The organism is Streptococcus sp. HMSC10E12, assembly GCF_001807855.1.
In the GTDB taxonomy this organism is placed as follows: Bacteria; Bacillota; Bacilli; order Lactobacillales; family Streptococcaceae; genus Streptococcus; species Streptococcus salivarius.
The window spans coordinates 1-49700 of the sequence record NZ_KV791077.1; the positions used below are offsets into that span (position 1 = coordinate 1).

59 protein-coding genes and 1 other RNA gene are annotated in these 49700 nt (G+C 39.0%); 48 read left to right on the forward strand and 12 right to left on the reverse strand.

The genetic code is table 11. The features are described from left to right. Window positions 1-32: 32 nt before the first annotated feature. The 11 genes from comGC to HMPREF3112_RS00895 all read left to right on the forward strand — a co-directional run bounded on the left by comGC (window position 33) and on the right by HMPREF3112_RS00895 (window position 6334). Window positions 33-299 (forward strand): competence type IV pilus major pilin ComGC, encoded by a 267-nt coding sequence (comGC, locus tag HMPREF3112_RS00845; RefSeq protein ID WP_003091889.1) that lies wholly within the window; start codon window positions 33-35, stop codon window positions 297-299. Then, on the forward strand, window positions 259-687 hold the full coding sequence (gene comGD, locus HMPREF3112_RS00850) for a competence type IV pilus minor pilin ComGD (protein WP_014632541.1): 429 nt from the start codon (window positions 259-261) through the stop codon (window positions 685-687). The genes comGC and comGD overlap by 41 nt, the downstream gene beginning before the upstream one ends. A gap of 31 nt (window positions 688-718) precedes the next feature. Beyond that, window positions 719-949, forward strand: coding sequence for a competence type IV pilus minor pilin ComGE (gene comGE, locus HMPREF3112_RS00855; protein ID WP_013991265.1), 231 nt, complete (start codon window positions 719-721; stop codon window positions 947-949). Next, a complete protein-coding gene (gene comGF, locus HMPREF3112_RS00860) occupies window positions 936-1373 on the forward strand; it encodes a competence type IV pilus minor pilin ComGF (protein WP_002887014.1) in 438 nt (145 codons plus the stop codon). The genes comGE and comGF overlap by 14 nt, the downstream gene beginning before the upstream one ends. Then, entirely contained in the window at window positions 1351-1668 is a 318-nt protein-coding gene (comGG, locus tag HMPREF3112_RS00865; RefSeq protein WP_021144683.1) for a competence type IV pilus minor pilin ComGG, read from the forward strand. The genes comGF and comGG overlap by 23 nt, the downstream gene beginning before the upstream one ends. Window positions 1669-1712: 44 nt before the next feature. Next, window positions 1713-2669, forward strand: coding sequence for a class I SAM-dependent methyltransferase (locus HMPREF3112_RS00870; RefSeq protein WP_002887012.1), 957 nt, complete (start codon window positions 1713-1715; stop codon window positions 2667-2669). 56 nt (window positions 2670-2725) lie between these two features. Continuing rightward, complete coding sequence (locus tag HMPREF3112_RS00875) at window positions 2726-3919, forward strand: acetate kinase (protein ID WP_048674220.1); 1194 nt, start codon at window positions 2726-2728, stop codon at window positions 3917-3919. A gap of 250 nt (window positions 3920-4169) precedes the next feature. Further along, window positions 4170-4367, forward strand: a complete 198-nt coding sequence (locus HMPREF3112_RS00880) for a helix-turn-helix transcriptional regulator (protein ID WP_002885716.1) — start codon at window positions 4170-4172, stop codon at window positions 4365-4367. Between the two features lie 11 nt (window positions 4368-4378). Then, complete coding sequence (locus tag HMPREF3112_RS00885) at window positions 4379-5035, forward strand: CPBP family intramembrane glutamic endopeptidase (RefSeq protein WP_048674218.1); 657 nt, start codon at window positions 4379-4381, stop codon at window positions 5033-5035. Window positions 5036-5112: 77 nt separating this feature from the next. Next, a complete protein-coding gene (locus HMPREF3112_RS00890; protein WP_021144682.1) occupies window positions 5113-5559 on the forward strand; it encodes a hypothetical protein in 447 nt (148 codons plus the stop codon). Between the two features lie 112 nt (window positions 5560-5671). Further along, window positions 5672-6334 carry a CPBP family intramembrane glutamic endopeptidase gene (locus tag HMPREF3112_RS00895; protein WP_021144681.1) on the forward strand — a complete coding sequence of 221 codons (663 nt, stop codon included), beginning with the start codon at window positions 5672-5674 and terminating at the stop codon, window positions 6332-6334. Window positions 6335-6360: 26 nt separating this feature from the next. Here the strand turns inward: HMPREF3112_RS00895 and proC are convergent, their stop codons facing one another. Beyond that, window positions 6361-7131, reverse strand: a complete 771-nt coding sequence (gene proC / locus HMPREF3112_RS00900; protein WP_048674215.1) for a pyrroline-5-carboxylate reductase — start codon at window positions 7129-7131, stop codon at window positions 6361-6363. A 15-nt stretch (window positions 7132-7146) separates the two neighbouring features. Then, window positions 7147-8214 carry a glutamyl aminopeptidase gene (gene pepA, locus HMPREF3112_RS00905; protein WP_048674213.1) on the reverse strand — a complete coding sequence of 356 codons (1068 nt, stop codon included), beginning with the start codon at window positions 8212-8214 and terminating at the stop codon, window positions 7147-7149. Window positions 8215-8313: 99 nt separating this feature from the next. Between pepA and HMPREF3112_RS00910 the strand changes: the two genes are divergently transcribed. From HMPREF3112_RS00910 to tadA, 7 genes are all read left to right on the forward strand, one after another. Further along, window positions 8314-8598, forward strand: a complete 285-nt coding sequence (locus HMPREF3112_RS00910; protein ID WP_070437478.1) for a DUF4651 domain-containing protein — start codon at window positions 8314-8316, stop codon at window positions 8596-8598. Beyond that, on the forward strand, window positions 8595-8909 hold the full coding sequence (locus HMPREF3112_RS00915) for a thioredoxin family protein (RefSeq protein ID WP_002887006.1): 315 nt from the start codon (window positions 8595-8597) through the stop codon (window positions 8907-8909). Before HMPREF3112_RS00910 ends, HMPREF3112_RS00915 begins: the two co-directional genes overlap by 4 nt. Before the next feature lie 3 nt (window positions 8910-8912). Next, a complete protein-coding gene (locus HMPREF3112_RS00920; RefSeq protein ID WP_002885713.1) occupies window positions 8913-9437 on the forward strand; it encodes a hypothetical protein in 525 nt (174 codons plus the stop codon). A gap of 31 nt (window positions 9438-9468) precedes the next feature. After that, window positions 9469-10092 (forward strand): YtpR family tRNA-binding protein, encoded by a 624-nt coding sequence (ytpR, locus tag HMPREF3112_RS00925; protein ID WP_070437481.1) that lies wholly within the window; start codon window positions 9469-9471, stop codon window positions 10090-10092. A 267-nt stretch (window positions 10093-10359) separates the two neighbouring features. After that, complete coding sequence (locus tag HMPREF3112_RS00930) at window positions 10360-11037, forward strand: CPBP family intramembrane glutamic endopeptidase (protein WP_070437485.1); 678 nt, start codon at window positions 10360-10362, stop codon at window positions 11035-11037. 428 nt (window positions 11038-11465) lie between these two features. Beyond that, window positions 11466-11858 (forward strand): single-stranded DNA-binding protein, encoded by a 393-nt coding sequence (locus tag HMPREF3112_RS00935; protein WP_002885697.1) that lies wholly within the window; start codon window positions 11466-11468, stop codon window positions 11856-11858. A 769-nt stretch (window positions 11859-12627) separates the two neighbouring features. After that, entirely contained in the window at window positions 12628-13146 is a 519-nt protein-coding gene (gene tadA / locus HMPREF3112_RS00940) for a tRNA adenosine(34) deaminase TadA (RefSeq protein ID WP_002885785.1), read from the forward strand. 84 nt (window positions 13147-13230) lie between these two features. Here the strand turns inward: tadA and HMPREF3112_RS00945 are convergent, their stop codons facing one another. The 3 genes from HMPREF3112_RS00945 to HMPREF3112_RS00955 are packed head-to-tail and all read right to left on the reverse strand — an operon-like array spanning window position 13231 to window position 13878. Then, entirely contained in the window at window positions 13231-13485 is a 255-nt protein-coding gene (locus HMPREF3112_RS00945) for a hypothetical protein (protein WP_048674209.1), read from the reverse strand. A gap of 47 nt (window positions 13486-13532) precedes the next feature. Further along, on the reverse strand, window positions 13533-13700 hold the full coding sequence (locus HMPREF3112_RS00950; protein ID WP_002885883.1) for a class IIb bacteriocin, lactobin A/cerein 7B family: 168 nt from the start codon (window positions 13698-13700) through the stop codon (window positions 13533-13535). 19 nt (window positions 13701-13719) lie between these two features. Further along, a complete protein-coding gene (locus HMPREF3112_RS00955; RefSeq protein ID WP_048674207.1) occupies window positions 13720-13878 on the reverse strand; it encodes a class IIb bacteriocin, lactobin A/cerein 7B family in 159 nt (52 codons plus the stop codon). Between the two features lie 319 nt (window positions 13879-14197). Here HMPREF3112_RS00955 and ffs point away from each other — a divergent pair. The 7 genes from ffs (at window position 14198) to HMPREF3112_RS00990 (ending at window position 19258) form a co-directional block, all read left to right on the forward strand. Next, window positions 14198-14283, forward strand: an RNA gene (gene ffs, locus HMPREF3112_RS00960) — signal recognition particle sRNA small type. Between the two features lie 15 nt (window positions 14284-14298). Continuing rightward, window positions 14299-15138, forward strand: a complete 840-nt coding sequence (locus tag HMPREF3112_RS00965; protein WP_048674205.1) for a methyltransferase domain-containing protein — start codon at window positions 14299-14301, stop codon at window positions 15136-15138. A gap of 112 nt (window positions 15139-15250) precedes the next feature. Continuing rightward, window positions 15251-16003, forward strand: a complete 753-nt coding sequence (locus HMPREF3112_RS00970) for an HAD family hydrolase (protein WP_048674203.1) — start codon at window positions 15251-15253, stop codon at window positions 16001-16003. A gap of 85 nt (window positions 16004-16088) precedes the next feature. After that, on the forward strand, window positions 16089-16787 hold the full coding sequence (gene dapD / locus HMPREF3112_RS00975; RefSeq protein ID WP_048674201.1) for a 2,3,4,5-tetrahydropyridine-2,6-dicarboxylate N-acetyltransferase: 699 nt from the start codon (window positions 16089-16091) through the stop codon (window positions 16785-16787). A gap of 76 nt (window positions 16788-16863) precedes the next feature. After that, window positions 16864-17997 (forward strand): N-acetyldiaminopimelate deacetylase, encoded by a 1134-nt coding sequence (locus HMPREF3112_RS00980; protein ID WP_002891992.1) that lies wholly within the window; start codon window positions 16864-16866, stop codon window positions 17995-17997. A gap of 68 nt (window positions 17998-18065) precedes the next feature. Continuing rightward, on the forward strand, window positions 18066-18593 hold the full coding sequence (locus HMPREF3112_RS00985) for a 5-formyltetrahydrofolate cyclo-ligase (RefSeq protein WP_070437487.1): 528 nt from the start codon (window positions 18066-18068) through the stop codon (window positions 18591-18593). Then, window positions 18584-19258: a rhomboid family intramembrane serine protease gene (locus HMPREF3112_RS00990; RefSeq protein WP_022496723.1), complete on the forward strand. Its 675-nt coding sequence runs from the start codon at window positions 18584-18586 to the stop codon at window positions 19256-19258. The genes HMPREF3112_RS00985 and HMPREF3112_RS00990 overlap by 10 nt, the downstream gene beginning before the upstream one ends. A gap of 45 nt (window positions 19259-19303) precedes the next feature. Here HMPREF3112_RS00990 and galU read toward each other — a convergent pair whose 3' ends face one another. The 6 genes from galU to HMPREF3112_RS01020 all read right to left on the reverse strand — a co-directional run bounded on the left by galU (window position 19304) and on the right by HMPREF3112_RS01020 (window position 24725). Beyond that, entirely contained in the window at window positions 19304-20218 is a 915-nt protein-coding gene (gene galU, locus HMPREF3112_RS00995) for a UTP--glucose-1-phosphate uridylyltransferase GalU (protein WP_022496722.1), read from the reverse strand. A gap of 17 nt (window positions 20219-20235) precedes the next feature. Then, window positions 20236-21258, reverse strand: a complete 1023-nt coding sequence (locus HMPREF3112_RS01000) for an NAD(P)H-dependent glycerol-3-phosphate dehydrogenase (protein ID WP_037598511.1) — start codon at window positions 21256-21258, stop codon at window positions 20236-20238. 118 nt (window positions 21259-21376) lie between these two features. Beyond that, on the reverse strand, window positions 21377-21937 hold the full coding sequence (locus tag HMPREF3112_RS01005; protein ID WP_002891982.1) for an MptD family putative ECF transporter S component: 561 nt from the start codon (window positions 21935-21937) through the stop codon (window positions 21377-21379). Window positions 21938-21945: 8 nt separating this feature from the next. Beyond that, the gene (locus tag HMPREF3112_RS01010) at window positions 21946-22737 is read right to left on the reverse strand and encodes a formate/nitrite transporter family protein (RefSeq protein ID WP_014635096.1); all 792 of its coding nucleotides are present in this window, start codon (window positions 22735-22737) and stop codon (window positions 21946-21948) included. 116 nt (window positions 22738-22853) lie between these two features. Then, a complete protein-coding gene (locus tag HMPREF3112_RS01015; protein WP_070437490.1) occupies window positions 22854-24104 on the reverse strand; it encodes an NAD(P)H-dependent oxidoreductase in 1251 nt (416 codons plus the stop codon). An 18-nt stretch (window positions 24105-24122) separates the two neighbouring features. After that, window positions 24123-24725, reverse strand: coding sequence for an NADPH-dependent FMN reductase (locus HMPREF3112_RS01020; RefSeq protein ID WP_002886986.1), 603 nt, complete (start codon window positions 24723-24725; stop codon window positions 24123-24125). 206 nt (window positions 24726-24931) lie between these two features. On the opposite strand from HMPREF3112_RS01020, the gene HMPREF3112_RS01025 reads away from it, so the two are divergent. From HMPREF3112_RS01025 to HMPREF3112_RS01045, 5 genes are all read left to right on the forward strand, one after another. Next, window positions 24932-25378: a dUTP diphosphatase gene (locus tag HMPREF3112_RS01025; protein ID WP_070437493.1), complete on the forward strand. Its 447-nt coding sequence runs from the start codon at window positions 24932-24934 to the stop codon at window positions 25376-25378. 9 nt (window positions 25379-25387) lie between these two features. Beyond that, window positions 25388-25855, forward strand: a complete 468-nt coding sequence (locus HMPREF3112_RS01030) for an isochorismatase family protein (protein WP_070437496.1) — start codon at window positions 25388-25390, stop codon at window positions 25853-25855. Then, window positions 25852-27213: a DNA repair protein RadA gene (gene radA / locus HMPREF3112_RS01035; protein WP_080562498.1), complete on the forward strand. Its 1362-nt coding sequence runs from the start codon at window positions 25852-25854 to the stop codon at window positions 27211-27213. Before HMPREF3112_RS01030 ends, radA begins: the two co-directional genes overlap by 4 nt. A gap of 85 nt (window positions 27214-27298) precedes the next feature. After that, window positions 27299-27994 (forward strand): TIGR00266 family protein, encoded by a 696-nt coding sequence (locus HMPREF3112_RS01040; protein ID WP_002885783.1) that lies wholly within the window; start codon window positions 27299-27301, stop codon window positions 27992-27994. Between the two features lie 150 nt (window positions 27995-28144). Beyond that, the gene (locus tag HMPREF3112_RS01045; RefSeq protein ID WP_002886981.1) at window positions 28145-28642 is read left to right on the forward strand and encodes a beta-class carbonic anhydrase; all 498 of its coding nucleotides are present in this window, start codon (window positions 28145-28147) and stop codon (window positions 28640-28642) included. 95 nt (window positions 28643-28737) lie between these two features. Here the strand turns inward: HMPREF3112_RS01045 and HMPREF3112_RS01050 are convergent, their stop codons facing one another. Then, window positions 28738-29091 (reverse strand): DUF3397 domain-containing protein, encoded by a 354-nt coding sequence (locus HMPREF3112_RS01050; RefSeq protein ID WP_002885872.1) that lies wholly within the window; start codon window positions 29089-29091, stop codon window positions 28738-28740. A 171-nt stretch (window positions 29092-29262) separates the two neighbouring features. Here HMPREF3112_RS01050 and rplK point away from each other — a divergent pair, with 171 nt between their 5' ends. The 18 genes from rplK to tgt all read left to right on the forward strand — a co-directional run bounded on the left by rplK (window position 29263) and on the right by tgt (window position 49635). Next, the gene (gene rplK / locus HMPREF3112_RS01055) at window positions 29263-29688 is read left to right on the forward strand and encodes a 50S ribosomal protein L11 (RefSeq protein WP_002885648.1); all 426 of its coding nucleotides are present in this window, start codon (window positions 29263-29265) and stop codon (window positions 29686-29688) included. Between the two features lie 99 nt (window positions 29689-29787). Next, window positions 29788-30477, forward strand: a complete 690-nt coding sequence (gene rplA, locus HMPREF3112_RS01060) for a 50S ribosomal protein L1 (protein ID WP_002885800.1) — start codon at window positions 29788-29790, stop codon at window positions 30475-30477. A gap of 179 nt (window positions 30478-30656) precedes the next feature. After that, window positions 30657-32627 carry a peptide ABC transporter substrate-binding protein gene (locus HMPREF3112_RS01065; RefSeq protein ID WP_048790871.1) on the forward strand — a complete coding sequence of 657 codons (1971 nt, stop codon included), beginning with the start codon at window positions 30657-30659 and terminating at the stop codon, window positions 32625-32627. 236 nt (window positions 32628-32863) lie between these two features. Next, complete coding sequence (gene gltX, locus HMPREF3112_RS01070; RefSeq protein WP_037611119.1) at window positions 32864-34318, forward strand: glutamate--tRNA ligase; 1455 nt, start codon at window positions 32864-32866, stop codon at window positions 34316-34318. A 452-nt stretch (window positions 34319-34770) separates the two neighbouring features. Beyond that, a complete protein-coding gene (locus HMPREF3112_RS01075; RefSeq protein ID WP_002885760.1) occupies window positions 34771-36078 on the forward strand; it encodes a GHKL domain-containing protein in 1308 nt (435 codons plus the stop codon). A gap of 59 nt (window positions 36079-36137) precedes the next feature. Continuing rightward, window positions 36138-37028 (forward strand): hypothetical protein, encoded by an 891-nt coding sequence (locus HMPREF3112_RS01080; RefSeq protein WP_022496040.1) that lies wholly within the window; start codon window positions 36138-36140, stop codon window positions 37026-37028. Between the two features lie 21 nt (window positions 37029-37049). Further along, entirely contained in the window at window positions 37050-38330 is a 1281-nt protein-coding gene (locus HMPREF3112_RS01085) for a hypothetical protein (RefSeq protein ID WP_022496039.1), read from the forward strand. 23 nt (window positions 38331-38353) lie between these two features. Then, the gene (locus tag HMPREF3112_RS01090; RefSeq protein ID WP_022496038.1) at window positions 38354-39670 is read left to right on the forward strand and encodes a GHKL domain-containing protein; all 1317 of its coding nucleotides are present in this window, start codon (window positions 38354-38356) and stop codon (window positions 39668-39670) included. Between the two features lies 1 nt (window position 39671). After that, a complete protein-coding gene (locus tag HMPREF3112_RS01095; protein ID WP_002885796.1) occupies window positions 39672-40415 on the forward strand; it encodes a response regulator transcription factor in 744 nt (247 codons plus the stop codon). Between the two features lie 946 nt (window positions 40416-41361). Further along, on the forward strand, window positions 41362-42561 hold the full coding sequence (locus HMPREF3112_RS01100) for an argininosuccinate synthase (protein ID WP_002885646.1): 1200 nt from the start codon (window positions 41362-41364) through the stop codon (window positions 42559-42561). 326 nt (window positions 42562-42887) lie between these two features. Beyond that, on the forward strand, window positions 42888-44273 hold the full coding sequence (argH, locus tag HMPREF3112_RS01105; RefSeq protein WP_037601513.1) for an argininosuccinate lyase: 1386 nt from the start codon (window positions 42888-42890) through the stop codon (window positions 44271-44273). An 84-nt stretch (window positions 44274-44357) separates the two neighbouring features. Further along, a complete protein-coding gene (gene rnpA / locus HMPREF3112_RS01110; protein WP_002891957.1) occupies window positions 44358-44693 on the forward strand; it encodes a ribonuclease P protein component in 336 nt (111 codons plus the stop codon). Window positions 44694-44808: 115 nt separating this feature from the next. Next, the gene (locus tag HMPREF3112_RS01115) at window positions 44809-45615 is read left to right on the forward strand and encodes a membrane protein insertase YidC (RefSeq protein ID WP_037605452.1); all 807 of its coding nucleotides are present in this window, start codon (window positions 44809-44811) and stop codon (window positions 45613-45615) included. Between the two features lie 11 nt (window positions 45616-45626). After that, complete coding sequence (jag, locus tag HMPREF3112_RS01120) at window positions 45627-46670, forward strand: RNA-binding cell elongation regulator Jag/EloR (RefSeq protein WP_070437499.1); 1044 nt, start codon at window positions 45627-45629, stop codon at window positions 46668-46670. 131 nt (window positions 46671-46801) lie between these two features. Continuing rightward, window positions 46802-47398 (forward strand): TetR/AcrR family transcriptional regulator, encoded by a 597-nt coding sequence (locus HMPREF3112_RS01125; protein WP_048674184.1) that lies wholly within the window; start codon window positions 46802-46804, stop codon window positions 47396-47398. Then, the gene (locus HMPREF3112_RS01130) at window positions 47395-47958 is read left to right on the forward strand and encodes an NAD(P)H-dependent oxidoreductase (protein ID WP_048674182.1); all 564 of its coding nucleotides are present in this window, start codon (window positions 47395-47397) and stop codon (window positions 47956-47958) included. Before HMPREF3112_RS01125 ends, HMPREF3112_RS01130 begins: the two co-directional genes overlap by 4 nt. A gap of 195 nt (window positions 47959-48153) precedes the next feature. Then, complete coding sequence (gene rpmH, locus HMPREF3112_RS01135) at window positions 48154-48288, forward strand: 50S ribosomal protein L34 (protein WP_002885866.1); 135 nt, start codon at window positions 48154-48156, stop codon at window positions 48286-48288. A 204-nt stretch (window positions 48289-48492) separates the two neighbouring features. Further along, complete coding sequence (gene tgt, locus HMPREF3112_RS01140; RefSeq protein WP_048674180.1) at window positions 48493-49635, forward strand: tRNA guanosine(34) transglycosylase Tgt; 1143 nt, start codon at window positions 48493-48495, stop codon at window positions 49633-49635. Window positions 49636-49700: the final 65 nt, after the last annotated feature.

Here is a 49700-nt window from a genome sequence, read left to right on the forward strand (position 1 = left end):
CTCAATCAAGAATTTTAGTATCCTTGATTGAAATGCTGGTCGTGCTTCTCATTATCAGTATTCTCCTTTTGCTCTTTGTACCTAACTTGAGCAAGCAGAAGGATTCTGTTAAAGAGACTGGAAATGCGGCTGTGGTCAAGGTCGTGGATTCTCAAGCAGAACTTTATGAAATGAAGAATAACAAGACAGCTAGCTTAGCCGCTCTTGTTTCAGAAGGTCAAATCACGCAAAAACAGGCAGATTCATACAATGATTACTATGCGAAACATGGTGGCGAAAGCCGCTCAGTGGCCAATTAGAGCCTTTACCTTGTTGGAGAGTCTGGTGACTCTAGCAGTGGTTGCCTTTCTCACTCTGAGTTTATCAGGCTCAGTCACAGGTATTTTTCAGCAGGTTGAGACTAATCTTTTTTATCTGCGCTTTGAGTACCTATACCGAGATAGTCAGCGCTTGGCAGCGGCGGAAGGGTCCAATGTTGAATTGCAGTTGTCCAAGGATAAAATCAGTAACGGAAAATCAAGTCTGGTGATTCCTAAAAATATACATCTGGATAAGGGGCAGACGCTAGTATTTGATGCCAAAGGAGGCAACTCTAGCCTCACCAAGATTCGTTTTTCAAGTGATAAGGAGGTGGTGACCTATCAGCTTAACATGGGCAGCGGTAAATATAAAAAGACGGTCTCTTAGAGGCTATATTCTTATCGAAAGCTTGATAGCAATGGCTGTCTTAGTACTCGTCAGTGGTCTTATCTTGGATCAGATTAATACCAATCGTAGGCTAATGGCTAGGAATCTCCACCAACAGGAGGTTTTGAGTGTGGCAACCATGGCAGTTCAGACCAAACAGGATCAGTTGACCTTAAATGGCATCACAGTGACAGTAAAACGTAGCAAGCAAGGTATCGCGGTTTATGAATCAGGAAAGGAGATTATTCATGTCTCTCAATAGCAAGGTTCGTGCTTTTACCCTCTTGGAGTGTCTAGTGGCCTTGTTGGTGATTGCTGGTTCAGTTCAAGTTTATCAAGGTCTGACCACAGTATTGGTGAGCAATGTTAAGCAGGTCAAGCAACAAGAAAGCCAAGACTGGCTTCTATTTGTTCAACAAATGGAGGCAGAGTTAGAAGGTTGTCAGTTGGTAAAGGTAGAAGGGAACAAGCTCTATGTCAAGCAGGATAATCAAGACCTGGCTTTTGGCCTTTCAAGTGCTACTGATTTTCGAAAAACAAATGCTGACGGTCGAGGCTACCAACCAATGCTTTTCAATGTAAAAGCTAGTACAATTAGTCAAAATAACCAGATAGTCACCATCCAAGTGACTCTTAAAAATGGGCTACAAAGGAGTTTTGTTTATGCTTTTGAAAAAACAGGTTAGGGGAGGCGTTCTTCTCTACGCTCTTTTTATGGCTGGCATTTTCACACTTCTTCTGCATGTTTATCTGGAGCGGGTGGTTGCTAGCTCTAGGCAGAACCAAGCGCAAATGATCTCCAGTCAGAGTCGTCTCATGGCAGAGATGACCATGGACTTGGCGGACAAGGAAGCAGGTGCTTTTAGTTTTTCCCAGGGAACTACGACTTACGAGGTTAAGGACAAACAAGTGATTGTTAGAGTTGCCAGTAAAGGCCAAATCAAGACCTATCGTTATGTGAAGAAGCAGGAGCAGAAATAGAAATTCTCTTTCCTTTTTGATATGATAGAAGGACGGAGGAAATCATGAATTTTGAAGCAATTGAGACAGCCTTTGAGCTGTTGTTAGAAAATGTCCAAACCATTGAAAATGATCTTGGAACCCATGCTTACGATGCGCTTATTGAGCAAAATTCCTATTATTTGGGGGCTGAGGTAGCTAATGAAGTCATCATCAAAAACAACGAGAAATTACGTGCCCTTAATCTAAGCAAAGAGGAGTGGCGTCGTGCTTTTCAGTTCTTGTTTATCAAGCTAGGGCAATTGGAAGCCTTACAAGCCAATCACCAGTTTACACCTGATGCTATTGGATTTATCATCCTCTACCTACTCGAAGGTTTGACCAAGGACGACCAATTAGATGTTTTGGAGATTGGTTCGGGGACAGGAAACTTGGCTGAAACTCTTCTAAATAATAGTCAGAAAACCCTTAATTATATGGGAATGGAAGTTGACGATCTTCTTATCGATTTGTCAGCTAGTATTGCTGATGTGGTGAATTCAAGTGCAGTTTACATTCAAGAAGATGCTGTTCGACCACATATTCTCAAAGAGAGTGATGTTATTATTAGTGACCTACCTGTTGGTTACTACCCTAATGATGAAATTGCGAGTCGTTTCAAGGTTGCAGCAACCGGTGAACACACCTATGCCCATCACCTTCTCATGGAGCAATCACTCAAGTACCTGAAGAAAGATGGTATTGCTATTCTTTTGGCACCAACTAATCTTTTGACAAGCCCACAAAGTGATTTGCTTAAGAAATGGCTATCAGGATATGCTGATATTATTGCCGTTATCACTCTTCCAGAAGCAGCTTTTGGCAATAAACATAACATGAAGTCTATCTTTGTGCTTAAAAAACAAACTGAAAATGCTCCTGAGACCTTCGTTTATCCACTTAGTGATTTGCAAAACCCAGAGGTCCTCAAAGATTTTACAGAGAATTTCCAAAAATGGAAATCAGATAATTCCATTTTCTAGCAAAACATGTTAGAATAAGACTATATTATTGAAAGCGTTTTACAAAGAGGTGGCTTATGACAAAAACAATAGCAATTAATGCAGGAAGCTCAAGCTTGAAATGGCAACTATATGAGATGCCAGATGAAGTTGTTCTTGCTAAGGGTTTGATTGAACGTATCGGCTTGAAAGATTCTGTTTCAACAGTAAAATTTGATGACCGTTCAGAATCGCAAACTCTAGATATTGCTGACCATGTTCAGGCAGTAAAAATCTTGCTTGATGATTTGATTCGTTTTGATATTATCAAGAGCTATGATGAAATTACAGGTGTTGGTCACCGTGTGGTTGCTGGTGGAGAATATTTCAAAGAATCAAGCTTGGTGGATGAAGATGCCTTGGCTAAGATTGAAGAATTGTCAGCTTTAGCACCTTTACACAATCCAGGTGCAGCTTCAGGGATTCGTGCCTTTAAGGAGCTCCTCCCAGATATTACAAGTGTTGCTGTTTTTGATACAGCCTTCCATACATCTATGCCGGAAGTGGCCTACCGTTATCCAGTGCCTAATCGTTACTATACAGACTACCAAGTCCGTAAGTATGGAGCACACGGAACTAGCCACCAATATGTTTCTCAAGAAGCAGCTAAGTTGTTAGGTAAGCCAATTGAAGAAACTAAGATTATCACAGCCCATGTGGGAAATGGTGTTTCTATTACTGCCGTTGATGGTGGTAAATCAGTAGACACGTCAATGGGGTTGACACCACTTGGTGGCGTTATGATGGGAACACGTACTGGGGATCTTGACCCTGCGATTATTCCATTTGTTATTGACCGTGAACCTGAGATGGCAGATGCTGAGCGTATCCGTCACGTCTTTAATAAGGAATCAGGCCTTCTTGGCATTTCTGAAAAATCAAGTGATATGCGTGATATCATTGCTGGTAAGAATGCTGGTGATGAAAAATGTGCCTTAGCTTATGATCTTTATGTGGATCGTTTGCGTAAATACATTGCTCAATACTTCGGTGTGTTGAACGGAGCGGATGCTATCGTCTTTACAGCAGGTATTGGTGAAAACTCTGCGGAAGTTCGTGCTTCAGTTTTAGATGGTCTCACTTGGTTTGGTATTGAAGTGGATTCTGAAAAGAATGTCTTTGGACATGTAGGCGACATTACAACAGCAGAGTCAGCTGTTAAAGTATTTGTTATCCCAACAGATGAAGAGTTGGTGATTGCGCGTGATGTTGAGCGCCTTAAAACTAAATAAGTTATCAAAAATTTGATAAGACCAGAAAAGTTGGCCGAGTGATTGGCTAGCTTTTTTGAATGCACTGACAGAATCATTCGAATATTTCTATTTATGTGTAATTCTATAAGTAAAGAAAACTTTACAAAAAATGTAAAAAAGACTTTACAAAACATGTAAAGTGAACTATACTATAAATGTAAAGTTAACTTAACAAAGAAAAGTAAGGAGTTTAACTATTTGAGAATAAACGATAAGGTTGAGGTGCCACATGGAAACAAAAATTCAGGAACTTCGCAAGGCTAATAAGATTAGTCAGGCAGAGTTAGCAGATGAGATGGGGGTCACGAGGCAGACCATCATTTCACTCGAAAAAGGTCGCTATAATGCGTCGTTGGAACTGGCTTTTAAAATTGCTAGATATTTTGGAAAGACTATTGAAGAAGTCTTTATTTTTGAGGAAGATTAAGGAGAAAAGATATGTTTAAACAAGTCATGAAGAAAATTGGTGTTATTGTTTTAGCGCTCACTCTACTAATCTTAGATTTAACACTATTAGGTGCTTTCCCGCTACTTACTCAGGATGGTAAGTTTTCACTTGTGGAGCAAATAGGTTACGGTATTTGGGCATTAGGGAGTTTGGCTATTTTTATCGTGATTGCTTATAGATTTAAACTCTTATCGCTTAAAGAGATTAATTGGAGACGTCTCGTTGCGATTGCTTCTCTTAATCTCGTCATCTTTTTCCTAGGTGATCTTCTAGGGTATTTTATTGGTCAGTTAACACACAATGCGACTATGGAAAATCAAGATGCTTTAAATGCTATCTTTGCCCACGTACCATTCTATCTTTACCTAGTAGTCGCCGGTTTTATTATTCCGATTATGGAAGAAATCATTTTTAGAGGACTCTTAGCCAAGGTGCTCTTTGGAAAATACTTTAAGACGGGTCTTGTTATTTCCAGTCTTCTCTTTATGGCTGGTCACTCAGCATTTACGCTTCAGACAATTGTCATCTATGGTATTATGTCAGCTGGTCTTGCGATAACATATTATAAGACTAAGCGTATCGAGTACAGTATGGGTGTCCATATCTTAAACAATAGCATAGTTGTACTACTCAGCCTTTTCGTTTAAGGTGAATAAGTGTTTAAAGTTGTCAGTGAAAAAAGTTATATTGCTCTTATAAAGGATAATAAAGGGAGTGTTAAGATATGTTAATAAAAATGTTATTAGGAAATAGAAAAACAGAGGCCGAATTTAAGAAATACATTACACGAGTAGCCTGCTCTTTCTTTTCTTTGGGTATTTTGGGATTATTTATTGTTCGCTCTAACAGTCTTAGTGATTATGCTCTAGGCTTAGTTTTAGGACTTACCATTGGGGTTTATGTTTTGTCAATCTATTATTTTGCGACGCTTACTCATCCTAAACGTCTTCACCAGATGTATATTGCTGCCTATGATGAGCGAAATAAACAGATTTTAATGGCGACAGCAGTTGCAACTCTGATTTTAGAGTTTTTGCTTATCTTTGCTTTGATTGCCCTATATGCCTTTGTCAATATTCAGTTGCCATATGTTACAGTCTTATCAGTCTTGCTCTATGGCTTAGTATTGGGATTTGCTCTTATTCGTCTCATCCTATCTAAAATAGGATAAGAGCCTATATTATCTTGAAAAACTCCTCTTTCGTTTTCTTTTTGTCTTGTCAAACAAGTTTCGTTGTATTATAATAAAGATACAAATAAATGATGAAAAGAGGTGGATTCTCATGAACAAAGGGTCAATTCTCAAACGCTTTCTTTATTTTTTACTAGCTTTCCTAATACTAATTATTGATCAAGTTCCAACCATCTATTTAGGTGTCAAAGATATAAGGCTGGTCTGTCTCTTAATTTTTGTCTTGCTTCTTATGAGCGCAGGAGCTCTTTTCTTAGGAAAACATCTTGGGCTTTTCGAAGGCTTTAAGGCCCTTTCTTCCCTGAAGGCCTGGGGTATGATTGGCTTGACCTACCTAGGTATTTATATCGTTACTAGGATTGGTTCTATAGTCATGATGATGGAAGGTGTTAGTAATAGCACCAATCAGGCAGCCATAGAAAATGCCCATATGAATCCCTTCCTTCTCATAACGTTTACAGTAATTATGGCACCAATTGTGGAAGAGCTGGTTTTTCGCGGGCTCCTCATGGGACGCGTCTTTAATCCAGATTCTATTGTTGGCTTGATTGTTAGTAGTTTACTTTTTGGCCTTGTTCATATGCCGAATAGTATCGGTGTTTGGATTGTATATGCAGGTATGGGTCTTGCCCTTGGAATAGCATATCGTAAGTTTCAAAAGTTAGAGTACTGTATCATGGCCCATATCATTAACAATAGTATTGCGGTTTCAATGTTGTTACTCTTACAATTTTTAGCGCCATATATCAAATAAAGCTCGGAAGATTCCGAGCTTTTTTCTTATAGTTTTTTGGCTTTAGCAATGGTTGTATCAATACTTGAAACTACACTATGGGTGAGGCCTGTACGCTCAAGTTCCATGAGACCGGCGATAGTAGTCCCACCAGGGCTACAGACCTTGTCAATAAGATCATGTGGACTGTCGCTACCAAGACTGAGATTTTCAGCAGTAGCTAGAACCGTCTGTGTGGCAATGGTCAGAGCGACCTGCTTACTTAGGCCATTTTTGACACCAGCCTTGGCTAGAGCCTCGATAAAGAGGGCGATGTAGGCAGGGCTAGAACCTGCTAGGGCAGTAAAGGTATCAAAGTCTTTCTCAGCCAATTCAACAGTGGTTCCAAAACTGTCTGTGATTTCCTTGGCAACTGCCAAAAGGTCCTCGGATACCTTATCATTAGTGCAAAGACCAGTAGTGCTTTTGAGGATCTGAGCATTAAGGTTCGGCATGATACGAATAAGAGGAAGGTCTGGACTGGTGAGGGAAGCAAGGCGTTCTAAGGTCACTCCAGCAGCCATACTTATGATAGGTTGATGAAAATTGAGACCGGCTAGTACCTTGTCAAACATTTGAGGTTTGATACCAAGGATGACCAGGTCAGCATTATCCAACAATTCCTGATGGGAAGCAGCCGCTTCAACCTCTAGTTCCTCTGCAAGCTGGCGTGAACGAGCCAAGGAAGACCCTGAAATAATGATACGATGTGAGCTTGTATTTAGGCCGTTGATAATGGCTGTCGCCATTTTTCCGACACCGATAAAACCTATAATCATGGGTTACTCCTTGTCTTAGTAGTTTTTAATTAAATCTACTGTTGAGCGATCCAACTTCTTAACAATAGCTTGTAAGAAGGCCTGTGCTTCTAGGAAGTCATCCATCGCATAAAGGGTTTGGTGCGAGTGAATGTAGCGGGCACAAACACCGATAGTTGTTGATGGAACACCAGCATTCTGCAAGTGAGCGGCACCAGCATCTGTTCCGCCCGCAGCACAGTAGTATTGGTATTTGATACCAGCTTCTTCAGCTGTAGTCAAAAGGAAATCTTTCATATTGGGCAACATGATGTGACCTGGATCGAAGAAACGAATAAGGGTACCATCGCCTACCTTACCTTGATTACCATAGATATCTCCTGCAGGAGAACAGTCCACTGCAAAGAAAACTTCAGGATCAAATTTAGTGGTAGAGACATGGGCACCACGTAAACCAACTTCTTCTTGAACATTGGCACCAGCGATTAGAGTATTATTGAGTTCTTGATCCTTAACGTTTTCCAAGAGTTCACGAATCATGAGAACACCATAACGGTTATCCCAAGCTTTAGAAATGACATTCTTTTGATTGGCTGTGAGAATCGTTTCTGATTCAGGAATGATGACATCACCTGGGAAAACGCCGTAGGCATTAGCCTCTTCTTGGTTGGCAAAACCAGCATCAAAGACGATATCAGAAACACTAGGAAGACTTGAAGCTCCACCGCTAGCACGTAAGAAATGAGGTGGCACTGAACCTGAGATGACAGGATAGACACGACCGTCACGAGTGTGTAGGGTGAAGCGTTGTGAGCTGACAACCAGTGGGTTCCAACCACCAAGTTCGACGACACGGAAAGTCCCGTCTGCTTTGATTTCCTTAATCATAAACCCAACTTCATCCATGTGGGCAGCCACAAGCACCTTAGGGGCATTTTCTGCTTGGCTATGCTTGATACCGAAAATACCACCGAGACCGTCTGTTTGGACCTCATCTACAAGTGGGGTGATGTTTTTGCGAAGGTAGTCGCGTACAGGAGCTTCAAAGCCTGAAGTAGCACTGAGCTCGGTTACTTCTTTAATTTTGTCAAATAGGGTAGTCATAAAATCCTCCTTGAGTAGTACTTGCTACTATTTTAGCACGATTCTCAAGAGATAGGTAGCCTCTCCCCATTCGTCTAAAATTATGGTAAAATGTTTCTTATGAAACGTAAAACATTGGCCTTGTTTGCTGGAGGCGTAGGAGCTTTAGGTCTCTTGGCAATGGCAGAGAAGTATAGACAGTCACGTGCAGAAATGAAGAAGGCTGCATTAATCCAAGATATTAGACAAGAATTATCTCACCTGGGGACCATTGCAGTCCTTTATACAAATCCCACTGATAAGGAGAATCCAGAGCTTACAGGAGGTATCGTCTTAGAGGATGGACGTTCCTATAGCTTTGTTTATGCAGAGGATATCTTGACCTATGAGGAGGAGCAGGCATGATTATTCCTAAGAATCTTGAAGAATTGGCAAGCTATGTTGAAAGTGATCAAAAGGTGGTTTTCTTTTTCACTGCTGATTGGTGTCCAGACTGCCAGTTTATCTATCCCGTTATGCCTGAAATTGAAGCCCTCCATCCAGATATGACCTTTGTGCGTGTTAACCGTGATGATTATATGGCTTTGGCACAAACTTGGAATATCTTTGGTATTCCAAGTTTTGTCGTGACTCAGAAAGGTCAGGAATTGGGACGCTTGGTCAATAAAGCTCGTAAAACCAAAGAAGAAATCAATGCCTTTTTGTCGGAGATTTAAAAGATGAAAATCAATCACTTTCCTAATATCTCTCTTGATATTTCAGAAACTAAAGAAAAGTATCTGACAGAAAAAAATGAGGAGATCATCGAAGAATTATGCCAAATTTTAGTAGAGCATTCCAAAATTGAAAGTGATATCTTCCTAAAACACCAAGAAATAAACACCTACAAAAAGGAAAATAATCTTCCTACACATCAAACTATTCCTGGAGAAATGGAGTTATTTGATGAATTTAAAGAGAAGTTGACTCCTTTAGCTCAAAAACACTTGACTGATAACTGTTATAAAAGAGGTTTTTCAGCTTCTTTTGGTTCTCCAGGCACCTATGATTTTGTGTTAGAGCCCTGTCGAGTTAAGTTTATTATGAAGAGTAAGGCTAAGATGTTTCTCGAATTTTCTTATGGGAATGACTTTTGGTACCATAAACAATTTATCGTAAAATTAACAGAGAGTGACTGGAAAATTGACAAGATTAGTTATCGCTATGGTAGTAATGACGATTCTTGGCATGTCAGTCGATTTTAAAATCTATAAAAGAACTATTGAAGGAGAACCCATGATTTTTGCATACAATAAGGAACAAGTTGGTGACGTTTTGTTGGTTATCTTGGAAGATACTAAGGACATCAAACGTAGCGTAGAACGTAAAGGTAAAGTGGCGCGTGTCACAGCTGATGAAACAGGTAAGACTCTTGCTTGGAATATTTTTGAAGCATCAAGCCTCATTAATATCGAAGGTAATGGTCAAGTTTTCTTGTCAGACCAAGATGTAGCTGTCTTGAACGAGGAATTGGCTAAAGAGGGCTTTGAAGAGCGTTTGGAAAACACACAAGGACCAGTCTTTGTGGTTGGACAAATTGATGAAATGGTTCCACATCCAGATAGCGATCACCTTAACATCTGCCAAGTGAACATCGGTGATAAGAAGGTCCAAATCGTTGCAGGAGCACCAAACGCAGCGCTTGGGCTTAAAACTATTGTAGCTCTTCCTGGTGCTATGATGCCTAGCGGTGCCCTTATCTTCCCAGGAAAACTTCGTGGTGAAGATAGTTATGGTATGATGTGTGCCCCACGTGAGTTGGCCCTTCCAAATGCCCCACAAAAACGTGGAATCATTGAACTTGATGATTTAGCAGTAGTCGGAGAGGCTTTTGATCCAGCTAAACACTGGAAAGGGTAAATAGTAAAAGGGGCGGTAAGTATATACCGCTTTTTTTTTTAGGAGAGCTCGTCTTGGCAAATGGTTCAAAATTTCGAGAACCTCTTTATGCTTACCAAGTTCATCATCAAAATATAATAGTATTGCTCTCAATCTCTATTATTTGCCAAAACAACTTTATCCGAGCAATTATCTAAAAAATGTGGCTTCAAGTTTATTAATCAAGTTGTGTTTTATTTATCTGTCAGACTCAGATTTGGTGATGATTATAAAAGAAAGGAAAGTTCAATGGCTTACAACAAACATAAGGGAGTCCTTGTTTTTATGATTCTCTATACAGTCCTCTTTGTTTTTGACGGTATACGAGTATTTGATGCTCCCTTACCTTCTTCTTTAACGACCTATTTAGTTTATACCATCATGTTTTTGTATGGTTGCTTCTTATTTAAGTCTGAATTGCTCAAAAAGTGGGAAGAGGTCAGAAGTTCTAAAAGAAAATTTTTCTTGGGGGTTTTAAAAGGCTGGCTCTTACTTGTCCTGGTGACCATTTTCTTTGGACTACTATCGGCAATATTGAGGCAGGTTTTGGGACTAAGTGAACAAGGACTAAACGAGGCTAATATACAAAGCGCCTTTAAAGAACAACCACTACTGATAGCAGTTTTCGCCTGTATCATTGGACCTTTGGTGGAAGAACTCTTTTTCCGTCAAATTTTATTGCATTATTTACAGAGACATTTGCCAAGCTGGCTAAGCATTTGTGTGGTAGGATTTGTTTTCGCCTTGACCCATATGCACAGTTTGTCTTTATCAGAGTGGGTCAGTGCAGTTGGTTACTTAGGTGGCGGAGTAGCCCTTTCAATTATTTATGTGAATGAAAAGGGAAATATTTACTATCCCTTGATGGTTCATGTGCTAGGAAATATTTTATCTTTTATAGTATTGGTCATTGGTAGTGTGCAATAAGTGAATTCCAAACTATTTCAGCTTACAAAGAAAAGGCAAAGGACTCTCGTCTCTCTTCTATCAATAAAACAACTTCAAAACGGAGTGTTAAAATTATTTTAAGTGGTAATTCTGGGTCAGCAGAGGATGATTTGAGTAAGTAAACTAATGACAAGTTTGTATGGCGATAACTGTTCTTTGAATCGACAGCTCATACCAAGCTTCCTACTTCCTTTGCTAGTAGCTCAGCTCATCTTTAGATGTCTAATATTTAGTGACAAGTACATTTATTGCAGAACTCATCCTGCTTTTCACCCGAATAGATTTTACTTTTTTCTATTTAATTGAAATCAATAATGTGATATATATATCTTATTTTTATTCTTGCTTTTTCAAAATCTGTCACTTTTTTTACTTCTGCTTACGAATAGATAGGTGGAGGTAAAAAAATGTATAACAAAGTTATTTTAATTGGACGTTTGACGGCGACTCCTGAAATGGTAAAAACTGCTAGCGATAGGTCTTTTACACGTGTTACAGTTGCGGTTAATCGTCGCTATAAGACGCAAAATGGTGAGCGTGAGGCTGACTTTATTACAGTGGTTGTCTGGGGGCGTTTGGCTGAGACCTTAGCATCTTATGCTAGCAAGGGGAGTTTAATTTCTCTTGATGGTGAGCTTCGTACTCGTAAGTACGATAAGGATGGTCAAACTCATTACGTTACTGAAGTGCTTTGTTCCTCTTTCCAACTTCTGGAGAGTCGTGCTCAGCGTGCTGTTAGGGAAAATAATCCTGATAATGACTTGGCTGACCTCGTCTTGGAAGAAGAACTTCCCTTCTAGTTTATCCTTTGACTAGCTATCTAGGTCTCCTATCTTTGAAGCAACCTCTCTAAAAAATCATTATCTTGTTCCATACCTTGTTTTGAAGAATTGTTGAAGATAAAATATTAAACACTTGTTAGACTAATAAACAGTAAAATTAGATAAGACTTAGGATGATAGGTGTTTAATAGTGTAGATAGACTAGAAAAAATAGTTTAAGAAGCCTTAAAACGTTGATATATCAACGTTTTAAATGTTAAGCAAAATATTCAACACAATGCATACAATTAACAGTTATTTCTAATGTATATCATTATTTTATTACCGATTTTTAAATTAAATGATAGAGGTTTCATGATAAACTATAGGTGGGTAAGGAAAAAGCTATAAAAGTTACTTTTATAGTAGGCATTATTTGTTTGGAAGGAAAGTGTGAAATATCACAACTATAACGCTATCCTTGCAATTGTTTGAGACAGTTGCATTTTTGTTTATCGTTGTGAGGCCTTAGGCCTATATAATGATTTCACAGACAATTGACTATGACACTCCGACTGACATATGAATTAGGATGTTAAGCGGTCGTTGACTTTTCGTCTAGCCTTGGGGGAACACATTGGTGTGATTCCTAAGACTCACCAGACTAATGTGTTTGAAGCTAGGATGATTCGTCTTAGCTTTTTTTGTGTCCTTTAAAATGGAGGCCTTCGGTATTACTTTTCTTATGCTATAATAGAAGAACTAAGCGAGATATTGTCTCGCAAATCTTGGAACGGGAGTGACACAAATGCTTGACTTTACCCAAGAAGAGAAAGACTTTTTTATGTCTGAAGCTCTTAAGGAGGCCGAAAAATCTCTAGATAAAGCAGAGATCCCAATTGGCTGTGTCATCGTTAAAGATGGCGAAGTCGTAGGTCGTGGACACAATGCACGTGAGGAGCTCAATCAAGCTATCATGCATGCGGAGGTCATGGCTATTCAGGAGGCTAATAGGACTGTGGGCAATTGGCGTTTGTTAGATTGTACCCTCTTTGTGACCATTGAACCCTGTGTCATGTGTAGTGGAGCAATTGGCTTGGCTCGTATTCCTAAAGTGATCTATGGAGCAAGCAATCAAAAGTTTGGTGGTGCGGGTAGCCTTTACGATATCCTAAGAGATGAGCGTCTCAACCATCGCGTAGAAGTAGAGACTGGTGTCATGGAGGAAGAGTGTGCTAAGATTATGCAAGACTTTTTCCGTCAGAGTCGTGAACGCAAAAAAGAAGCCAAACGATTGGCTAAATTGGAAACAAGGCAAGATATGTAAACAAAAGTGCAAGTCCAAAGGGCCTTGCACTTTTTAATGGAAGATGAGTTTTTGTTTTCCTGAAAGCAATTTAGGTCACTCTTTCTATGCTTTATTTTTTTCTTTCTCTCTTGTTAAAAGAAAAATAGGCATAAAGAGAATCAGAGTACCAAAAGCGGACTTCAAATTAGTATCAATAATTGGTGTTCCTAATCGTACATGAAAGATAAGGTTGATTAGGAGTATCAGAAGTAAGCTACTGATAATTCCAGCTAAAGCTATTTTTACGAGCAAATAGTTATTCATTTTAGGTGATTGATTAGCAGTAGTATCATTTGTTTGATTTTTTGTATGTTTCATGAGTTATCATCCTCAAAATCTTTGAGATGTCAGGTGAGTGCTGTTAGTTAGTGGGTGAGGTTATAGAAAGATTTACCTGCGGCATAGCTAAGGTCATAAGTTAGTTTTGCAGCAGCAATGCCAACAGAAATAGCGGCCCAAGGAACCACTCCACCTGATACAGCTTCAAGTTCTTGAGTAGTCATGTTTTTACGATTGTTAATGGTCTTAGTCATTGTTCATATGTCCTTTCTTTTATCGCGCAGAGTCCATGTAGCCATTGTAGGCTCCAAGGCATACCATAGTTCCAATAGGTCCTGAAGTTAGGCAGAGCCCTCCAATGGCAAGGTTGGTCTTCCATCCGCCTCCTGTTACTGAGGCTAGGTCAGCTACCTTCATTTCTTTGTTAATCATTGTCATTCTCCTTTTTTTATTTTTGGTGAGTCTTTAAATCTCATACCCTCTCACCACGAGTTAAGAGATATGTTAAACATGACTTCTCCTTTAAATAAAGTCAGCCATGTCACTAGCTTTTGGTACTTCCTCAAGCTATGGATTTATTATAAGGTGTCGAGAAATAAAAAAGTAGTGACATAAATGTCACCACGGTAAGTCTTATGTTTTATCGAAGTTTAGACTGACCGAAGTAAATAATAGGGATTGATAGGGGTAGGTCTAGCTAGTCTTATCATAAGTTCTCTACTTGCAATCACTTCAATTTATGGTATAATATTTTTCGGAGCAACATCTGTGCGTGAAGCGGGTCAGGGGAGGAATCCAGCAGCCCTAAGCGATTTCAGGTGTGTGCTCTTTTTTTTGTGTTAAGGAGGATTTATGGCCAAATTTAGTGTTTTTAAAGATCAAGAAAGTCTTTTTGCGTGTCCTATCTGTCAGGCGCCAATGCATTTGGATTTGTCTAGCTTGGTTTGTCAGAATAGGCATACCTTTAATATCGCCAAGCAGGGCTTTGTCAATTTTTTGAGACAGACTAAGGGAGATAAGAACTATGATATGGCTTCTTTTGAAAAGAGGAGTCAGATTCTTGCGGCAGGCTATTACGATCCTATCCTGGAGGTGATTTCAGAGCGCTTGCGTGACCTTCCTGAACACTCGCACGTTCTAGATGTTGCCTGTGGTGAGGGATATTATAGCCGTCAGTTGGCTCAAGAGTTTGACAAGGATTTCATGGCCTTTGATTTGTCTAAGGATTCTATCCTTCTTGCGGCTCGTCAAAATCCTCATAAAAATGTAGCTTGGTTTGTTGGCGATTTGGCTCAATTGCCTTTACGTGAACACAGTATCGATGTGATTTTAGATATCTTTTCGCCAGCTAATTATCAAGAATTTGGACGACTTTTGTCTGATCATGGCTTGATTTTTAAGGTTATTCCTCATGAGGATCATCTTAAAGAGTTTCGCCAATTGTTACCGGAGGTGCAGGCTTATTCGAACCAGGATGTTCTGGAACATTTTCAAGAGTCCTGCGACCTTTTGGAGCGTGTGACGATTGCTAAGACTTGGTCTATGCCATCAGAGCATGTTCAAACATTTGCCGAGATGACACCTCTTTTCTTCCATGCCAATAAGGATACTTTGGACTTGACTTCAGTGACGCAATTAACCGTTGCGGGAGAACTGCTGATTGGCCGTATTAGAGATGATAAGCAATCCTAACAATCGTTGGGATTTTTTTGATGGGAAATGTCTCAGTTAGCTTGTTTGGTCTTCCTAAAAGGAGTATGATGAGAGCAATAAGTAAGAAAGTTTCAGTAATGGGTAAAAAGCGATGAAAAATAGAGCCTATAAGAACTACATTTTTGATTTTTATGGTACCTTGGTTGATATCCTAACCGATGAGAAGGATCCTGTGTTATGGGATAAACTATGCCAACTATATCAGGCTTATGGAGCGGCTTATGAGGGCGAGACTCTTAAAAAGGCTTATGCTAAGCGCGTGGATCAGGCCCGTAAGGAGTTAATAGATCTCAAAGGAGTTGCTTATCCAGAAATTGATTTAGCCCACATTTTTAACCAGCTTTATGTAGATGCTCGGCCTCAGTCTAGTAGTTCTAATCAGCCGGAAGATTGGGGACAATTGATAGCAATGGTCTTTCGCGTCTTATCTCGCAAACATGTGACGGCTTATCCCCATACCAAGGAGGTGCTAGCCTTTCTAAAAGAGCAGGGCTGTCGGATTTATCTCTTGTCTAATGCTCAAGCAGCCTTTACTAACGCTGAGATTGACCTAATGGCGTTAAGACCTTATTTTGATGCTATTTACTTGTCTTCGGATGCCGGTATCTGTAAGCCACAACCTGAATTTTTAAAGCAAGTTTTGGATGATCATGGGTTAAACCCGTCTGAGACTGTCATGATTGGAAATGACTTGACGACTGATATTGCTGTGGCTGAAGCAGTTGGGATCGATAGTATCTTGCTGAATACCTTCCCTTATTCTCGTCGAGAACTGGAGAATTCCCCAATCAAGCCAGACCGAGTGATTACTGATATAGAGACTCTAAAGACCAATTTTACATAAAAATACACTGTATTTGGCAAAAGCAAAGACAATTATCAGAATTTTTGGTATAATAATTCCTAACTTTATGTGAATGGAGAATCTCATGACTGCACAAAAAATGTCTGCACAAGAAATTATTGCTTTTATCGGTAATGCTGAAAAGAAAACGAATGTTAAAGTAACTTTTGAAGGGGAATTGGCAACTACTGTTCCAGCTTCTGTCACTAAACTTGGTAACATTCTTTTCGGAGACTGGAAAGATATCGAACCACTTCTTGCGAATTTGACTGAAAACAAGGACTATGTTGTGGAACAAGATGGCCGTAACTCAGCTGTTCCACTGCTTGATAAACGTCACCTTAATGCACGTATTGAACCAGGTGCTATTATCCGAGACCAAGTAACTATCGAAGACAATGCTGTCGTTATGATGGGTGCTGTAATCAATATCGGTGCTGAAATTGGTGCTGGTACTATGATTGATATGGGTGCTATCCTTGGTGGTCGTGCTACTGTTGGTAAAAACAGCCATATCGGTGCGGGTGCAGTCCTTGCTGGTGTGATTGAACCAGCTTCAGCAGACCCAGTTCGTATCGGTGATAACGTTCTTGTTGGTGCTAATGCTGTTGTTATTGAAGGTGTTCAAGTTGGTAACGGTTCAGTCGTTGCTGCTGGAGCGATCGTTACTCAAGATGTCCCTGAAAATGTGGTTGTAGCTGGTGTTCCAGCTCGTATCATCAAGGAAATCGATGAAAAAACACAACAAAAAACAGCACTCGAAGACGCTTTGCGTAACTTGTAACATATTGATAGTAGAGGCCTGTAAGGCCTCTATTTCTAGATTCTCTATAAAATAAGACAATAAAAAGGGTAAAAACATGACACTTGATTTAATTAAAATCAGACGAGACCTTCACCAAATTCCCGAAATTGGGTTGGAAGAATTTAAAACTCAGGCTTACCTCTTAGAGCGTATTGCCGAAATGACTGAAGGGAAGGACTTTGTGGAGCAACGTACTTGGCGTACAGGAATTCTTGTCTATCTTCACGGGCATGCTCCTGAAAAAACCATTGGTTGGCGTACAGATATTGATGGCCTCCCAATCGTAGAGGAAACAGATCTTGACTTCAAGTCTACTCATGAAGGTCGTATGCATGCTTGTGGACACGATATGCACATGACCACAGCACTTGGTCTTTTGGACCAGATGCTTCAAGTACAGCCTAAAAATAACATGCTCTTCCTCTTCCAACCAGCCGAAGAAAATGAAGCGGGTGGTATGCTTATGTATGAAGATGGTGCCTTTGGAGATTGGTTGCCAGATGAGTTCTATGGCCTCCACGTCCGTCCAGATTTCAAGGTGGGTGATATTGCGACTAACACAAGTACTCTTTTTGCTGGGACTTGTGAAGTCCTCGTTACTTTCAAGGGGAAAGGTGGACATGCGGCCTTTCCACATGAGGCCAATGATGCCCTTGTAGCAGCTTCTTACTTTATTACTCAAGTGCAAACGATTGTCAGTCGTAATGTTGACCCTATCCAAGGTGGGGTAGTTACCTTTGGTTCTTTCCATGCAGGAACTACTAATAATGTTATCGCTGAAACTGCGGAGGTTTATGGAACTATTCGTACTCTTACTCAGGAAATGAGTCTCCTTATCCAGAAGCGCGTGCGCCAGATTGCAGAAGGTGTAGCAGCTAGCTTTGGTATGGAAGTGGATATCATGTTGAAACAAGGTGGTTATCTTCCGGTGGAAAATAATCCAGCCTTGGCCAAAGAGTTGATGGCCTTCTTTGATGCTAGCCCAGAAGTTAACCTGATTGATTGTCCACCGGCTATGACTGGAGAGGATTTTGGTTATTTGCTTAGTAAAGTTCCTGGTGTCATGTTCTGGTTGGGAATCGACACGCCATATGCACTTCACCATCCTAAGATGAGTCCAAACGAAGATGCCCTCGCTTTTGCAGTGGCTGAAATTGGAAAATTCCTTAAACACAAGGCAGAAGCCTAATCAGAGTCGATAAAGCTAAAAAATCTACCAAGTCTGACTTTTGGTAGATTTTTTGATATGATAAACCTATGAAAAATGAACTTAGAAAAACAGTCTTGGCTCAATTAACTTCACAAGAACCTGAGACTAAGGCTAAGATAGATAAACATCTTTTGGAGCAATTGATTGCCTTACCTGCTTATAAAAAGGCTAAGGTGATTGCGACTTATTTGTCTTTTCCTCATGAATATGATACCAGTCTTTTAATCAATCAGGCTTTAAAGGATGGTAAACGACTTTTGATTCCTAAAACATATAAACAAGGTCGAATGATTTTTGTGGATTATGATCCAGATAATCTTGTTGCAACCTCTTTTGGCTTGATGGAACCTGTGTCTGATTTGGCTGTGGAAAAATCAGAGATTGGTTTAATTCATGTGCCAGGAGTAGTTTTCAATGATGAAGGCTATCGCATTGGTTACGGAGCAGGTTACTATGACCGCTATTTGTCTGATTTTGAAGGGGCGACCGTTAGTACGGTTTATCCTTGCCAGAAACATGATTTTCAACCAGATAGCTATGATATTCCTGTTAAGGAGGTTGTTACATGCAAGTAAATGAGTGGAAGAAATACCCAGCAACCTATCTATTGTTGGGGCTTACGACGCTGACTTTCATCTGTCAATATCTCTTAAATGGCTTTCAAGCGACCTCGCCTTTGAGCCTTTTTAAGATGGGAGCTATGTACGGTGCTTTTGTTCAGTACAGCCCACTGAACCTCTGGCGTCTTGTAACACCAATTTTTGTGCATATAGGTGTTGAGCATTTTCTATTTAATATGCTTGCCCTTTACTTTATGGGGAAAATGGCTGAGCAGATTTTTGGGACTCTACGTTTTCTAGGGCTCTATTTGTTAGCTGGTGTTATGGGAAATGCCTTTACCTTACTTTTTACGCCTAATGTTATTGCGGCTGGTGCTTCGACATCCTTGTTTGGACTTTTTGCGGCTGTTGTGATTCTTGGTTATTACAGTCATAGTCCTTTGCTTAATCAGTTAGGTCGCAATTACTTGGCTTTGATTGTCATTAACTTAATTTTCAACCTTTTTACACCTAGTGTTGGGATTACAGGCCATCTTGGTGGTTTAGTTGGAGGTGCTCTTGCAGCTATCTTTTTGGCCAACAAGGTCGAAAGTCGCTTATTTAGTAAAGGTTGGCGTTTTACAGCTCTTTTAACCTACATTTTACTATTGCTGGTTCTTCTAGGATTCACTTATTTTTAAGTCATATGAAAAAACCATCGAATGTCATATTCGATGGTTTTTATATTAGTCTTTTTTAGCTGGTTTGCCTTCAAGTTTGTGTCCCAAGTCAATGAGGTATTGCTTGAGGTCATCTTTAACTTGAGGATGTTTAAGTGCGTAATCGATTGATGTTTTCATGAATCCGAATTTGTCACCGACATCATAACGCTCTCCCGTAAATTCGCGGGCAAAGACGCGTTGTGTCTTGTTAAGTGTATCGATAGCATCAGTCAATTGGACTTCATTTCCAGCACCTGGTTCTTGAGTTTCCAAAATACCGAAAATTTCAGGTGTTAGAAGGTAACGCCCGATGATAGCAAGATCACTTGGTGCATCCTCTGGATTTGGTTTTTCAACGAAAGTTTCAACACTATAACGTCCATTTTCGCCTTTGCCTTGAGGGGCGATGACACCATAAGAAGACACTTCCTCGTGAGGTACAGGCATAACTGCAATGGTTGATGCGTGTGTTTCCTCATAATCGTTAATGAGCTGCTTAGTCAAAGGTACTGCTTTGTCATTAGTGATATCCATGAGGTCGTCACCAAGCATGACAACGAATGGCTCATTTCCGACAAATGCTTTGGCTTGAAGAACTGCATCTCCAAGACCACGTGGATGGCTTTGACGGATAAAGTGGAGGTTGATAGCAGTGGTGTCATTAACCAATTTCAACAAGTCTGTCTTACCTTTTTGTTCCAAGTTGTATTCTAACTCGAAGTTTGAATCAAAGTGGTCTTCGATAGAACGTTTTGACTTACCAGTAACCACCAAGATATCTTCAATACCTGATTTGAGGGCTTCTTCAACGATAAATTGGATGGTTGGCTTGTCAACGATTGGCAACATTTCTTTGGCCAAGGCCTTAGTAGCTGGTAAAAAGCGTGTTCCGAGTCCTGCAGCGGGGATGATAGCTTTTCTAACTTTTTGATTCTTCATGAGAACTCCTTAGATTTTTATTTTTTATCCCATTCATTTTCAGAGCGCAATTCATTGGACATCATATTGAGAATAGATTCCTTGATATCAGCACCCTCATAGATAGATTTGTAGATTGCTGTTGTAATTGGCATGTAGACACCGAGTTCTTGGGCGATTTCGTAGGCAACCTTTGTGGTTGAAATACCTTCGATTACCATTCCCATGTTACGTTCAATGTCTTCTAGTTTTTCTCCACGACCGAGCGCATCCCCAGCACGCCAGTTACGTGAATGGATAGAAGTTCCTGTAACAATAAGGTCACCAACCCCAGATAGACCGCTGTAAGTCAAAGGATCGGCACCGAGTTTCACACCAAGACGAGTAATTTCTGCAAGTCCACGAGTAATAACGGCTGCCTTAGCATTGTCCCCATATCCCATACCGTGGAGGGCACCTGCACCTACCGCGATAATGTTTTTAAGAGCACCAGCTGTTTCAACACCAATCACATCTGAATTGGTGTAGAGGCGGAAGTAGTTATTACTGAAAATGCCTTGGACATAGCGCGCCACTTCAAGATCCTTAGATGCTGCTGTAATCAAAGTGATATCGCGAACGATAGTTTCTTCAGCGTGGCTTGGACCAGATACGACAACAATGTCACTGCGAAGTTCCTCAGGAATCTCTTCTTCAAGGATTGTTGAAAGACGTTCGTGTGTTCCAGGTTCCAATCCTTTTGAAGCATGCATGACAACAACCTTGTGGTCCAAAAGTTCGGCAACTTGTTTAGCAACTAAGCGAGTAACCTTGGTTGGAACAACAAAGAGAACAGCGTCGACACTATCTAGGGCTTCAGACAGTTCCTTGTAGGCTTTAATGTTTTCATCCAAAACCACATCCTTGAAGTAGCGGGTGTTGGTGTGTTTCTCGTTAATTTCATCAATTTGTTCAGGGATGTTTCCCCAAATACGGACCTCGTGTCCGTTGTCGTTGAGTACCTGAGCAAGGGCAGTTCCCCATGAACCAGGGCCCAAGACAGCGATTTTTTGTTTTTTCATCATTAGGTCTCCCTTTAGGTCCTTTCTGACAAAGTAGAAAAAGACTGTATTCTTTCTCATTATAACATAAGAAAAGCATGTTTGTCTTGTACTCTCTGTTAGGAAGGCTGATGGCTATTTATTTTTTCAGCCAATTTTGGGCAATGTAGCCTCCAATGAGGGCAGCCATGAGCGTTCCTCCAATCAGGATTAAGATATGACTGCCTGTAAAGGGAACCATAACTTGATTTACATAATCTTGAGTTTTCCCTTTGGCCAGGAGTTGTGCGATATAAGCTTTGGGCGCAAGCCACATGGTGATAATGGGTGCTAAGTTTCCTAGAGAAAAGATCATATAGGAGAGTAGATTAAGTTTATTATTCTCATAGTTCCCTTTCTTAGCTAGAAAATCAGCGACAAGGCCAGCTAAAAAGCTAGGAAGAAAGGCTAGAACAAAGTGCCCAGAGGCAAAGAAGAAGAGGGACATAAAGATACCCAGACAGGTAATAGCTCCAAATTGTTTAGTTTTTCTGATAAGCCCCAAATAGACCCAACCTGCAAAGATAGCAGCTAAAGCAGGCGTATGATACATATTTTTGACTTTGAAAAAGATTAAATCAATGGCAACTGCAAGGGCTAGGCAAATAAAATATAGTAGAATAGCTAGACTGGTTTGTTTGATGAATGTCTTTTGACGCATGAGGTCTCCTAATCAATGTGAGGTGTTTTAGTTTTATTGAGCCAAGAGTATGCCAAACCAATGAAAATACCTCCGCCAATCCAGTTACCGAAGAAAACGACTATCCACTGACGTAGAATATTTGCCAAAGTGAAATTATCCACAGCGTCACGCACACCGTTGAAACCGAGCAACATGAAAGAGGCAAAGTTAGCAATCAAGTGTTCATTAATTAAAAATACAAACATGAAGATAGCTGATAGCGCAATGAAAATCTTAGCAGATTCTTCTTTGAGGAGCATGTAGCCCAAGATGGCAATATTAACGAACATATTCGCTGTAATACCTTCTGTAAAGTTCATCCAATCTGTTTTTCCAAGCTTGGTTGAGACAGCAGTAACTAAGAAGCTCTTGTCAGTCAAATGTTGGAAAGAGAAGGATTGGTTGAAGAACCAGGCCAAGATAAGGGCGCCGACAAAATTAAAGAAGGTACAGTAGAGGAGGATGGTACACACCTTGCTCCATTTGATTTTACCATAATAGGCACCACTGGTCAGGAACATCATGTTTGAAGTAGCCAACTCTCCATTGAATATGAGAACGAAGACCAGTCCGATGGCAAAGATAAAGGCAAAGACAAAACGAGAAAGGGCTGGAATACCTGTTGCGATAACATCTGCACCAATAATTCCTACAGCAGTCGACATGGTAAGATAAGCTCCTGCAAGCATAGAACGCAAGGCATAGCGCCCCAGGCTTTCGTCAAAGAGAGCTTCTTTTTTAGCACAAGCAGCGAATACTTTTTCTTGAAATTGAGACATAGTTTTACCTCTAAAATATGTGGCATGGAGCATGGCAAATGCGCAAGCTCGAGTGAAACTTAATCTAGGATGACCATGAAAAAAAGTCAGGACAGTTGTCCCAACTTTTCCAAGTCTTAATATGAGGATGCTCCAGATGTGGCATCTGCGGCTGGGGCTGCGTCGCCACCATGACCACCCGCATCTGATGCACCAGATGTGGCGTCGCTACCGCCATGACTAGCTGCAGCTGGTGCAAAAGGACCGCTTCCTCCGACAAGGCGTTGACCAGTTGTTTCGAGATACCAGTCAAGCCATGGTTTAAAGTTAAAGACGATTTCATTGATTCCTGCATAAGAACCATCATCATAGTACATAGCCTGATAGTTATGCGTATTGATAACTCCTTCAGGTGACCCTGGAACAATCGTACGAACATATTCTTGGTTACCATTACGAAGTGTACCGATAACCCATTCCACATTTTTCATACGAGCTGGTGGAAGTGAGCCGTGAACAGTTGACATACGGCTACCAGATTGAGGTGGTACACGTTTGGCGAACATAGTATCAGGATCTTGATGGGCGTTATTGTAGTAGAGGAACTGGTTGTTATCATCGGCATAGGTCAATTCAAATGGCATAGCCTTGAGGAACATGTCAATTTGATTAACCGTCAAAATACCGTGGTCCAATTTCACGTAGGTATCACCAGATACCGCACCAGTGATTTCAGCTACTTTTTCTACCCACTCTGGATCGTCAGGATCAACATCGGTAACAGTTGTAGCGATTGGGTTGTTACAATCCAAGTCTTCAGGTTCAATTGGTTTTGGTTTTTTCAATTTAGAAACCACTCCTACATATTGGATGAAATTGTCTAAGCATTGTTCAAGGAAATTAATAGTACCTTCGTTGGTAATGTTTCCCTCAAGGTCAAAGGCATCTTTAGCCTTTCCAAGCAAGAATTCATTACCTGGAAGTGTATAGGCATTGACACCAGGTGCTTCAAGGATTTTACGCAAATGCACTTGGGCACGTGAAGTCCCTTGATCGTAGTAAGAAGCACCAACAATCATTACAGGCTTGTTTTCAAAAGGGTGCACTTCGAATGATAGCCACTCTAATACTGATTTAAGTGCTGCAGAGATAGTGTGGTTGTGCTCAGGTGTTGCAATGATGACACCGTCAGCGCGTGTAATTTTGTTATTAAGTAAGCGAAGTTGGAAACTTTCATCCCATTTTTCATCTTGGTTAAACATAGGGACTTCATCAATTTCTAAAACTTCAAGTTCAAATTTAATTTTAAAATGTCTTCTGATAAATTCGAGCAGTTTACGGTTATATGATTGATCATAATTTGCTCCAACGAGTCCAACAAATTTCATAGTTTATATTCTCCTGTCCTATAGGCTTTCCCAGTCGAAGTCTTCAGCTTCTTTATGTAATAACTCTGTAGCATGTGAGAGTTTACCAGTAATTTTGACGTAGAGACGGAAGTCATCGAAAATAGCATCTAATTTTTTGATGACATCGAGGTCAACTAAATCGCCGTTGCTATCAAAAGCTTGAAGGGAATGTGAAAGCAAGAATTCGTCTGGAAGCACGTTAGCTTTGATTTCTGGAGCATTCAAAATTTGACGAAGTTGTAGCTGTGCACGAGAAGCTCCTAGAGTTCCATAAGAAGCTCCTGTAATCATAACAGGCTTATTCAAAAGAGGGAAAACACCGTATGAGACCCAAGCTAAAGCATTCATGAGAACAGCTGGAATTGAGTGGTCATACTCAGGTGTTCCAATAATAACCCCATCAGCCTCATCGATTTTTTTAACGATTTCAAGGACACTTTCTGGCAATTGTTTGTTAGCGGGTTTGTTAAAGACAGGGAGGTCTTTGATTTCAACAAGTTCGATGTCTGCCTTATCTGCAAAATGTTTCTGAATATATTGCAATAATTGTCTATTAGTTGAACGTTTTGAATTCGTACCAACAAGTCCGATGAATTTCATGACAATTCTCCTTAAAAGTATTATATCTATTATTATGTTAGCGTTTTCCTGGTTAAAAGTCAATCTTCGTTTAATGAGAAAGTGATTAGACTATTACCTTTGTCATCTTATTTCGAATAGATTATAATAGGATAGATTTAAAAGTCTGAAGCTAGCATGGCTAGTTTTACAAGAATTAATTTATAGATGTATCGAAAGGAAAAATAATGACAAAAATTCGTGGATTTGAACTTGTATCAACTTATACCAATCAGGACTTGCTTCCAAAACGGGAGACAGCCCATGCGGCTGGCTACGACTTAAAGGTGGCAGAGCGCACAGTGATTGCACCAGGAGAAATCGTCCTCGTCCCAACTGGGGTCAAGGCTTATATGCAAGCGGGTGAGGTGCTTTATCTCTACGACCGTTCGTCCAACCCTCGCAAAAAAGGTCTGGTCTTGATCAACTCTGTGGGGGTTATTGATGGCGACTACTATGGTAATCCAGGAAATGAAGGCCATATCTTTGCTCAGATGAAAAATATCACAGATAAAGAAGTGATTCTTGAAGTTGGGGAACGTGTAGTTCAGGCTGTCTTTGCACCATTTTTAATCGCAGATGGAGATGAAGCTGACGGTGTTCGAACTGGTGGTTTTGGATCAACTGGGAAATAGAGGAATAAAATGGCAGACTATTTATTAGTTGTAGACATGCAGTCAGATTATGTTGCTGTAGGAAAAGCATATCATGAAGAACTGACAGCAGCTGTAAATGACAAAATTGCTACCTATCCCAGCGACCGAGTTATCTATATTCTCAATCGTTTTTTCTGGGAGAGAAAAGATAGAAAGAAGAAATTTGCGACCGGCTTGCTGCTTGTATCTTCTCGTATCTTTGAGAAGCGTCGGGCTTCTTGCTTTACTAATCCAGATTTAAAAGATTTTTTAGAAGGAAACGGTGCTAAAAGCATAGAGTTTATAGGGGTAGATGGCAATGGCTGTGTCAAGGCTTCCGTTTTGGCAGCTGTCAAGGAGAATTATCAGGTTTCTGTCGATTTGTCCGCTGTCGGAGTTGCCAACCAGAAGAAATTAAAAAAAACATTGCATAAGTGGCATTCTGTCGGAGTAATCGTAGAAGGAGAATTATCATAGCAAAGAAAAAATCAACTTTTGTTTGTCGAGAATGTGGCTACAATTCACCCAAATATCTAGGGCGCTGTCCCAACTGTTCTTCTTGGTCCTCTTTTGAGGAAGAAGTTGAGGTGCAGGAGGTAAAAAATGCTCGTGTTAGTTTAACGGGTGAAAAGTCTAAACCTACTAAATTAAAAGAAGTCTCTTCAATTAATTATGCCCGCATAAAGACTGACATGGACGAGTTTAACCGTGTTTTAGGTGGCGGTGTGGTTCCGGGTAGTCTGGTTCTTATTGGAGGAGATCCAGGGATAGGGAAATCGACTCTTCTCTTACAAGTGTCAACACAGCTGGCTAACAAGGGAACTGTCCTCTATGTTTCTGGGGAAGAATCTGCCGAGCAAATCAAATTGCGGAGCGAACGTTTAGGTGATATTGATAACGAATTTTATCTTTATGCTGAGACTAATATGCAAGCCGTTCGCAGCCAAGTGGAGGCTATAAAACCCGATTTCCTCATTATCGACTCTATTCAGACCATCATGAGTCCAGAGATTTCAGGCGTTCAAGGCTCTGTATCTCAGGTTCGTGAAGTTACTGCTGAACTCATGCAGATTGCCAAAACCAATAACATTGCTACATTTATTGTTGGGCATGTGACCAAGGAGGGACAGTTGGCTGGACCACGTATGTTGGAACACATGGTGGATACTGTGCTCTATTTTGAGGGTGAACGTCATCATACCTTCCGTATTTTACGAGCAGTCAAAAACCGTTTTGGTTCAACTAATGAGATTGGGATTTTTGAGATGCAGTCTGGTGGTTTGGTAGAAGTGCTAAATCCTAGCCAAGTTTTCTTAGAGGAACGCCTAGACGGAGCCACAGGTTCTGCCATTGTTGTAACAATGGAAGGTAGCAGACCTATCTTAGCTGAAGTTCAAGCCTTGGTGACCCCAACCGTCTTTGGTAATGCCAAGAGGACGACAACGGGACTGGATTTTAATCGCGTCAGCCTCATTATGGCTGTTTTAGAGAAACGTTGTGGCCTTCTTCTCCAAAATCAAGATGCTTATTTAAAATCAGCTGGAGGTGTCAAATTGGACGAGCCGGCTATTGACCTTGCTGTCGCTGTTGCCATTGCTTCTAGTTACAAGGAGCTTCCAACCAATCCACAAGAAGCTTTTATAGGAGAAATTGGCTTGACTGGAGAGATTCGCCGAGTGACTCGTATTGAACAGCGTATTAATGAAGCTGCTAAACTAGGTTTTACTAAGATTTATGCTCCGAAGAATTCTCTTCATGGTATGAAAATTCCAGAAGGTATCCGGGTGGTTGGCGTTACGACAGTGGGAGAAGTACTCAAAAAAGTCTTTTCTTAGAAAGTGATAGAAGGTCATTTTGGAAACGCTTGCAAAATTATATCTCCAATGCTATACTTTTCATAAGGATAGGGAGGTATTTATTATGCAATTTTTCACAGACAGCAACATGCAATTCCCTTTAGTAGAGTTATCTCTTAATCAAGGTGAAACAGTCTTTATCCAGCGTGGCAGTATGGTATATCACACACCAAATGTGACACTGAGTACCAAATTGAATGCCAGTGGATCAGGTCTAGGTCGCTTTGTAAAAGCCGTTGGGCGTTCAATGGTTTCGGGCGAAAGTAGCTTTATTACTCAGGTTGTCTCACAGTCCAATAACGGTTATATAGCCTTGGCCCCTGATTCTCCTGGTCAAGTGATTCCACTTTATTTAGGTGAAAAACAGTACCGACTAAATGACGGTGCCTTTCTAGCACTTGATGGCACAGCTTACTATACAATGGAGCTCCAGTCAGTTGGTAAGGCTATTTTTGGTGGTCAGGGTGGTTTCTTTGTGATGACAACCCAAGGTCAAGGAACACTCTTGGCGAATGCCTACGGTTCTATTAAAAAAATTGAGCTAAACAACCAAGAAGTGACTATTGATAATGCTCATGTCGTTGCCTGGAGTCAGACACTTGATTACAATATTCACTTGGAAAATGGTTTCTGGCAGTCTATTGGGACAGGAGAGGGTGTTGTGAATACCTTTAGAGGAACAGGTGAAATTTATGTTCAAAGTCTCAATCTTCAAACCTTTGCAGGCTTGCTTAATAGATACTTACCAAAACGTTCATAGTATAAATTGAAGGAGAGTGGATGCTTGTTAGCATCTATTCTCCTTTTTATATTGCGAACTCAATAGCTGACAAGTTAATAAAAAGATGATAAGATAGTGTTTAAATAATTTGATAGTCAAATTATTTTCTTCATTAGAAAGTGAGTTATTATGTCTTATTTTGAAAACTTTCTCAATGCCAACAAAGCCTATGTTGACCTCCACGGGACAGCCCATCTTCCCTTGAAACCAAAGACTAAGGTGGCTATTGTGACTTGTATGGATTCACGCCTTCACGTTGCCCAGGCCTTGGGGTTGGCCCTAGGTGACGCTCATATTTTGCGTAATGCGGGTGGTCGTGTGACGGAAGATATGATTCGTTCTTTGGTCATTTCTCAACAACAGATGGGGACACGAGAAATCGTAGTTCTTCACCATACAGATTGTGGTGCTCAGACCTTTAAGAACGACGAGTTTACCGCCTATCTCAATAAGGAACTTGGTGTTGATGTTTCTGATCAAGATTTTCTTCCATTCACAGATGTAGAAGAGAGTGTTCGTGAAGATATGGCTATTCTTCGTCAGTCACCGCTTATCCCTGAGGATGTTATCATCTCCGGTGCGGTTTATGATGTAGATACTGGTCGAATGACTCAAGTTCAACCCTAATACCGAAAAGTTTAGCAGGCATGGTTGCCTGCTTTTTTCATGGTTGGATATAAAAAAACTCAGCACACAATAAATCTGCTGAGTTAATCTAGTTTTTAAGAAACGATAAAAATGAGAATCACAGTCCCTAAATAGAAAAGACTAGTGATAAAAAAGCTTATACGCCAGAACAACTTAAGAAAACGTTTAAACTTGAAAGATTGTGTTTTTCTTAGCATCTGAATCGTGATAATGATAGCCGCCAAGGATAATAAGATGGTGATGTATGGCAAAAAGCTATGGGTGAAGAAACGGGCTGACACAGCAACTACCTCAATAAAATAAAGAGGGAAGGTAAGGTCAGCAAAATTAAGCCCGAGGTATTTTAAACTGAAGAAGCGGTGGATAATAAAAGCAAAGATAGGTGTTAATATCAAAAATGCTATAGCAAAGAATTTATATAGAATCATAAGTCTATTTTACCTCGAAAAGGCCTTTATGTAAATTTTTTCCTAAACTTAATAAGAAATTCTTGCATCTAAAAAGAATTTCTGTATAATAGATAAGGTATGTAAAAACATACTTGTGGGAGGTAACAAAACTTACTTACCGCCAAAACCACAATAGGAGGAAATTACAAAATGGCTAAAAAAGTCGAAAACATCGTAAAACTTCAGATTCCTGCTGGTAAAGCGACTCCAGCTCCACCAGTTGGACCAGCTCTTGGTCAAGCCGGAATCAACATCATGGGATTCACTAAAGAGTTTAACGCTCGTACAGCTGACCAAGCTGGTATGATCATCCCAGTTGTTATCTCTGTGTATGAAGATAAATCATTTGATTTCATCACTAAAACACCACCAGCTGCTGTTCTTTTGAAAAAAGCTGCAGGTGTTGAAAAAGGTTCAGGTACTCCAAACTCAGTTAAAGTTGCTTCAGTAACTCGTGCACAAGTACAAGAAATTGCTGAAACTAAAATGCCTGACTTGAACGCTGCAAACATCGAATCAGCTATGCGTATGATCGAAGGTACTGCACGTTCAATGGGATTCACTGTTACTGACTAATTCAGTTAACAAGAAAACCACAGACGTCGTCTCACTTCGCTGAGTGACGTGGAAGATGAAAGTCGTTATGACCACATTACACAAGGAGAAATAATTAACATGGCTAAAAAAAGCAAACAAATGCGTGCTGCTCTTGAGAAAATCGACAGCACAAAAGCTTACAGCGTAGAAGAAGCTGTAGCTCTTGCACAAGAAACTAACTTCGCAAAATTCGATGCTACTGTTGAAGTATCATACAACCTTAACATCGACGTTAAGAAAGCTGACCAACAAATCCGTGGAGCAATGGTATTGCCAAACGGTACTGGTAAAACTCAACGCGTTCTTGTATTTGCTCGTGGTGCTAAAGCTGAAGAAGCTAAAGCAGCAGGTGCTGACTTCGTTGGTGAAGACGAACTCGTTGCTAAAATCAACGGTGGATGGCTTGACTTTGACGTTGTTGTTGCAACACCAGATATGATGGCAATCGTTGGTCGTCTTGGACGTGTCCTTGGACCACGTAACTTGATGCCAAACCCTAAAACTGGTACAGTAACTATGGACGTTGCTAAAGCAGTTGAAGAGTCTAAAGGTGGTAAAATCACTTACCGTGCTGATAAAGCAGGTAACGTACAAGCTATCATCGGTAAAGTTTCATTCGAAACTGAAAAATTGGTTGAAAACTTCAAAGCATTTAACGATGCAATCCAAAAAGCTAAACCAGCTACAGCGAAAGGTACTTACATCACAAACCTTTCAATCACTACTACACAAGGTGCTGGTATCAAAGTTGATCCTAACTCATTGTAAGAGTAGTAAAAAACCTATCTTCGGATAGGTTTTTTTCTTACTCTAGACACGAAATTTGAGTAGAAAATAAAAAATATTCAGAAAGTAGTGCTGCTTTTTCGAATTTATGGTATAATTTAAGCGTATACACATAATTATTGATTTTGAACTTTTTACGTTGCGAATTAAGGAGGCAATGAATGAAAAAGAGTAAGGTATTTTTACTAGCAACCGTAGGCCTGTTATCTGTAGGTGTTTTAACGGCTTGCTCGTCATCAAGTAAGACGTCTGGTAAGACTTATAATTATGTTTACGGTGGCGATCCTGCAACCCTAGACTATGTTTCTACAAATAAGAAAAACATGACGACAGCTGTTAGTAACGGTGTTGATGGTTTGTTTGAAAATGACCAATATGGGAATCTAAAACCTTCTGTCGCTGAAAACTGGTCTGTTTCTCAAGATGGTTTGACATATACTTACAAGATTCGTAAGGGTGTCAAATGGTACACTTCAGACGGTGAAGAATATGCCAATGTAACAGCTAAAGACTTTGTAACAGGTCTTAAGCATGCTGCTGATACTAATTCTGAAGCGATTTATTTGCTACAAAACTCAGTTAAGGGCTTGAATGATTACCTTTCAGGTGCCAACAAGGACTTCTCAAATGTTGGTATCAAAGCAGTTGATGATTACACTTTGCAATATACGCTTAGCCAACCAGAACCTTACTGGAATTCAAAATTGACCTACTCTGTTACTTGGCCTGTTAATGAAGATTTCTTGAAATCTAAAGGTAAAGACTTTGGTAAGTCAACAGACCCAACATCTATTCTTTATAACGGTCCATATCTTCTTAAATCTTTGACAACGAAATCTTCTATTGAGTTCACCAAGAATGAAAACTACTGGGATAAGGATAATGTCTATTTTGATACAGTTAAATTGACTTACGATGATGGTACAGACCAAGAATCCTTGGAACGTAACTTCACTGATGGAGTCTATAACTTAGCTCGTCTATACCCAACTAGCTCAAACTATTCTAAAGTTGAAAAACAGTACAAAGACAATATTTTCTATACACAACCTGGAGCAGCTGTAGAAGGTGTCGGTATTAATATCGATCGTCAAACTTATGACCATACATCTAAAGAAAATGATCAACAAAAGACATCAACTAAGACAGCTCTTCTTAACAAAGATTTCCGTCAAGCATTAGGTTTTGCCATTGACCGTACAAATTACGCCGCACAACTTAACGGTAAAGAGGGTGGTAGTACTGCCGTTCGTAATATCTATGTTAAACCAGACTTTGTTCAAGCAGATGGTAAGGATTTCGGAACAATGGTAATGGATCAACTTCCAGCTTATGGTGATGAGTGGTCTGGTGTGAATCTTGCAGATAGTCAAGATGGTCTTTATAATCCAGAAAAAGCTAAGGCTGAATTTGCTAAAGCCAAAGAAGCTCTTCAAGCAGAAGGGGTTCAGTTCCCAATCCATTTGGATGTTCCTGTCAATCAGTCAAATAAAATCTTTGTGAACCAAGTGCAGTCACTTAAACAATCTATTGAATCAGCTCTTGGAAAAGATAATGTTGTACTTGATCTTCACCAATTGTCAACTGATGATTTCTATAACATTACCTACTCTGCTTCAAATGCAGCGGCAGAGGATTGGGATTTGTCAGTAGGTGTGGCTTGGGAGCCTGATTACCTTGATCCATCAACTTATCTTGATGTTTTGAAGACTACAAATAGTGAAAATACTAAATCTTTCATGGGTTATGACGATCCAAATAGTCAAGCGGTTGAAAAAGTAGGTCTTAAAGAATATGACCAATTGGTTGATGATGCTTCTAAGGAAACAACAGACTTGACGGCTCGTTATGAAAAATATGCAAAAGCTCAGGCATGGTTGACGGATAGTGCACTTTATATCCCAACGACTACTTATAACGGTGCAGCCGCTGTAGTTTCTCGTATTAAGCCATTCTCAGGTGCTTATGCTCAAGCTGGTGATAAAGGTTCTACATACTACTTCAAGTATCTTAAATCTCAAGATGATATTGTGACTAAGAAACAATACGATTCAGCTTATAAAGATTGGCTTAAAGAAAGAGCGAAATCTAATGACAAAGCTCAAAAAGATCTTGCCAAACACGTTAAGTAATCTATCGAAAACGTCTACCTTTAGGTAGTCGTTTTTTTAACAAAATTTCTCGAACCACCCCTAGATTGTGATATAATAAGAAAGATTGGTACTCGCTTCTAGATTTTTATTTGGAAAGTTTGGGGGATAGAGTTGCCTACTGGTACTTATCATCTTAAGGTTAGTCCTAAGGAAGGGACTTTAGGCTCAATAGGTATCCAAAGACTGAAGAATGAAACAAAAAAAGGAGATTTATCTTGGCTAAAGATATCCGCGTTCGTTACGCACCAAGTCCAACAGGGCTTCTACACATTGGTAATGCTCGTACAGCATTGTTTAACTACCTTTATGCACGTCATCATGGTGGTACATTCATTATCCGTATTGAAGATACTGACCGTAAACGTCACGTTGAAGATGGTGAGCGTTCACAGCTTGATAACTTGCGTTGGTTGGGAATTGACTGGGATGAAAGTCCTGAAACACACGAAAACTATCGTCAATCAGAACGTTTACCACTTTACCAAAAATATATTGATCAACTTTTGGCAGAAGGTAAAGCCTATAAGTCATACGTAACTGAAGAAGAGTTAGCTGCAGAGCGTGAACGTCAAGAAGCAGCTGGTGAAACTCCTCGTTACATTAACGAGTTCCTTGGCATGACTGAAGAAGAAAAAGCTGCCTACATCGCAGAACGTGAAGCGGCAGGTATTGTACCTACAGTTCGTTTGGCGGTTAATGAGTCAGGGATTTATAAATGGCATGATATCGTTAAGGGAGATATCGAATTTGAAGGTGGTAATATCGGTGGTGATTGGGTTATCCAGAAGAAAGATGGATACCCAACTTACAACTTTGCGGTAGTTGTTGATGACCACGATATGCAAATTTCACACGTTATCCGTGGAGATGACCATATTGCCAATACACCAAAACAACTCATGGTTTATGAAGCCCTTGGTTGGGAAGCCCCTGAGTTTGGACACATGACCCTTATCATCAATTCTGAAACTGGTAAGAAGTTGTCTAAACGTGATACTAACACCCTTCAATTTATCGAAGATTACCGTAAAAAAGGTTACCTTCCAGAAGCAGTCTTTAACTTTATTGCTCTTCTTGGTTGGAATCCTGGCGGTGAAGACGAAATCTTTTCTCGTGAAGAACTCATTAAACTTTTTGATGAAAACCGTCTAAGCAAGTCACCAGCGGCCTTTGACCAGAAGAAATTGGACTGGATGAGTAACGACTACATTAAGAATGCAGATTTCGATAAGGTCTTTGCTCTTTGCAAACCTTTCTTGGAAGAAGCTGGTCGTTTGACAGATAAAGCTGAAAAATTAGTGGAACTCTACAAACCACAAATGACAGCAGCAGAAGAAATTGTCCCTCTTACAGACCTCTTCTTTGAAGATTTCCCAGAATTGACAGAGGCTGAAAAAGAAGTTATGGCTGGTGAAACAGTACCAACAGTACTTAAAGCCTTTAAAGCCAAACTCGAAGCTATGTCTGATGATGAGTTTGTTGTTGAAAACATTTTCCCACAAATTAAGGCTGTTCAAAAAGAAACAGGAATCAAAGGGAAAAATCTCTTCATGCCAATTCGTATTGCTGTTTCAGGAGAAATGCACGGTCCAGAATTGCCAGATACTATTTTCTTGCTCGGACGTGAAAAATCAATCAAACATATTGATCAAGTTCTTGCAACACTATAAAAACAAACCCAACAATTGTTGGGTTTTCGAATGCACATAAGTGATGTGTCAATGATTATATGATTATTGATAAGACTGCATTTGTAATATAATGATGATATTTCGTAATCATATCATCATTTTCAAAACTTTAAATTAGTTTTATAATAGATTGGTAATAAAAAATAGGGAGGAGTGAGCATTATGAGAAGATTTGGTTGGTATTTCTACTACGTTATCGGCATGTACCCATAAAAAGAGGTAATGAGTCAGTTGAAGAGCTTGGTTTTTCTAAGCTCTTTTTTATGTTTATGAAAAGTAAGGGATATGTGGGGTCGTCTGATGTTAGATTGTTCTCGATCAGGAAAAAATAGCTTTATATTTTTAGCTTTTTCTAATAGGAGTGACGCTAAATTATATATTTATGTTACAATAAAGTAGGTTGATTTTGAAAGGAAGGGGGGAGTCTAGAGATGATCGTTTTATTTACGGTTCTACGTCTATTGGCTATTTTAATTGTTAGTCACGATATGTCAGGTTTACTCAAAACTTGGAAGAGTAAATGCTGGTTTATCGCAGGGAGTCTCTTGCTCTCTCTATTTGTTGGAGGCATTACAGGGTCGCTCTTAGCACTTTTGTTCTGCTATCTTTTCTTAAATAAAATATCAAGTAGTGAAAAGAATTCTTTTCTTTTCACCTTTTTGCCGTGGGTTTTTGTTGAAGTCACCTCGAAGCTGCTTCAACTTTACTTTTTCCCATGGATTTTTCAAATTAATTATTTACAGGTCAAAGACACCCCAGTACTCATTGCTTTGTCTTATCTCTTGATTTACCCAATTTTTCATCTGATTGTCAAAGTGTTCTTTATTGACTTTGGTGCTCTCAATGTTATGGGAAATAACCATACTTACCAAGTTAGACAACGCTTATTGGTTGGGGTGACTCTGGCTTATATTATTTTATCTTTAATTATTTTCTATGCCAGTAACATCTTTCCTTACACAGGGCTCTTTATTTATTTAGCAGGCAGTATTACGGTTGTCTACTCCATCCTCTTTATTTTGCTCTTTGCTCAGCTTAATATTTATTCTAAGAGAAGAGTGAAGGATCAGTTGGCTGAAGAAATGGCTAGACACGAGGAAAGTTTAGAAGAATATAGTCACCGTTTAGAAAAACTTTATAATGATATTTCTCAGGTGAAGAAGGATTATCTCGAAGGGCTTAAGACAATGGAGGTTAGTATCCAACGTCGAGACTTACCTGCTTTGAAACAAGAGTATGCAGAACTTTTAGAGAAATCTGGTAATAGCTTAACGTTGTCAAATTATGAATTATCACGTTTGATCAACTTAGAAATCACATCTCTCAAGAGTCTCTTTTCTGCTAAAGTGCTTGAGGCAGAGAACTTAGGAATTAAGGTTAACTTGGAGTTGCCAGATGTCATATCGTCAACTCAGATAGAGGCCTTAGATTTGGTTGTGATTTCTTCTGTCTTCTTAAATAATGCTATTGAGTCGGCGGTGGATTCTGAAGATCCTACTTTAACTATATCTTTCTTTAAAAATCAAGGTTATCTTATCTTGGTTATTGACAATACAACCAGAGAAGAACGTATTCCTGTGTCAAGGATTTTTGATGAAGGGGTTTCTAGCAAAGGTGAAGGCCGAGGGCTTGGTTTGTCTAAGGTCGCAGATATACTTAATCGCTATCCAAAAGTAAATCTTGAGACTCGTAGTTGTGACCATCATTTTACACAGGTCCTATCTTTTCAGGATAATTGATAAATCAAAGATACTATTTGTGGAGGATAGGATGAGGGAAATAGAAAGGGGGAAAGCATATGCAACTTGCGATTGATGGCCTTATTGCTTTGGTTGTTGTCGTTTCACATCTTGTGATTTTAGCTAGAATGGCTTATCTAGATGTTTTTACTTACCGTTACATTCCTTATGTAATCGTAGTAACTGCCGTTAAGTGGTTAGCCAAGGTGCTATGGCAAATTGACATTCCAGATGCAATCTATCTCCTAGTCTTTATTTTTATTGAAAAACCTCAGGCTCTACGAGAAGAAAAGTATTTTTATGCTTTCTTTTCCCCTGTCTTTTGGACTCTGATTACAAGTTTCTTTAGTTTTTATCTTTTCCGAGTTTTCTTTAATAAGCCGGTCGAGTTGGTTCCAAACCATTTAGGAATCCTGGCTGTAGATAGTGTTGTTCTTCCTTTCTTTCTAGGCTTGCAAAAAATGTTCGGTTTAGATAGCTTTTTCCAGGAACCCTATCAGGACTTGCAGGATAAATATAAGAGCATGCTCTTGCAAGTTGATTATATTTTAATTATCAGTTATCTTCTTATCCTCTTTAAGCAGGAGATATTCTCCTTGCTTCTTAGTCAGACCTATCTCCCAGGTTACCCTCAAATTTATATTTGGGTTGGTTTCCTTATACACATGTATATTCTTGTTCGTTTTGTTTCCTACGGTAAAGACGTACGTGATAGCAAAATTCTCAGAGAACAAGAGGAGCACTTGAGGAGTCTGGAAGCTTATAATGAAAAAATCGAAACTGCCTATAAGAGTGTACGTTCGTTTAAACATGATTATGAAAACATACTCATTAGTATGCAGACAAGTATTGATAGTGGGGATTTTGACCTTATTGAACAAACCTATCAAGATATTTTGAAAAAGGCAGGTCAAGAACTCATTGAAGAAGATGACGAAAATGTCTCTTGAGTATAAACAGGAAATATTATCATGAACTTACAGCTTTGGACCATGGTATCCCTTGAAAATAGTATTATTCAGATTATTAGTTTTCATATTACCTGGTTTATTTATAAAAAACTAACAAGGAGCACATTAGCTTACTGGAAAGTATTTTGTCTAAGTCTCTTAGGTATAGTGGTATCACTTGGTAAGGGTGATGGCTTCTATTATCAAGTTGTTATCTTTTTAGCTTTGGCCTTAAAGGAACGTCGGGAACATCGTTTGACGATCTGGGCAAGCCTCTTTTTTGGAGCTTTCTCGGTTATTTTTACAGATTTATTTGCGACTTTTACTCCATATTATGTATTCAATAATCTGTTTACAAATATGACTTTGAGTGAGATTCAAGAAAACTTCTTCCTCAAATTGTTATCGTTTGTACTGATTTATCCATTCTTTCTCTATATCAATTACCTTTCCAGTTCAGATGTTGATAAGGTCAAGGAATTGATTTATTCACGTGGTCGTGAACGTCTGTTGATAGCCGTTGATCTGACCTTTGCACTCTACATTACTTGTAGTACTCTTTTGGTATCAACAGGTAGTGATGTGGGAGGGCCAATTTTTATTGCAATGGCAGTTTATCTCCTAATGGTAACAACCTTGAACCGCTATTCTCATAAATTTGTCAGAGAACGTAGTAAGGAAGCTGTGGAGACTTATGTCTATAACTTGGAAGTCTATAATAAACATATTGAGGATCTTTTTACAAAAGTAAAACCTATTGAAAAAGATTTTGAGAGTCTTTTGGTAGCTCTTGAGACTCCATTGGCTAAAAATCAATTATCAGAGGTTTTATCCGTTTATCATGAGCATTTGAATCATCTTAAACTTGATAATTTGGACTTAAATGATAAGTTGGCTCCTCTGTTTGAGATTCCTTATCCGGTATTAAGAAGTTGGATTGTAAACCAAATCATTCCTTTGGAACAAAAAGGTATCACCGTTAGGTTGGATGTCAATGTTGATGCTTATCCTAACAATTTAAATATTGCAGTTCTTATTGGAGTTTTAGAACGTTGCATGAACTTAGCTGAAAAACTTTGGGCCAAGGAGCCGGAGACAGATATTGGTTTCCTTATTCAACAGAATGAGGATGGTAATCTCAGCTTTATTCTTGAGAATACCAATCAGGAAGCTGATCCGAAACTCGATGATAGTCTGGCTATTAGTCGTGATTTTGCCCAGTTTTGCTGGTCAAACGGTATCGGTTTAACAAATAAAAAAGAATTATTTAAAACCTATCAAATTGTCACGGTAGGACTATAATCGTAGAAAGGAGAGGGACAACTATGCTGGGTAACATCCTATTTCAAATTTTGATGTTTATCATTATTTGGGATATCTACTTACGTATTGGTGGACAAAACACTAATCTTAAAAATCGTATACTTTATTTGTTATTTGATGTTGCTCTATGCATTTGGGGACAACTCATTGGACGCTATATAGGCATAGTACCTCCCTTAGTAGCCATTGTAACATTGACATTTAGTTACCAATTGAATAAAAGTGTCACCTCTGTAGAGCGCTTTTTTCTAGGTTTTTACCCGGTGGTACTAGTCGATTTGGCAAGACGTTTTTTGGCTACCTTCTTCTTTCCACCGATACTTGGTATAACTGTTGACACTTTAAACACTAATATTTGGTGGTCTATGGTACCACTTTCCTTCGTCATGTTGACGGTCAGAATAGTAGATTTTATTTTACGTCTAGATTTTACAGATATCTTGAAAGTTGCTGCCCAACAAGAAAAAAAGAACCGTCTGGGTTTGGTCAACATGCTTCTTTTACTTTATTATTTAGTTATCTTTTTAGTGTCGACATTTGATACTTATTTCCCAGAGTTACATCTTGAGAGTAGATTTAGGTTGCCATTAGTAATGGGATATCTCTATTTACTCCTCTTTGTACTTGGTGCTGTAAACCAGTTTGCTAAGGAAAAAATAGAGCAGGATTTAGCGATGAAGCAAGCCAACTATCTTGATGATTTGAAGCGTGAGAATACCAGGGTAGAAGGTTTGTATAGAGACTTGATGCATGTTCGCTCTAACTATAATTTCCTACTTAATAATCTGAGAGATATCGAAAGAACAGGGGATATTCGTTCTTATAAAAAAGATTTGGTTGATCTTTATGTCAATCGAGATCAGCATAGTTTTTCAACTCAGGTCACAGATTTGGATAATATCCAAAATCCAAGTATTCATAGTCTACTTTCATCAAAATATCATGAAGCTCAGATGCATCGCCTCAATATTCATGCAGAGATTCCAGATCCAGTGATTCATAACTATCTAACTGATTTAGATTTAGCTGTTGTTTTGGGTCACCTCATGGATAATGCTATTGATGGTGCTCGTAAAGCCAGTGAAGGTTTTATTAGTCTGGCCTATTTTGATGAAGAGGATTGCCAGAGTTTTATTATTGAAAGTACAATTGCAGACGAGCAAATGCCACTTTCGATGATGAGTACCCGGCTTTCTCATCCTGAGGGTGGTATAGGTGTTAATGCTGTTCAAGATATCTTGGAACGTTATCCGAACACTTCCTTTTCTGTCCGTAGTCAGAATCATAAAATGATGCAAATACTAGAAATGAGGCCCTAATATGAATATATACATTTTAGAAGATGACTTAATGCAGCAAACACGCATTAGCGACATCATCCGAGAATTGGTTTCAGAGGGCACGTTTTCCGTACGAAAACTTGAAGTTTTTTCTAAACCTCACAAACTATTGTCCAGTATCAACGAGAAGGGCAACCATCAGGTTTTCCTTTTAGATATCGATATTGATGGTGAGCGAAAGAAGGGGCTAGAAGTCGCCTCAGAAATTCGCCAACAAGATGCTAATGCAGTTATTATTTTTGTAACAACTCACTCAGAGTTTGCACCGATCAGTTTTAAATACAAGGTTTCTGCACTAGATTTCATTGATAAGACAGTTTCTAATGCAGAATTCAAACAACAACTAAAACAAACATTGACTTTTGTGAACCAAAAAGTTGGAGATGTGGATGATGATGAGATATTTGTGTTTGAAACCGCTCAGTCTCGGATCCAAGTCCCTATGAGAGATATTTATTATTTTGCGACTGCTGTGACACCTCATAAGGTGATGCTAATTACCAAAACAGAGCGTCTGGAGTTTTATGCCAATCTTGGAGATATTACTTCGGTAAATAAAAAACTCTTTTCTTGTCATCGCTCCTTTTTAGTTAATTTGGATAACATATCTCGTATTGATAAGACTCAGTTGATGATTTACTTTGAAAATGGCGATTCTTGTCCAGTTTCACGTTTGAAAATGAAGGCCCTGCTTAAAAAATGGTCAGAGGTAAAAGAACATTAGTCGATGACTAATGTTCTTTTTAGTCTAAAAAAGCATGTGTTTATTTCATAGGTGATTGATAATCTTATAAGTGAACAAATTCTGTAAAAACACAAAATAGATGTCCTTTAGTGATGAAATTTAGAGATTTATAAAAAAATGACTAAAAAAAATGCAGTTCAGGATGAAAAAACGACATTCTATGAAATCGTATAGACAATTAAATTGAAAAAAGTTATTATATAATCAAGATATGTGATTCGGAAATGAGACATCGTCAATCTTATTGAAATCTACATACACTTTATGAAAATAAATAATGTACTTTTATATAACTTTTTCCTAATCCCCATTTTTTATTGGCCGCTCGTCCAATTACATATCTTTTTTATAGAAATTAATAGGCTTGAGAAATCAAGCCGTTTTTTTTTGTTTTTAAGGGCATTAGTGCAGATTAGGATAAAAAATACATTCTGTGAGTGAAATTCGACATTTTAGGAAATCAAGATATACATTTGGGGATTGCATGCTATAATGTAATCAAGGTTAGAGAGCAAGAAGAATGTATGGTTTAAGTTAGTCCCTTAAACATAATAATTTCCCTCATTCATTCTATCTAAAATTGCTGTTGTGTTCTCTACCGATGATGCTGTTGTTCAAAAGGTCTGTACTTTGTACAGGCCTTTTGGCATTTTAGAAGATAAATAGTTAAAGATGCTTTTGAATCTATTGGTATAGTTTCAAAAGTGTTTTTTTATTTTTCATCACCTCTTGCATAAAATTGAATAAAAATTAAGAATTAAGCACTTTTTAGGTCAAAAGAATAAATAAAAACAAATAAAAACGAAATAAATATAAAAAAATAACAAAAAAGTGTTGACAAGTGAATAAATATGCAATATAATTAATCTCGTAAGGTTGATAGAGATAGCAACCACAAGAAAATATAAGAAAAGAGAAAAATATTATGTCAAAAGAGAAAGTTATCCTTGCCTATTCGGGAGGTCTTGATACCTCAGTCGCTATTACTTGGCTTAAAAAAGATTACGATGTTATCGCTGTTTGTATGGACGTCGGCGAAGGTAAAGACCTTGAGTTTATCCATGACAAGGCTTTGACGGTTGGAGCTGTAGAATCTTATGTACTTGATGTCAAAGATGAGTTTGCTGAAGATTATGTGCTTCCAGCACTTCAAGCTCACGCTTACTATGAACAAAAATATCCTTTGGTTTCAGCGCTTAGTCGTCCAATTATTGCTAAAAAATTGGTTGAGATTGCTCATAAAACAGGAGCAACGACTATCGCTCACGGTTGTACTGGTAAAGGTAATGACCAAGTTCGTTTCGAAGTTGCCATTGCTGCCCTAGATCCAAGTCTTAAAGTAGTAGCGCCAGTACGTGAATGGAAATGGTCTCGTGAGGAAGAAATTGAGTATGCTAAGGCTAATGGTGTTCCAGTTCCAGCAGACCTTGATAATCCTTACTCAGTCGATCAAAACCTTTGGGGACGTGCTAACGAGTGTGGTGTTCTTGAAAATCCTTGGAATCAAGCTCCAGAAGAAGCTTTTGGGATTACCAATTCACCAGAGTCTGCGCCAGATGAAGCTGAATATGTCGATGTAACCTTTAAAGAAGGGAAACCAGTTGCTCTTAACGGTAAAGAAATGAAATTGGCTGACCTTATCCAAGAAATGAATGTTATTGCTGGTAAGCATGGCGTCGGACGTATCGACCACGTTGAGAACCGTCTTGTAGGTATCAAATCTCGTGAAATTTATGAATGTCCAGGAGCTATCGCCCTTTTGACAGCTCATAAAGAAATTGAGGACTTAACTTTGGTACGTGAAGTTTCTCACTTTAAACCAATTCTTGAAAATGAATTGTCAAACCTTATCTACAATGCTTTGTGGTTTAGCCCAGCAACACAAGCTATCATTGCTTATATTAAGGAAACACAAAAAGTTGTTAATGGTATCGCTAAAGTTAAGCTTTACAAAGGGCATGCTCAAGTAGTAGCACGTCAATCAGCTAATTCATTGTATGATGAAAACTTGGCTACTTACACATCAGCTGACAGCTTTGATCAGGATGCTGCAATTGGATTTATCAAGCTTTGGGGTCTTCCAACTCAGGTTAATTCACAAGTTAACCATCCATTTGACAATTAATGACAGATTACATAAGAAAAGTAGACTATTAGAAGAAAAACGCTTCTTATCAGATAAAAGTGGACAGAGAGCCACATCTGATACTCTTTTCTTATAACTTATATTATTATCGTTAAGGCGTTCTGAGAGGCGTCACGAGCCTAAATAAACTACGACAGAGATCGGGTTTTAGGAAAACAAGTGTCCAGAGAGACAAATTAAGCTAGACAAATACTATCTAGCTTTTTTCATTTAAGTTATTGTGACCAAAGAGGTCGTTGCTTGTTATAAGTATTAAGAAAGGATGGAAGATTATCCCAGTGTGGGGTAATCTTCAAAATAAAACTATGGCAGAAAATCATAAACTATGGGGCGGTCGGTTCGAAGCTAGTCTTGAAAAATGGGTAGAAGAATTTGGTGCTTCAATCTCATTTGACCAAAAGATGGCAGAGTTTGATTTGAAAGGGTCTATTGCCCATGTTACGATGCTTGGTGAGACAGGAATTATTACCAAAGAGGAAGCATTGCAAATTAAACAGGGCTTGGAAGAACTGCTTGAGGAATATAAGGCTGGTAAACTAGAATTTGATGTTTCCAATGAAGATATCCATATGAATATGGAGAGTCTTTTAACGGCTAAAATTGGACCAGTAGCAGGAAAACTTCATACAGCACGTTCACGTAACGACCAAGTGGCAACGGATATGCACTTGTATCTAAAAGCCAAACTAGTGGAAGTTATTGAGAAGCTTGATAATTTACGTGGTACTTTGGTCAATCTAGCAGACAAACATACCTACACGATTATGCCAGGCTACACCCACTTGCAGCATGCACAACCGATTTCTTTTGGTCACCACTTGATGGCTTATTACAACATGTTTACACGTGATGCCGAACGTTTTGAATTTAATATCAAGCATACGGATATCTCTCCACTCGGAGCTGCTGCTCTAGCCGGAACAACTTTCCCAATTGATCGTAATATGACATCTGACTTAATGGGCTTTGCAAAACCATATAGCAATTCCTTGGATGCTGTTTCCGATCGTGACTTTATTCTCGAATTCTTGTCAAACTCAAGTATTCTCATGATGCATATGACACGTATTTGTGAAGAAATCATTAACTGGTGTTCTAACGAGTTTAAGTTTGTAACTCTATCTGATACTTTTTCAACAGGCTCTTCCATTATGCCTCAAAAGAAAAACCCAGATATGGCAGAACTAATTCGTGGGAAATCAGGTCGTGTCTATGGCAACTTGATTGGATTGTTGACCGTGATGAAGTCATTACCTTTGGCCTACAATAAAGATCTCCAGGAAGATAAAGAGGGTATGTTTGATACGGTAGAGACGATTACTGTCGCTATTGATATTCTCGCAGGCATGCTCAATACAATGACTGTTAATGACAAACATATGGCAGAATCAACAGAGAAAGATTTTTCAAATGCTACAGAGTTGGCTGATTATCTTGCATCCAAAGGCCTACCATTCCGTGAAGCACATGAGATTGTTGGAAAACTTGTCCTTGAGTGTACCAAAGCTGGTTATTACCTTCAGGATGTTCCTCTCGAACGTTATCAAGAAGTTTCAGATTTAATTGAAGAGGACATCTATGAGACACTTAAATCTCATACAGCTGTTGAACGTCGTCATTCCCTTGGTGGAACTGGTTTTGACCAGGTTAAATGGCAAATCAAAGAAGCTCAAAAAGCTCTAAAAAAATAAGTCTCTAAGGCCCTAACCATAAGGTTTTGGGCTTTTTTGCTATTTATGATATAATAGTACTAATTTTGAGTTTGGAGTCGCATTTTGAAAAAATCTTATCGCGTTAAGAAAGAGAAAGACTTTAAAGCATTATTTGATGCAGGGCACAGTGTTGCTAATCGGAAATTTGTTGTCTACTGTCTGGATCGTGATCTGCCTCATTTTAGAGTGGGTTTGTCAGTCAGTAAGCGTCTTGGTAATGCGGTTACTCGGAATCGGGTAAAACGTCGTCTACGACATGCACTGATGGACATGTCATCTCAGTTAGAACATCAAGATTTTGTCGTTATTGCTCGTAAAGGTGTCGAAGACTTAAGTTATCAAGACATTTATAGCAATCTCGTTCATGTCTTAAAAATAGCAAAGTTATATAAGGACTAAAAAATTATTTTGCTTCTTTACATTGTAGGATAAACTAAAATCACTCCTGATTTTTGAGATACTCTTAATGAATGGAAGCGAAGCAGTTCTTTATCGTATTAAAAAGGAGTTTTTAGTGAAGAAAAAACTTAATATATCTGTTTTAGGTGCAGGAGCTCTCTTGCTTTTGTCCGCGTGTGGACGAAGTGATGTTACAAGTCACTCCACAGGCCTTTGGGAACGTCTTATTTTAATGTTTGGGAAGGCTATTCAAGGGCTCTCATTTGGTGGTTCTATTGGATTAGGTATTATTATTTTCACGATTTTAATTCGTGCGGTAATGATTCCTCTTTATAATCGCCAAATTAAGTCAAGCCGTGAACTACAAGAGTTGCAGCCAGAGTTACGTCGCTTGCAGAGTGAGTATCCTGGACGCGAGAATCGTGAAGCTCTTGCTTATGCACAACAAGATCTTTATAAAGAGCATGGTGTAAATCCTTACGCAAGCTTCGTTCCTCTCTTGATCCAATTTCCTATTTTGATGGCTCTTTATGGAGCGCTCACACGAGTGCCAGAGTTGCGAGAAGGAACATTCCTCTGGGTTGACCTAGGTCAGAAAGATCCTTACTTTATTCTTCCGATTTTGGCGGCTGCTTTCACCTTCCTTTCAACTTGGTTGACAAATAAGGCAGCTAAAGATCGTAGTGCAATGCTTCTTGTTATGAATATCATGCTTCCAATCTTTATTTTCTGGTTTGGAACTCAGATTTCTTCAGGGGTAGCACTTTACTGGGCAGTTTCGAACGCCTTCCAAGTTGTTCAGATTTTGGTTTTTAATAATCCGTTTAAAATCATTGAAGAACGTAATCGTTTGGAAGCGGAAGAAAAAGAACGTAAAGCTAAGATTCGTCGTGCCAAGAAAAAGGCGCATAAACGTAAATAAGGAGGCTTATTATGGTTGTCTATTCTGGACGAACAGTCGAACAAGCTATCGAAAAAGGTTTGAAAGATCTTAATTTACCCCGTATGAAGGCTCATATTAAGGTGATTTCTCGTGAGAAAAAAGGTTTTCTAGGGTTCGGAAAGAAACCAGCTCGAGTTAGTGTTGAACCAATAAATGAAAAGATAGCTCACGAAGCAGATCAAAACACCGTTAAAGTGGCTCCTGATGCTGTAAAACAATTAGACGATTCTGTCGCAAGTCCAAAAGACGAAACGATTGCTTTCAATAAAGTGACAAAACTCGTTACGGTTTCAGATAGTAAGGAAATTGCACAAGAAAACTTAAAGCAACCAGTGTCTACAGAGACCCTTGGTGAAGAGTTGCCAGATAAGAAACAGGAGCAACCAAAGGCAACAATTATTCCTCTATCTGTTAAACGTGAGTCATCGGAAGAGGATGCTACAGAATTTATGGCAAATTCGCTTGAGCCCCAACTAGAACCGGTGGCTCAAGTTCAGACTCCGGAAACTTCTGAAGGAGATTTCAGTTCATTTGTGGCATCTGAGTTTAGTTCAGATGAGTCTTCTGAAAATAATTTAGAAGATATTCAAGCGGCTGCAGATGATGTTTTATCTTACCTCGAAAAAATTATCTATGAAATGGATGTCGATGCTAGCCTAGAGGTTAGTCACAATCGTCGCAATATTATCATTCAGATTGAAACAGACCAACCTGGTCGTGTTATTGGTTATCATGGCAAGGTTCTCAAGTCTTTACAACTTTTAGCGCAAAATTATTTGCACGATCGTCATTCTAAACGTTTTAGTGTTGTTCTTAATGTTCGTGATTATTTGGAGCAACGCACAGAGACTTTGATTGATCTAGCAGAAAAAACGGCGGCTAAAGTAAAAGAAACAGGTCGAGAGTACGTTATGGATCCAATGACGAATAGCGAACGAAAAATTATCCATAAGGCACTTTCTCAAATTGAAGGTGTTGAAAGTCACTCAGAAGGAGACGATCCTAATCGTTACGTTGTTGTGACAAAAGTATAGTTAAAATAGCGTTTATTGCTTACAGAAGCTAGTCTTATTTGAAGGCTGGTTTTTTTGACAATAAAAAGTAGACGGTGTATACTTTATTTAAAAGGTAGTCGCTGTCTACTTAGATGGAAATAGGAGTCAAAATGAAACGTAATACTGCTGAATTGAAGGAAAAGTTAATCGAAACTGGAGTCGAGGAAATAAGAACAAGAGGTGTTGATCAACTATCTATCCGAACGGTGGCTCAAAGATGTGGGGTCACCCATGGAGCGCCCTATAAGCACTTTGAAAATAAGGATGTCTATCTTCAGGTAGTTTTAGAGCGTTTATCTGAGATCTTTTTGAAGTGTCTGACAAAAGGGGTAGACTCTTCGCTTGATGTAAGAGGTCAATTAGTATTAATGGGCTGTAATTTTGTGGAATTTGCTCAAAAAGAAACAAATAGTTTTGAGGCCTTGTTTATTAAGTTTCCTTTCAATTATATGGAGCTCACTCGAGACAGTATCTCTGTTAATGCCCATTTACCAGGGTTTGAGCACTTTAAGAGTGTGGTTCTGAAGCTGAAAAGTAACATGAATATTTCTGGTAGTGAGGCAGAAATATTAGTTCATATCTGGAGTTTTATTACTGGATTAGCCGTTTTGGTAAGGAGTCCTATTGGTGATAATTTCAATAGTAACACTATTGAAGAGACTGTTAGTACTATGTTAGACATCTATGTTAAAGGAGCTAAACAATGAAAACCTTAATTATCTACGCCCATCCAAACGACAAGAGCTACAATGCCTCTATACTAGAGACTGTTAAAGAAAATTTATCGTCTAAACATGAGTTAAAGATTCTAGATTTGTATAAAGAGAAGTTCGATCCTGTTTTACGTTTTGATACAACACATAGGAGAAGAGACTTAGCGCACGATGTAGCTATGAAAGACTATCGAGATTTAATAACTTGGGCAGATCAGTTGATTTTTATTTTTCCAACTTGGTGGAGTGGAATGCCAGTTATCTTGAAAGGATTTATTGAACGCGTTTTTGTTGCTGGCTTTGCCTATGAAAATACACCCCGTGGATTGGATGGTAAATTAACTGGGAAAGCTTGGATTATTACAACCCACAATACACCAAAGATTGTTCTACCTTTAGTTCAAGATTATTGCAAAGTCCTAAAATTTCAAGTCCTAAAACCTTGTGGTATTAAATCGGTCAAAGTTACCCAGGTTTCACCCGTTGAGTATATGAGTGATTATAAGCGAAAAGAGGTACTCAAGAAAATAGCTAAACTAGCAAGAAGGTTATGAGCAAGCGATGATATAGGAACGGCATTGTAGTTTACAGTTATCACTAGCCTTCGGGCATCGAAGATATAATGAAATTAATATCTAAGTAATTCTTGACAAGATTAAGCTATTGCTATAAAATAGTATGGTATGTTTAGTAACTGATCAAAAATAGCCGGCTAAACGAATACGAAAATCTATCAGGAGGTATTCAACGTGAAACGTACTTATCAACCAAGTAAAATCCGTCGTCAACGTAAACACGGATTCCGTCACCGTATGTCAACTAAAAACGGACGTCGTGTTCTTGCAGCTCGTCGTCGTAAAGGACGTAAAGTTCTTTCAGCTTAAGACATTATTGAAAGCAACAGTGCTCGAGACTGTTGCTTTTTGTTTTTGCTATAATGATAGTGTTGATGTTTGCTGTTGTTCATCGAAAGTTTGAAAATATAGAGCTGACAATTCTTGTAATTTTTGATAAACTAAAGCGGTTGTGGATAATGACCACTTACTAAAAAATACTTAGGACTGTTTTTCCTAATGTAAGGAGTATAAATGACTGACCTTCCTATTAAATATCATCTTATAAAGAAAGAAAAACACACAGGGGCACGCTTGGGGGAAATTATCACGCCTCATGGAACTTTTCCAACACCGATGTTTATGCCTGTAGGTACCCAAGCTACAGTAAAAACGCAATCTCCTGAAGAATTAAAACAGATGGGTTCAGGAATTATTTTGGCCAATACCTATCATTTATGGCTAAGACCTGGTGATGAGCTCGTTGCTAAAGCTGGAGGACTCCATAAATTCATGAATTGGGACCAAGCGATTCTTACTGATAGCGGTGGTTTCCAAGTATATTCATTGGCCGAAAAACGAAATATCTCGGAAGAAGGTGTAACTTTTAAAAATCACCTTAATGGAAGTAAGATGTTTTTATCTCCTGAAAAAGCAATCTCGATTCAGAATAATCTTGGCTCAGATATTATGATGAGTTTTGATGAATGCCCCCAATTTTACCAACCATACGATTATGTGAAAAATTCTATTGAACGTACAAGTCGTTGGGCAGAACGAGGGCTAAAAGCACATCGTCGTCCACATGACCAAGGTCTTTTTGGAATCGTACAGGGAGCAGGTTTTGAAGATCTTCGTAGACAATCTGCACAGGATTTAGTTTCTATGGATTTTCCAGGTTATTCAATTGGAGGTCTTGCAGTAGGAGAAACCCATGAAGAGATGAATGCAGTTCTAGACTTTACTGTACCTTTACTTCCTGAGAATAAACCACGTTATCTTATGGGGGTAGGGGCACCAGATAGTTTGATCGACGGTGTTATTCGTGGCGTTGACATGTATGATTGTGTTCTCCCAACACGAATTGCTCGTAACGGAACTTGTATGACGAGTCAAGGACGTCTCGTGGTTAAAAATGCGGCGTATGCAGAAGATTTTAGCCCTATAGATCCTGAGTGTGATTGTTATACATGTAAGAATTACACACGTGCTTATGTGAGACATTTGTTGAAAGCAGATGAAACGTTTGGAATTCGCCTGACAAGTTATCATAATCTCTACTTCTTGGTAAATTTAATGGCCAAAGTACGACAAGCTATTATAGATGACAATTTACTTGAGTTTCGCCAAGACTTTATAGAAAAGTATGGTTACAAGTCAAGTAAAAGAAATTTTTAAATAATGTATTTAGCAGTACATGATTGTACTGCTTTATTTTTTTCAAAAAACCTATTGACAAGCAT

Bases quoted from the DNA above. Each gene is read 5' to 3' on its own strand.
- comGC (WP_003091889.1), top strand. From the start codon at position 33: ATGCTGGTCGTGCTTCTCATTATCAGTATTCTCCTTTTGCTCTTTGTA.
- HMPREF3112_RS01130 (WP_048674182.1), top strand. From the start codon at position 47,395: ATGAAAACCTTAATTATCTACGCCCATCCAAACGACAAGAGCTACAAT.
- tadA (WP_002885785.1), top strand. From the start codon at position 12,628: ATGCTTGACTTTACCCAAGAAGAGAAAGACTTTTTTATGTCTGAAGCT.
- HMPREF3112_RS00890 (WP_021144682.1), top strand. From the start codon at position 5,113: ATGTTAATAAAAATGTTATTAGGAAATAGAAAAACAGAGGCCGAATTT.
- rplA (WP_002885800.1), top strand. From the start codon at position 29,788: ATGGCTAAAAAAAGCAAACAAATGCGTGCTGCTCTTGAGAAAATCGAC.
- HMPREF3112_RS01045 (WP_002886981.1), top strand. From the start codon at position 28,145: ATGTCTTATTTTGAAAACTTTCTCAATGCCAACAAAGCCTATGTTGAC.
- comGE (WP_013991265.1), top strand. From the start codon at position 719: ATGGCTGTCTTAGTACTCGTCAGTGGTCTTATCTTGGATCAGATTAAT.
- pepA (WP_048674213.1), bottom strand. From the start codon at position 8,214: ATGACTACCCTATTTGACAAAATTAAAGAAGTAACCGAGCTCAGTGCT.
- proC (WP_048674215.1), bottom strand. From the start codon at position 7,131: ATGATTATAGGTTTTATCGGTGTCGGAAAAATGGCGACAGCCATTATC.
- HMPREF3112_RS01020 (WP_002886986.1), bottom strand. From the start codon at position 24,725: ATGAAATTCATCGGACTTGTTGGTACGAATTCAAAACGTTCAACTAAT.
- HMPREF3112_RS00885 (WP_048674218.1), top strand. From the start codon at position 4,379: ATGTTTAAACAAGTCATGAAGAAAATTGGTGTTATTGTTTTAGCGCTC.
- HMPREF3112_RS01075 (WP_002885760.1), top strand. From the start codon at position 34,771: ATGATCGTTTTATTTACGGTTCTACGTCTATTGGCTATTTTAATTGTT.
- HMPREF3112_RS00990 (WP_022496723.1), top strand. From the start codon at position 18,584: ATGCAAGTAAATGAGTGGAAGAAATACCCAGCAACCTATCTATTGTTG.
- comGG (WP_021144683.1), top strand. From the start codon at position 1,351: ATGCTTTTGAAAAAACAGGTTAGGGGAGGCGTTCTTCTCTACGCTCTT.
- HMPREF3112_RS00965 (WP_048674205.1), top strand. From the start codon at position 14,299: ATGGCCAAATTTAGTGTTTTTAAAGATCAAGAAAGTCTTTTTGCGTGT.
- comGD (WP_014632541.1), top strand. From the start codon at position 259: ATGCGAAACATGGTGGCGAAAGCCGCTCAGTGGCCAATTAGAGCCTTT.
- HMPREF3112_RS01015 (WP_070437490.1), bottom strand. From the start codon at position 24,104: ATGAAATTTGTTGGACTCGTTGGAGCAAATTATGATCAATCATATAAC.
- HMPREF3112_RS00920 (WP_002885713.1), top strand. From the start codon at position 8,913: ATGAAAATCAATCACTTTCCTAATATCTCTCTTGATATTTCAGAAACT.
- HMPREF3112_RS01095 (WP_002885796.1), top strand. From the start codon at position 39,672: ATGAATATATACATTTTAGAAGATGACTTAATGCAGCAAACACGCATT.
- HMPREF3112_RS00935 (WP_002885697.1), top strand. From the start codon at position 11,466: ATGTATAACAAAGTTATTTTAATTGGACGTTTGACGGCGACTCCTGAA.
- HMPREF3112_RS00985 (WP_070437487.1), top strand. From the start codon at position 18,066: ATGAAAAATGAACTTAGAAAAACAGTCTTGGCTCAATTAACTTCACAA.
- HMPREF3112_RS00955 (WP_048674207.1), bottom strand. From the start codon at position 13,878: ATGATTAACAAAGAAATGAAGGTAGCTGACCTAGCCTCAGTAACAGGA.
- HMPREF3112_RS00910 (WP_070437478.1), top strand. From the start codon at position 8,314: ATGAAACGTAAAACATTGGCCTTGTTTGCTGGAGGCGTAGGAGCTTTA.
- HMPREF3112_RS01005 (WP_002891982.1), bottom strand. From the start codon at position 21,937: ATGCGTCAAAAGACATTCATCAAACAAACCAGTCTAGCTATTCTACTA.
- ytpR (WP_070437481.1), top strand. From the start codon at position 9,469: ATGATTTTTGCATACAATAAGGAACAAGTTGGTGACGTTTTGTTGGTT.
- HMPREF3112_RS00945 (WP_048674209.1), bottom strand. From the start codon at position 13,485: ATGAAACATACAAAAAATCAAACAAATGATACTACTGCTAATCAATCA.
- rplK (WP_002885648.1), top strand. From the start codon at position 29,263: ATGGCTAAAAAAGTCGAAAACATCGTAAAACTTCAGATTCCTGCTGGT.
- tgt (WP_048674180.1), top strand. From the start codon at position 48,493: ATGACTGACCTTCCTATTAAATATCATCTTATAAAGAAAGAAAAACAC.
- HMPREF3112_RS01000 (WP_037598511.1), bottom strand. From the start codon at position 21,258: ATGAAAAAACAAAAAATCGCTGTCTTGGGCCCTGGTTCATGGGGAACT.
- HMPREF3112_RS00895 (WP_021144681.1), top strand. From the start codon at position 5,672: ATGAACAAAGGGTCAATTCTCAAACGCTTTCTTTATTTTTTACTAGCT.
- HMPREF3112_RS00980 (WP_002891992.1), top strand. From the start codon at position 16,864: ATGACACTTGATTTAATTAAAATCAGACGAGACCTTCACCAAATTCCC.
- HMPREF3112_RS01065 (WP_048790871.1), top strand. From the start codon at position 30,657: ATGAAAAAGAGTAAGGTATTTTTACTAGCAACCGTAGGCCTGTTATCT.
- HMPREF3112_RS01100 (WP_002885646.1), top strand. From the start codon at position 41,362: ATGTCAAAAGAGAAAGTTATCCTTGCCTATTCGGGAGGTCTTGATACC.
- HMPREF3112_RS00950 (WP_002885883.1), bottom strand. From the start codon at position 13,700: ATGACTAAGACCATTAACAATCGTAAAAACATGACTACTCAAGAACTT.
- HMPREF3112_RS00970 (WP_048674203.1), top strand. From the start codon at position 15,251: ATGAAAAATAGAGCCTATAAGAACTACATTTTTGATTTTTATGGTACC.
- HMPREF3112_RS00870 (WP_002887012.1), top strand. From the start codon at position 1,713: ATGAATTTTGAAGCAATTGAGACAGCCTTTGAGCTGTTGTTAGAAAAT.
- HMPREF3112_RS01085 (WP_022496039.1), top strand. From the start codon at position 37,050: ATGAACTTACAGCTTTGGACCATGGTATCCCTTGAAAATAGTATTATT.
- argH (WP_037601513.1), top strand. From the start codon at position 42,888: ATGGCAGAAAATCATAAACTATGGGGCGGTCGGTTCGAAGCTAGTCTT.
- comGF (WP_002887014.1), top strand. From the start codon at position 936: ATGTCTCTCAATAGCAAGGTTCGTGCTTTTACCCTCTTGGAGTGTCTA.
- galU (WP_022496722.1), bottom strand. From the start codon at position 20,218: ATGAAGAATCAAAAAGTTAGAAAAGCTATCATCCCCGCTGCAGGACTC.
- HMPREF3112_RS01125 (WP_048674184.1), top strand. From the start codon at position 46,802: ATGAAACGTAATACTGCTGAATTGAAGGAAAAGTTAATCGAAACTGGA.
- HMPREF3112_RS01040 (WP_002885783.1), top strand. From the start codon at position 27,299: ATGCAATTTTTCACAGACAGCAACATGCAATTCCCTTTAGTAGAGTTA.
- HMPREF3112_RS00880 (WP_002885716.1), top strand. From the start codon at position 4,170: ATGGAAACAAAAATTCAGGAACTTCGCAAGGCTAATAAGATTAGTCAG.
- HMPREF3112_RS00915 (WP_002887006.1), top strand. From the start codon at position 8,595: ATGATTATTCCTAAGAATCTTGAAGAATTGGCAAGCTATGTTGAAAGT.
- HMPREF3112_RS01030 (WP_070437496.1), top strand. From the start codon at position 25,388: ATGGCAGACTATTTATTAGTTGTAGACATGCAGTCAGATTATGTTGCT.
- jag (WP_070437499.1), top strand. From the start codon at position 45,627: ATGGTTGTCTATTCTGGACGAACAGTCGAACAAGCTATCGAAAAAGGT.
- dapD (WP_048674201.1), top strand. From the start codon at position 16,089: ATGACTGCACAAAAAATGTCTGCACAAGAAATTATTGCTTTTATCGGT.
- HMPREF3112_RS01050 (WP_002885872.1), bottom strand. From the start codon at position 29,091: ATGATTCTATATAAATTCTTTGCTATAGCATTTTTGATATTAACACCT.
- HMPREF3112_RS01010 (WP_014635096.1), bottom strand. From the start codon at position 22,737: ATGTCTCAATTTCAAGAAAAAGTATTCGCTGCTTGTGCTAAAAAAGAA.
- HMPREF3112_RS01080 (WP_022496040.1), top strand. From the start codon at position 36,138: ATGCAACTTGCGATTGATGGCCTTATTGCTTTGGTTGTTGTCGTTTCA.
- HMPREF3112_RS00930 (WP_070437485.1), top strand. From the start codon at position 10,360: ATGGCTTACAACAAACATAAGGGAGTCCTTGTTTTTATGATTCTCTAT.
- HMPREF3112_RS01025 (WP_070437493.1), top strand. From the start codon at position 24,932: ATGACAAAAATTCGTGGATTTGAACTTGTATCAACTTATACCAATCAG.
- HMPREF3112_RS00875 (WP_048674220.1), top strand. From the start codon at position 2,726: ATGACAAAAACAATAGCAATTAATGCAGGAAGCTCAAGCTTGAAATGG.
- HMPREF3112_RS01090 (WP_022496038.1), top strand. From the start codon at position 38,354: ATGCTGGGTAACATCCTATTTCAAATTTTGATGTTTATCATTATTTGG.